Genomic DNA, 57,671 nt, shown 5'->3' on the forward strand with positions numbered 1-57,671 from the left:
CCTGGGGCAGCATGATCGGCCAGGGGCGGGATGTCCTGCGAAGCGCCTGGTATATGAGCGCCATCCCCGGCGTGGCGATTTTCTTTACCGTGGCATCGCTGAGCCTGCTGGGCGGCGCCATTAATGACTGGATTAATCCGCAGCGCGGGAGATTGCCATAATGACGTTAACCACACCCCTGCTGCAGGTGGAAGGCCTGCGGGTGACTTATCGCGCCCCTGGCAGCGAACCCGCCGCCCCCGCGGTCAAGGATCTGAGCTTTGAACTGGCCGCGGGCGAAACGCTGGCGCTGGTCGGCGAATCCGGCAGCGGCAAAACCACCACCGGCTATGCCCTGCTTGGCCTGTTGCCCGCGGCGGCGGCCGTCGAAGCCCGGCGCCTGGGTTTTGAAGGCACCGATTTGCTGCGGGCGGACGAACGCCGGTTGCAGCAGATCCGCGGCGGACGGATCGGCATGATTTTTCAGGATGCGCTTTCCGCCCTTAACCCGCTGATGAGCGTGGGCGATCAAATTTCCGAAGCGGTGCGGATACACCAGCGCGTCAACCGGCGCGCCGCCCGCCAGCAGGCGCTGGCACTGCTGCAAAAAGTGCGTATTCCCCAGGCAGAAAGCCGGCTGGACGATTATCCGCACCGCCTTTCCGGCGGCATGCGCCAGCGCGTGGTGATCGCCATGGCGCTGGCCGGCAATCCCTCGTTGCTTATCGCCGACGAACCCACCACGGCGCTGGACGTCACCATCCAGGCGCAAATCGTCAGTTTGCTGCTGACGCTGCAACGGGAACTGGGGATGGCTATTTTGCTCATTACCCATGACCTGGGGGTGGTGGCGGAAATGGCCGACCGGGTGGCGGTGCTGCGCTACGGCGAATGCCTGGAGCTCCAGAGCGCGTCCGCGCTGTACCGCGCGCCACGTCACCCCTATACCCGGCAATTGCTGGCGGCCCGGCCGCCGGTGGGAGGCCGGCCATGAATCCTGTTTTGCTCGATGTCCGGGATCTCAATGTGCGCCATCATACCGCCAGCGGCACCCTGATCGCCGTCGATGCCGCCAGTTTTCATATCGGCTACGGCGAAACGCTGGCGCTGATCGGCGAATCCGGCTGCGGTAAAACGTCGCTGGGCAAAACCCTGGTGGGCCTGCAGAAGGCCGACAGCGGGAAAATCCTGTTCCACGAGGTTAATCTGGCCCCGCTGTCGCGGCGCAAATTACGTCCCTGGCGCCAGGCGATCCAGATGGTGTTCCAAGATCCGCTGTCGGCGCTCGATCCGCGCCAGCGCGCGTATAAAGCCGTCGATTTGCCCCTGCGGCTGCACACCAGGCTCGACCGCGCCGGCCGGCAGGCCCGCATTCGCGAATTATTCGATCAAGTGGGGCTGGAGACCGCATTATTACAGCGATTTCCCCATCAGTTATCCGGGGGCCAGCGCCAGCGGTTAAATATCGCCCGCGCGCTGGCCCCCGCGCCGGAGCTGATTGTCTGCGATGAGCCGGTTTCGGCACTGGATGTCAGCCTGCAGGCGCAAATCGTCGCGCTGCTCGGTTCTCTGCAACAGCGCACCGGCGTGTCGTTTTTATTTATCAGCCATGACCTGTCGGTGGTGGCGCATATCGCCGGGCGGATCGCGGTGATGTATCTTGGCCAAATCGTCGAGATCCTGCCCAAAGATCGTCTGTGGACCCGGGCGGCGCATCCGTACACCCGCCTGCTGCTCAATTCCATCCCCGGCGCCAGCCCGGATACGCGACGGCTGCAGGCCATCCCGCCGGAAGATCGGGAGCCGCCCAGCCCGTACGCCCTGCCGCCGGGCTGCCGTTTCCAGCAACGTTGCCCGCTGGTGCAGCCGGTTTGCCGTGCGCTCGCCCCGCAACTGCTTCCCCTTGATAAGACGCAGTCGGTGGCCTGCCATTTGCACAATCCGGCGATTATCCCTCCGGAGCCCGCCCATATCATTATCAGGAGTAGCCTATCGTGAACCCCCTTCATCATGCCCCGGACAGCGTGCCGGGATCGCCTGCGACCCCCGCCGGCCAGGATGGTCCGCCCACCGTCGACGCCCTGCTGGCCGCAGCGGATCGCCTGGCCGCGCAACTGGCCGAAACATCAGCCGGACGCGACGCCAACCGCGAACTGCCGGTGGCGGTTTTCGCGCAAATCCGCCGGCTGCGCCTGGGGGCATTGCGCGTCCCCGTCGCCTACGGCGGCGCCGGCGGCACCTGGCATGACGTGGCGCGCCTGTTTCTCCGTCTGGCCGCCGGCGACGCCAATATCGCCCAGGCCTTTCTTTCCCATTTCGTGGCGGTGGAACGCATACGACTGATGGGCAGCGAAGCGCAGCGGCAGGCATATCTGCCGCGGGCCGCGGCGGGCTTACTGTTCGGCGCGGCGACAGCGGAACGCGGCGGGCAGTACCGCGGCGAATTGGCCACGCGCCTGACCCGGGACGGCGAGCAGTACCGGCTCAACGGCACCAAGCAGTATTGTACCGGCGCATGGTATGCCGACCTGCTGAAAATCCGCTGTATTGACGGGGACGGCGCCATGATCTCGGCGCTGGTGCCGGCGGATCGCCCGGGCATCGTGCGTTTGGACGACTGGGACGGCATGGGGCAGCGCTGCACCGCCAGCGGCACGACCGAGCTGCGGGATGTGGCGGTCTTCGCCGGGGAAATCCTACCGATGGAGGCCTGGAAAACCCAGCGCCATCACGGCGGGGCCAGCGCCCAGATCATTCATTGCGCCATCGACGCCGGCATCGCGCTGGCGGCGCTGGACGATGCGGTTGCCTGGGCGCGCCGGGGGGTCAGGCCGGTGAAAGAGAGCGGCGTGCAGCAGGCCGCCGACGACCCGTATATCCTGCATGCGCTGGGACGCATGTCGGCCCGCGCCCGCGCCGCCGAAGCGATAGTGCTCAGCGCCGCCGATCTGCTGGAAACCGCCGCCGCGCTCCGCTTCGGCGCCGCGGGCGAATCCTCTTTGGCCGCCTGCGAAGCGGCCGCCGGCCAAGCCTCGCTGGCGGTGGCCGAGGCCAAGATATGGTCGACCACCGTGTCGCTGGAAGTGGCGCAAATGCTGTTTGACATCGGTGGCGCCTCCACGACCTTGCGCACGCACAATTTCGATCGCCATTGGCGTAACGCCCGCACCCATACCACGCACGATCCCATTGCCTACAAATACCGCGCGCTGGGAGATTTCTACGTTAACGGCACCTTGCCGCCGCTGACTTTTTCTTATTAATCATCCGGGATGAAAACCTATGACAACCGATCCACGCAAGTTTAGCCGCCGTCAGGTTTTGGAGCTGATGGCGATTGGCGCAGGCACCATGGCGGCCTCGGGATTCCTGCCGTCGGCGCTGGCGGCCCAGGTGTCCGCCGCCGCCTCCGGGGAGGGCATCATCAAAGGGGGAACGCTGTTTGCCAACGTAAACCCCGAGCCCGCCGGCCTGGTGGCGGGCATTAATATTTCCAGCCCGGCGGTCGTGGTCTCGTCCAGCATTTTCGACGGGCTGGTAAGCTATGACAATAACTACCGGCCCCAGCCGCAGTTGGCCGAATCCTGGGAACAATCGGCCGATGGCAAAACCATCACCTTCAAGCTGCGCCAGGGCGTCAAATGGCACGACGGCCATCCCTTTACGTCCGCCGATGTGCACTATTCCATTCTGAACGTGGTGAAGAAAACCCATCCCCGCGGCGCCTCCAACTTCGCCAAAGTCACCGCCGTGGAAACGCCCGACGATTATACGGTAATTTTCCGGCTCAGCGGCCCCGCGCCGGTGCTCTGGTCGGTGCTGTTCGGCACAGAAACCCAGATTGTGCCCAAACATTTATATGAAGGCACCAATCCGCTGACCAACCCCTGGAACGCCAAGCCCATCGGTACCGGCGCCTTCAAATTCAAGGAATGGGTGCGCGGCAGTCATATCGTTTTGGAGCGCAACCCGGATTACTGGGATACCGGCAAACCCTATCTGGATCGCATTATCTTTAAAATGTTGCCGGACGCCGGCGCCAGGGGCGTAGCCTTGGAGAGCAATGAGATCCAATACGCGCCCAATAATCCAGTGGCCGAAAGCGACGTGGCGCGCCTGAGCCAAAACCCGGCGCTGCAATTGGATACCCGCGGCTGGGAAGTCCCCGCGCCGATTTTCTTTTTCGATTTTAATTTCAGGCGCAAAACCTTCCAGGATATCCGCGTCCGGCAGGCCTTCGCCCACGCCATCAACAGGCAGGGGCTGGCGGAGATTGTCTGGTATGGCCTGGCCAACGTCGCGGAAAGTTGCGTGCCGAGCTTCCAGAAACAATTCTTCAAGCCCGGCTTGCCGCAGTATGAATTCGATCCGAAAAAAGCCGAGCAATTGCTGGATGCGGCCGGGCTGAAACGCGGCGCCGACGGGGTGCGGCTGCGGATTAACCATATTACCGAAGTCTCTTACGGGCAGGTCTACCTGCGCGCCGCGGAATATATGCAGCAGCAGCTCAAACATATCGGCGTCGAAATGGAGTTGGTCAATCTGGAGCTGGCGGCCATGATCCGCCGGGTCTTCGGGGAATATGATTTCGATACGTTTTCCCAATGGTATTCCGCCTATCCAGACCCGCAAATCGGGGTCACCCGCCGTTTCTGGACCAAGAATATCAAACCCGGCACCCCGTCGAGCAACAGCTCCGGTTACTCCAATCCGGAAATGGATCGCATCATTGAAGGCATCCAGGAGGAAGGGGATGTGGCCAAACGCAAACAGTATATCGATCAGATGCAGGAATTGGTGCAAACCGATGCCGCGTCGATCAATTTGCTGGAGCTGAAATTCTTCGGGTTTTATTCCAAAAAACTCCAGGGCCTGCGCAAAGGGCCCATGCTGTTCTATTCAAGCCTGGCCGACGCCTGGCTGGAGAAATAACATGCCGACGACGTCCCTGACACCCCCATTATTAATGGCCCGGGCCCGCGAACTGGGCCAGGAGCTGGCCTGCCAGGCGGCGGAGCATGACCGCCTGGCCAAGGCCAATATGCCCGCGTTCGAGCATATCCGCCGGCTGCGCCTTGGCGCGATGCGCGTTCCCCGCCGCTATGGCGGGGCCAACGGCGAGATCGGCGATGTGGTGGCGCTGATGATTGCGCTGGCCAAAGGCGACCCGTCGGTGGCGCAATCCCTGCTGCCGCATTTTGTGTTTGTCGAGCGCACGCTGTTGATGGGTACGCCGGCGCAAATCACTGCTTATCTTGACCAGGTAGCGCAGGGGAAACTGGTGGGCGGCGCATCGGCGGAATTGGGCGGCGCGTTCCGCGGCGAGGTGCGCACGCTGCTAAGCCGGCACGGTGATGCGTATCGCCTCAATGGCCTGAAACATTACAGCACCGGCGCGCTGATGGGCGACCTGCTGAAAGTGCTGGCGGTGGATGAACAGGGCGAGACGGTGCTGGCAGTGGTGCCGGCGGATCGCCCCGGCATTATCCGCCACGATGACTGGCAGGGCATGGGCCAGCGCGGCACCCTGAGCGGCCGCACCGAACTAAATGACGTGCTGGTGGATGAAGCGGAAGTCATGCGGGCGCAGCGTTGGCAAACCGAACGGCATCACACCGGCGCCGCTTCGCAAATCCTCCATTGCGCCATCGAAGTGGGCATCGCCATGGCGGCGCTGGATGATGCGGCCGCCTGGGCGCGCGGCGGCGTGCGGCCGGTGAAGGAAAGCGGCGTCAGCCGCGGCCGGGACGATCCTTATCTGCTGCATTATGTCGGGCAAATCGCCGCTCAAACCCACGGAGCGCATGCATTGGTGCTGGCGGCGGCGGCGCAAATCGAGCTGGCCGCCCGGGCGCGTTTCGCCGGCGCCGGCGCGCAAGAGATAGAGCGGCTGGCCGTGGAAGCCTCCATCGCCACCGCCGAGGCGAAAGTTATCGCCACTGAGGCCGCCCTGTTCGCCGGCCAGACCTTATTCGACGTGGGCGGCGCGTCCACCACGCTGCGTAAGCATGATTTCGACCGGCACTGGCGCAATGCCCGCACCCATACCACCCACGATCCCGTGGCCTATAAATACCGGGCGATCGGCGATTATCGGCTGAACCACCGGGCGCCCCCCATCGGTTATGGCTATTGATGCCGTTATGGTGGGATAACCCGTTTCCAGACAATTCAGAGACCCTATGATTAACACTATAACTGCCAGCACCCTTGAACAATGGCTGGACGACAGCGGCGAACTGGCGCTGTTTGATGTGCGCGAACATGGACAATTCGGCGAAGGGCATCTGTTTTTCGCCGCATCATTGCCTTACAGCCGGCTGGAACCCGAGGCGGCGAAGCTGGCGCCCAACCCGTCGGTAAGAGTGGTGGTGTACGATGCGGGCGAAGGCGTGGCGCAGCGGGCCGCCCGCCGTTTGCGGCAACTGGGCTACAGCGCGGTGCATGTGCTGGCCGGCGGCGCCCAGGCCTGGGCCGCGGCGGGCTACACATTGTTCCAGGGGGTTAACCTGCCGTCCAAAACCTTTGGCGAATGGGTGGAAACACGGCGCGCCACCCCCCACCTGAGCGCCGACGAATTGGCGCGCCGGCAGGCCGCCGGCGACCCGTTGATCGTGCTCGACGGCCGCCCGTTTGAAGAATACCGGCAAATGAGCATTCCGGGCAGCATTTGCTGTCCGAACGGCGAACTGGGCGTCAGGGTCGACGCCCTGGTGGCGGATCGGGCCACCACCATTGTGATTAATTGCGCCGGGCGCACCCGCAGCATCATTGGAGCACAGACCCTGATCGATCTGGGGATCGCCAATCCGGTGTTGGCGCTGGAAAACGGCACCCAAGGCTGGATGCTGGCGGACCGGCCGCTGGAACATGGGCAGCAGCGGCGTTATCCCGACGCGCTACACGCGGATAACGCCCGGGTCCGGGCCGCGGAACGCCTGGCGGCCCGGGCCGGCGCGGCGTGGATCGGCGCGCGCGATATCCGGCAATGGCGGCAAAAAAACCATACCGTCTTTTTGCTGGATGTGCGCACCGCCGAGGAATTTGCCAGCGGAAGTTTGCCCGGCGCCCGCCATGCGCCGGGCGGACAGTTGCAACAGGCCACCGATCAATACCTGGGGGTCCGAAACGCCAAAGTGGTGTTATTCGATAATGACGGCGTCCGGGCGCCGGTCACCGCGAGCTGGCTGCGCCAATTGGGGCATCAGGCCTTTGTGCTGAAAGGCGGACTGGCGCAAGGGCTGGCCGACGGGGTGTCCCTGCCCCGGCCGCAACCCGTCGGGGTCCCCGCCTGGCCAACGGTGAGCGCGCGCGAACTCGCCGGCGAGCTGGACCGGGGGCAGCCGGTGGAAATACTGGATCTGCGCGCCAGCCAGCACTACCGCAATGGCCATATCCCCGGCAGCCGCTGGTCGATCCGCCCGCTGCTGGATCGCTTGCCCGCCGCCGGGCCGGCAAAAATCGTCCTGCTGGCGGAGGATGCGGCCCTGGCCGCCTGGGCCGCCGCCGATATCCCCGCGCCATTGCAGGCCCGGGTGTATTTGCTGGCCGGGGGATTTGCGGCCTGGCGGGACGGCGGCCTGCCGGTGGCCGTCACCCCCGACGCGCCCGCTGACGCCGAACGCATTGATTATCTGTTTTTCACCCATGACCGCCACGCGGGCAATAAAGACGCCGCCAGGCAATACCTGGCCTGGGAACAGGGCTTATGGGATAGATTACACGCCCGGGAACGGGCGGTATTTAAACCCCTGCCCGGGGAATAATGCCCGGCCGGGTTAGATTTATTCACCGCGCCACTGTAGGGATCGAGGCGCAACCCCAAGGAGGCCCTCAGGCCTCCTCTGGCGGATTTAATTCAGCGCAATACGGGCGACACTATCCGGCCCTTGGGTAGAATTATCTTTGTTAAACGCCTGTTTTAAAGAAACATACAGCGTTTCACCGTCTGCTGATACCAACAGGCTGTTCGGATGGGTGTCGAACGACCAGCTCTTTTTCAGCGCATAACTGGTGGCATCCAGTTGCAACACTTTCTTCGACCCACGCTGACTGATGTAGATCTCATTGCGTTTAGCGTTGAATTTAATCCCCAACGCATCACCTTCAATACGTTTGATCACTTTGCCTGTGCGCTCATCAAGCACCAGCGTGGTTTTGGCTTTCGAGTCATCGGTGACGAACAGGCGGCCGGTGGCCGGGTCTTCCGCCATATTGAGAAACAGATACTCTTGGCCATTATCCGGCCTCCAGCGTTGCTCAATTTTGTGGCTGCGCGGATTGATAACCACAATCTCACCCGCGCCATTGGCGGCATAAATGCGATCGGTCAGCGGCGAATAGATAATGCCGGTCACCCATTTCCCTGCGTTTTTGATGGTGGTTTTTACTTTGAAAGCGTGGGTGTCGATCACGGTAATGAAGCCCGGATCAGCCACACGACCGACATACAACTCGTTGCCGTGCAGGAATATCTCACGTGCGCCGACCGCATCGCCGTCTTTATCTTTACCGCCACCCAACATCAGGCGTTGCAGCACTTTGCCGCTCTGCGCATCCACTTTGGACAGGCTACCATCCAGTGAATTGGTGGTATAGAACAGGCTACCCTCGCCATCGATGGCCATGCCGAAGTTTTTCAGATCGGTATGGGTCTCGCCTTTGGTCGCCAGGGTAGCCGGGTCGAGGCGATACAGTATGCCGCCGTTCACGTCCTTAAAACTCTGCGCACTGGCAACATACAATGCGTTGGCGGCCGCGGAATACGCCAGTTCATACAACCCATCACCTAATACACGCTGCTTAACTGTCTGATCAACCGGTGTTGCCGCAGCAGCAGCTACCGGACTTTCCGCTTTTTTGGCCGGCATCTGACAAGCAGTCAGACTTAAAGAGGCAACGACCGCAGCAGCAACCGCGGCTTTGCCCGGACTGAAAAACGATTTCATTCTGTACTCCATCAATGGATGAACGGTTTCCGGCGGGCTATCGCCGCACGGACAGGTCAAAGAATGAATGAGAATAATACACATTCGCGAAAACTAAGCAAATCCAATCGATCGCTAACCCGCAACGCCGCGTCCATTTACATTTAGAAATGAAACTTATTAATAATTATTAAAGCAAATGATTATCATTGGTATTCTCAACTGGTGCGTGTTTTTACTTTCCGGGCTTCGCAATGGCAATCCTCTCCCGCTATTTCGGGGTCACCACCTAAAACAACAAAAGCATTATGACAGCGGGTCACGCTTATTTCTGACGGGTAAGGTTATGTCTTTGAATCGCAAGGAAACTCGCGCTGAATCACGCGCGTCCGACATCCGTAAAACATTCACGATGTCGTTGCTGGCAATGGTGGTACATGCCCTGCTCAACCCAATGCCGGCGCAGGCAACCGAAACAGACAACACGACAACCACCGGCGATGACCAGCAAAAGCTGGTGGTGTACGCAAGCCCCGACAACAAGGTTGCAGAAGAAAAACAGGACTACCAGGTACCCACCACGCGCGCTGGGACCAAACTGCTGCTGACGCCACGCGATGTGCCGCAGTCCGTCAGCGTGATAACTCAGCAGCGTATGCAGGATCAGCAGTTGCAAACCGTTACTGATGTGCTGAATAACACTACAGGTATCACCAGCAACCTGGTTGACAGCGAACGTTCCGAGTATTTTTCCCGCGGCTTCAAAATCACCAACTTCACCTTTGACGGCATTCCCACTTCGGTTGGCGATGCGTGGAACTACGGCGACGCCGCTTCAGATACGGCGATTTATGACCGTATTGAAGTGGTACGCGGCGCCACCGGCCTGATAACCGGCGCAGGCAGCCCATCGGCGTCCGTTAACATGGTACGTAAGCATGCGGACAGTAAAGAGCCCACCGGCACGGTAAGCGCCAGCTATGGCAGTTGGAACAAACAACGCTATGTTGCCGATGTTGCCGGCCCGCTGAATGATGATGGATCGGTGCGAGGTCGTGTGGTGACAGGCTACCAGGATCAGGACAGCTGGCTGGACCGATATCAGAAAAACAAAAAATTTCTCTATGGCGTGGTGGATGCGGATATCACTGATCACACCACCCTATCGCTTGGCTACGACTATGAGGACGCCGACACCGCAAACCCCACCTGGGGCGGCCTGCCGATGTTTTACAGCAATGGTTCACTGACGCACTACAACCGCAGCCTGAACTCCTCCGCCGACTGGACGTCTTATCACACCAACGCGCGCAAAGCGTATGCCGACCTGGTACATAGCTTTGATAACGGCTGGAACGTCCACGTTAATGGCACCCACGCGCAGAACACCTTTAGCGATAATCTGCTCTATGTCATGGATTATCCGGACCAGAGCACCGGCGAAGGTGTGACCGGTTACGGCAGCATGGACCGAGGCAAGCGTGAACTGACCTCCGTGGATGGCTACGCCAGCGGTCCGTTCAAGGCGTTTGGTCGCCGGCATCAGTTGATGGCCGGAATCAGCTACAGCCGCCAGCATAACGCCACCTACAGCCAGGACGGCATTACCGATCCCGACAATTACAACATCGCCGCCAGCGATATGGGCGCGTTTAACAATGGCTGGAATGGCAATATCGCCGAGCCGGAATGGCAGGGCTGGTATCTGAACGCGGATGATGTGATCCGCCAGAAATCAGCGTATACCGCCGCGCGCTTCTCTCTGGCGGACCCGCTGGCGCTGATTGTGGGTGCGCGTTATACCCAATGGAGCACCAATGGCAGCAGCGGCGATATGGAAAAAAACAACATCACGCCGTACGCGGGCCTGGTGTATGACATTAACGATACCTGGTCGGCCTACGCCAGCTATACCTCGATCTTCCAGCCGCAGACCTATCGCGACAGCGCCGGCCGCTATCTGTCGCCGGTTACCGGTAAAAGCTATGAAACCGGCCTGAAATCCGCCTGGTTGGATGGGCGCCTGACCGCCTCGGTCGCGGTGTTCCGTATCGAGCAGAACAGCGTCGGTACTGAACAGAATGGTGTTTATGTCAATAACAGCAGTGAGCAGGCCTACAAGGCAACCAAGGGAGCACGGAGCAAAGGGGCGGAATTTGAGCTGAACGGCGCGCTCACCGATAATCTGCAGTTGACGTTTGGCGCGACGCGTTATGTCGCGCGCGATAAAGAGGGCCGTTATAATCCGGACCAGCCGCAAACCGATTTCAAATTGTTTACGCGTTATCAAATGCCCATGTTGCCGGACCTGGCCATTGGCGGCGGCATCAACTGGCAGAACCGCGTGTTTGAAGATGTGACCGGGCCGGATGGCAGCACCCGGCGCGTTTATCAGAGCAGCTACCCGTTGGCGAACCTGTTTGCACGCTACCAGGTCACCAAACAGGTAGCTATACAGGCAAACGTTAATAATCTGTTTGACCGTACCTACTACACCTATATGAACAACTACGTTTACGGCGAGCCGCGTAATTTCTCGGTCAGCGCGTCTTATCAATTCTGATGCAGAACCACCGGGCCCTGGCTTAACAGGGCCCGGTAGCTTTATTTATAGTCGGTCTAACCTTTAGAAAGCTCCGTCGTTCTTCTGACTGCGGTCATCACGCTGCGCTGCAACCCCGCGGCAAAATCGCTGTTGTTGAGTTCGTACAATCCGTTGATTCCCACACCGGCAGGCGAATTGTTGATGTCCATCAGTTGACGCGGATGCCTCCCGCTGGCTTTCAGCATTTCCACGCCGCCGATCAGATTCTCCCAAACCACTTTACTGGCCTGCGGCCGCGACAATCCGCTCAACACGCCGGCATCCGTCAGCGATTCAATAAAGTAATACACATAATTCACCCCGGCGACGGCAAAACCGGTAAAGGCGTCAATGAGCCGTTCCTCAAGCAGCATCACTTTGCCGAAACTTTCCAGAAACGGCATCAGCGGCTCGGGTTGCACGTGCGGATTGAACACCACGCCACTGTAGCCAAAACCCGTGTCAGTCAGGGTGTTGGGAATGGTGCGCACAATCGGGCGGGTAGCCCCAAACAGTGTGCCCAGCCGTTCAAGGGTAACGCCCGCAATGATCGAAATGATGGTCGCCTGAGGCGAGGCGAGCTGGCAGATATGCTTCGCCACGCCGGCAATATCGTCCTGCGGACGGACGCCAAGCACGATGTATTCCGCCGCCGCCAGCGCTTCGCCGTCATTCAGCGGCGAAGCAAGCTGATAACGCTCGCGCAGCGCGGCAATGCGCCCGGCATCAATATCCATAAGTGTAATCTGGCTGGCCGAAACGGCCTGGCGGCTCAGGGCTGCGCGAATAATCGCTTCCGCCATCTGACCGGCGCCGACAAAATGAATCTGACTCATAATTGACTCCGTAAAAATGAAAACAGTGTGAGAATTAGTCTTTCAGCAATCTGTTCACCAGCGTTGCCCATATACCGATGCCCAGCGGGATAAGATCGTCGTTAAAGTCATAACGCGCGTTATGCAGGGAAGCAGAAGGGGTTGCGCCATCGGCGCCCAGCCAGAAATACGCGCCGGGACATCGCTCAAGCAGATAGCCGAAATCCTCTGCCGCCATCGACGGCGCATTATTGAAATGCACCCGCGTCACGCCGGGGGAATGCAGCGCCGCCGCGCGCACCGCTTCCGCCTGCTCCGGATGATTTTTTGTCACCGGATAACCCCATTCCCAGCGGACCTCGCCTCGCACGCCATAGGGCAACGGCACGGCGTTGACGTACTCTTCAATCAGCCGCCAGCAGGTGACGCGCGTTTCGTTGCTCAGGCAGCGCAATGTACCGGACATATGCAGCGTTTCGGGAATCACGTTGATAGCCTCCCCCGCCTGAAGCTGCGTCAGGCTGATCACCGTTTGTTCCAGCGGCGATAAGCGGCGTGAAATCAGGCTTTGCAGCGACAAAATAAGTTGCGCGCCGGCAACCACCGGATCGGCGCCGAGCTCCGGCATGGCGGCATGGCAGCCTTTTCCGGTCAGCGTGATATAGAAATTATCCTGGGAGGCCATCATCGGCCCCTGGCTAACGGCGACGTCGCCGACCGGCAAACCCGGCCAGTTGTGCAGCGCGTAAACACTGCTCATCGGAAAGCGTTCAAACAGCCCTTCATCCACCATCATCTTCCCGCCGCCGGCATTTTCTTCAGCAGGCTGGAAAATGAAATGCACCGTGCCGCGGAAATGACGGTTTTCACTCAGATGACGCGCCGCGCCAAGCAAAATGGCGGTATGTCCGTCGTGACCGCAGGCGTGCATCAGGGCAGGGTTTTGCGAGATATGAGCAAAATCATTCAGTTCCTGAATCGGCAGCGCATCGATATCCGCGCGTAAGCCAATCGATGGCCCTGCGCCGTTGCGCAGCGTCGCCACAATACCGGTTTCGGCAATGCCGCTGTGTACTTCCAGGCCGAAGGACAACAGACGCTCGCTGATTTTCCTGGCGGTACCGTGTTCTTTCAGACCCAGCTCAGGCCGGGCGTGGAATTCACGGCGCAACTGTTTTGCCTGGTCGATAATGTGTTGGGAAATGACGACCATAGATCCTCTGTGGTGATCTGCATTGATATATCGGTTTTTTCACAAATCCGGCGACAACGTCACAGCGTCTGTTTTTTACCGAAGTAAATACGTGCCAGCCCTTCTTTCGTCACTTCAACCGCATGTTCCGCGCTGAGCGAGACGTGCCGTTCAATTAACTGCGCGCCTTTGACAGCATCGCGGTGACGCAGCGCGGAGATAATGTCGACATGTTCATCGTAGGCGTTAATCCGGCGGCTTGGCGTTTCCAGATCGATACGGCGGAAGAAACGGATGAGTGAGTTGAGGCTGTCGAGCATCTCGTACAGACGCGAGTTATGCGAGATGCGGGCAATTTCCATATGGAACTTCTCATCGGCTTTGGCTATTTCCGTCCAGTCAGTGATCTCACCGGCGTCCGGCTGTTTGTCGCTGATCGCTTCCCAGATAGCGGCGGTCACGGCGATTTCTTCATCCGTCGCGCGCTGGCAGGCAAAGCGGAATGTCGCCTGCTCAATCACCATGCGTACTTCATATAATTCGCGCACGCCTTCCGGCGTAATGTCACGGGCATAAAATCCGCGATTGGGGACAAAACGCATAAAACCCTCTTTCGACAGGCGGTTCAGCGCTTCCCGTACGGGTGTTCTTGACACACCGAGCTGGCCGGACAGCTCGACCTCATTAACACGTTCGCCCGGTCGGAAGTGGTAGTCGATAGCCAGTAGTTTGACCTTCTCGTAAACCTTCTCAACGCTGTCGGCACTGCGGGGCTTTTTCTTTGGAACAATCACTGAGTCTCCTGTTGCGCTTAATTTTTTTGCTGACACCGTGCTAATACTCAATATTTAACATTGCAGCAGATATTCAATAATAGGTAATGTTTAAAGTGATATCACAGGAATAAATTCCACTCAACACATGTTTGCATACACTTTTGCGTTCACTTTAATTAATACTTATATATCAGGTAATTAATAATAATATGTTATTTAAGCCTATTATTTATCCATTAATTATCAAGTTGCACTATTGCAGTGCGACTGTTGCTCTAAAAAAGTGAAAAAATAGTCCTGTCGCGGAAAGAGATATTTTAAATCTGGATAAATGAATCATAGCGCCCTGCCCGGTTTAACCTTTTTCATTACACCTTTTTCCGTTGTTTTCCTTCATTATTTGATCTTTTTGCCCCACCCTTCACGCGTTGTTTTTTTCAATAAGTGTACACATGGCATAAAACTTGCCTTTGAACATAAGTGTATTCACTTGTTTATTCACTTTATCGTAGTACTAAAAGCTCCGGAGAACACTAATGAAAACCCGCTTTCGCCGTATCGTTATTCTGTCTGCGTTGACCAGCCTGCCGTTGCTGAGCGCCGTTCCTCCCGCTTTAGCCGATATCAAACTGGGCGCCATCCTGCCCTTAACCGGTACCAGCGCCAGCATTGGTGAAGATCAGCGTCGTGGTATTGAACTGGCCGTTGAGAAGCTCAATGCCAAAGGCGGCGTCGCGGGACAAAAGCTGGATGTGGTGGTGGAAGACTCGGCGGGAAGCCCGGTAACAGGGCTGAATGCGGTCAGGAAACTCACCCAGGTGGATAAAGTGCCCTTGGTCGTGGGCGATTTTTCCTCAAGCGTCACCATTCCCATCGGCCAGTATCTGGTGAAGAACAATCTGGTCCACATCAACATTTCCGGCACCAGCGCGGATGTACGAAAAATTGGCCAATCCTCTTACAGCGTGATCGGCCTGGATGATCTTTCCGCCCGTTTTTCCGCCGATGACGTGTGGAAACAGGGTTATCACAATGTCGCTTTTATCGCGCCGGATGGCGCTTACGGCCAGGGCATGGCGCAGCAGTTCAGGCAGGCGTTTGAAAAGCTGGGCGGTAAAGTGACGGCGAAAGTGCTGTACGCCAGCGGCCAGCCTTCCTACCGCCGCGAACTGGAGCAACTATCCCGCGCCAAACCTGACGCCTATGTCTACACCAGCTACGGCCAGGACGCCATCGTCCTGAACCGTGAAGCCTGGGAACTGGGCATGGGCAAAACGCCGTGGTATGGCATGTATCTGACCATGGCGATTGCCGATTCACCGGCGCAATACACCAACGGGCAGATCGGCATGGAAGTGTCCGGCATGGCGCAAAAAACCGACGGCCAGAGTTACGGCGACAACTATCAGCAGCGTTTCCACGAAAAACCCCGTTCCGTCTACGGCAGCTACGCCTATGACAGCATCATGCTGGCTGCGGCGGCCATCGATAAAGCCCACGACGCCAGCCCGGCGGCGCTGATCGCCGCCATGAAAACGGTCGCGCCGACATTTACCGGCATAACCGGCACGCTGAATCTGGACGCTGATAATCAGCGCCAGACCCAACCTTACCTGAAGGTGAAAGCCTTTAACGGCGAACCCGTAGCGCGCTAAGGTCACCGGCCGCGATCGTTTCCTTGTGTCATTTTGTTCAGGAAAGCATCATGTTGCAGTTTATTGTTGATACGCTAATCCGCACCGCCGATTTGTCCCTGGTCGCGCTCGGGCTGAGCCTGGTCTACGGTTTGGTACGGTTTGCCAATATCGCCCATGTACAGTACGCCATGGTCGGGGCCTTCCTGACCGCCGGCGGCATGAAAATGGGCATGCCTTTTTCGCTGGCAGTGTTGTTTTCAGCGCTGTCGTGCGGCATTTTAGCCGTGCTGCTGCATCACTGGGTGTTTCAGCGCCTGCTTAACGCCGGGGCGGCGAATGCCATGATAGGCTCCCTCGCCGTCTCGATGGTCATGATTGCACTGATATTAGGCGTCGAGGGATCGGCGCCCGTCAGCTATCACCTGCCGATCGGCAATACCTGGCAGTGGGGCGAAATCCGCATTTCCGCTGACGAATGCTGGAGCCTCGTCGCCACGGTCGCCATCATTCTTATCTTCAACTTTTTACTGTTTTTCACCCCGCAGGGGCGTTCCATTCGCGCGCTGGCCAGTAACCGCGAGCTGGCGGCGGCATCCGGTCTGAATGCCAAAGCCATCATCCACACCGTCAATATGATCGCCGGCATGATCGCCGCCGTCGGCGGCGCGTTGATCGCCATGAACGGCAGTGCCTATATCAACCAGGGAAATGACCTGATGCTACCGGTACTGGCCGCCGCCATTCTCGGAGGGCTGGGCAACCCGATGGGCGCCATTTTCGGCGCGCTGCTGATTGCCGTGACGGAAACACTGGTCACCAACATTAACTGGGGATGGCTGTATGGCGAGGAAATGGTGTTTATGCCCACCACCTGGATTAACGCGGCGTCGTTTGTGATGCTGCTGCTGGCCCTGCTGCTACGCCCTTATGGCTTATTCAACCGGGAGGTGCGCCGTGTCTGAATTTCTGTTGCATATTTTCTGCATCGCCGGCATTTACGCGATGATCGCGCTGGCGCTTAACCTGCAGGCCGGTTATGCCGGTTTGCTCAACTTCGGTCATATCGCGTTTGTCGGTATCGGGGCTTACGCCATCGGGATCGGCAGCCAGTTTTCCTTGCCTTTATGGCTGGTGATCCCGGCCGGGATCGTGCTGGCCATGATGGTCTGCGCCGTCATGGCGCTGCTCGGGCGTCAGCTTTCCGCCGATTACTGGGGGATCGCCACGCTGGCGCTGGCGGAGATCATCCGTATTGCGGTGATCAACGAAGAAGGACTGACCGGCGGCGGCCAGGGGATCGGCAACATTTCCGCGCCGTGGCCTACGGGTCTGCAACAACCGGATGTGCTGATCTTCACCGTGCTGGTCCTGCTGTGTATCGCTCTTTGCACTGTTATCTCTGTACGCGTGGGCAACAGCCGGTTCGGGCGTGCTTTACGGCTGATGCGCGAACAGCCGCAACTGGCGATGTGCCTGGGATATTCACTGCTGTGGCTCAAATGCCGGGCACTGATGTGCAGCGCGGTGATGTGCGCTATCGCGGGGATGTTGCTTGCCTGGTACACCAACTACGTCAGCCCGGATTACCTGCTTTCTTCCGAAACCTTCCTTATCTGGAGCATGGTGATGATCGGCGGCATCGGCAATGTGCGCGGGGTGCTGGCTGGGGTGGTGGTGGTCGAAGGGTTATACAACTTTATTCCCTTCGCCAAAGACTGGCTGCAGATGAGTTCTGATCTGACCGGCGCGCTGCGCCTCGGGCTGGTGGGGCTGGTGATGCTGATCGGATTGTTACTGCGTCCGGGCGGTATTCTGCCTGAAAAGCTGAGGATCATACCATGACGATATCTCTGTTCGTGGACAACATCAGCAAAGCCTTCGGGGGCAATCAGGTGCTGAAATCGGTCACGTTTAGCCTGCAAAAAGGCGAGATCCTGGGGCTGCTGGGGCCGAACGGTTCCGGAAAAAGCACCCTGCTCAACGCGATCTCCGGGTTTACCGCCATCGACAGCGGCACGATTACCGCCGGCGCAGAGCGCATCGACAAAATGCCCCCACACCGCATCATCAGGGCAGGCATTGCGCGCACCTTCCAGCTCCCGGCCATGCCGGCGAAAATGACGGTCATGGAGGTGGTGATGGCCGCCGGCACCCGTCATCACGGTATCTGGAACGGGCTGTTTTCACTGCCTTCCGGGCGGCGGGCTGAGAGGAAAGATCATATGAAAGCCACCGGATTGCTCGACACACTGCTATTGACCAAAGTACGGGATCTGCCCGCTGCGGCGCTTTCCGGCGGCCAGAAAAAACTGCTGGGCATTGCCTGTGCGCTGATGGGCGATCCGGACATCCTGATGCTTGACGAACCGATGGCCGGCGTACACCCGACACTGCGTCAGGAGTTGGTGGCGACGCTGCAAACCCTTAGCGGCAACGGTATTTCACTGGTTATCATCGAGCATGATATGCACTTTATAACATCGCTTTGCGAGCGTTGCATTGTGCTGGATCGCGGGCATATCGTCGCCAGTTGCCATCCCGATGATTTATCTAAAAACCAGGAAGTGCTGGATGCCTATCTCGGCGGCGCAAGCCGAGCCCTGAAGGAGGCCGTATGATCAGAATTCATGATGTCGTCGCCGGTTACACCCCGGGCGTGGATATTCTGCAGGGCATTTCGCTGGACGTTTCCCAGGCGGAAATCGTCACCCTGCTCGGGCCGAACGGCTGTGGGAAATCCACCCTGCTCAAATGCATCGCCGGGTTTCTGACGCCGCGCCATGGCGAGGTTCGTCTTAACGGCGAGGAAACCGGCAGCATCCCGATCCACCGCAAAGTCCGCGAATGCTCGCTGGGTTTTGTTCCGCAGCTCGATAATGTGTTCAACAGCCTGAGCGTGGCGGAAAATCTGCAAACCGGCGGCCAGTTTTTGCCGCCGGCCAAACGTAAACGGCGCATGGAACAACTCTGCGAAATGTATCCTTTGTTGCGGAAAAAATGGCAGGCGCCGGCCTCGGCGCTGTCCGGCGGCGAACGGCAGATTCTGGCCCTCACCCGCGCGCTGATGCCCGAACCGGCCATTTTGCTGCTGGATGAGCCTTCAGCCGGGCTGTCACCGAAAATGCTCGACGAAGTATTCAGCGCGATTCAGGCCATCCGCCAGCTGGAAAAAGTCACTATTCTGATGGTCGAGCAAAATGCGATGGAAGCCCTGCATATCTCCGACCGCGCCTATATTCTTGCGCTCGGCAACGTCGCGCTGACCGGCAATGCCCGTGATTTACTTAGCGATGCGCGCATGAGCGAACTCTACTTTGGAGGGCGCACCGCGTAAACCATGCTTTTATCCTCCACCCCATGTTCAACGACGCCAATACAAACAGATTGGGAGAATAGGCTATGTCTCAGTTAACCCCGGTGATCGATCACGCGGTGATCAATGTTGACGATCATCTTGACGACGCGCGGGCGTTATTTCTCCGCCTGGGATTTCAGTTGACCGCACGCGGGCATCACTCGATGGGTTCGAGTAATCATCTGGCGATTTTTGGCGAAAACTACCTGGAACTGCTGGGCTATGAACAAGATAACACCGGCGCCGCTAAAGGTTTGTGGCAACCGCCGTTGGGCTTAGCCGGTCTGGTCTGGAAAACGGGCGATGCCGGTGCGGCCTTTCGGCAGTTACAAGCCTGCCGGTTGGCAGCCGAGCCGCCGACCGCTTTTTCCCGCCGGGTTACCCTGCCCGATAGCCGCATTGTTGAAGCCCGGTTTTGCATCACCCGTATCGATGCCCGCCGGATCCCCAACGGTTTCAGTTTTTTCTGCCAGCATCTGACGCCCGATGCGGTATGGCAGCCAGCGTGGCAGCAACATCCGAATGGCGTGCAGGATCTCTGCGGGTTTGTGATGGTGGCGGACGATACGGAAAACGCCATGCAGATCTATGCGCAGCTGTTCGGGCCGGAACATGCGTTCAGCAAAATGGGCGGGGAATATTTCCTGCAGGCGGGGAAAACCCGGCTGCGGTTTATCACTCCCGAGCAAGCCAGACAGGCGTTTATTGCCCTGCCGGAGGATTACGCCGGGGAAACGAGAATGAGCGCACTGGAGTTTCGGGTATCGTCCCTGGCACAGGTAAGAGCCGTCCTGGAGAAAGGAGATATCCGGTTCAGCGCAACCCATAACAGGGTTGTTGTTTCCCCGGCCGCGGCATTTAAGGTCACGCTGAGTTTTCGCGAGTAAGTTGTAAGGCGCAGGCATTCAACACAAGGCCGCCCAGGGTGATTACTGGTCACGACAAATCTCAATATATTGATATATATGAATTTTAATTCTTGGCGTAAAAATTGCTTCTCATCCTGTCAGGTTCTACACAACAGCGAACAGGCCAATGTCTTTATTTTATAAAAATCCCATTATCCACGCCGACTATGCCGACCCGGATATCATCAGGACCGGCGGCGATTTTTGGCTGGTGTCGTCCAGTTTTAATCACGTTCCCGGCCTGCCCCTGCTGCACTCGCGCGACTTGATCCACTGGACGCTGGTCAACCATGTGGTGCCGCGGCTGCCGTTTGCCAGCTATAACGCAGTGCAACCCGGCAAGGGCATCTGGGCCCCCAGTATTCGTTATCATGCCGGGCGCTATTGGGTTTTTTTCAGTACCCCGGACGAGGGTATTTTTGTCTGTCACAGCACCGATCCGCTGGGGGAATGGAGCGCGCCGCATTGCCTGCAAAAAGTGTCCGGTTGGATCGATCCCTGCCCGTTCTGGGATGACGACGGCCGCGCTTGGCTGGTCCATGCCTTCGCCTATAGCCGCAGCGGCATCAAAAATAAGCTTCAGTTAATCGAGATGGCGCCGGATGCCTCGCGTTTGCTGGATGACGGGCAGATTATTTTTGACGGCACGCCCTCCCATCCGACGCTTGAGGGGCCAAAGCTGTACAAACGCGCAGGCGAATACTGGATATTCGCTCCGGCCGGCGGAGTAAAACGCGGCTGGCAAACCGTGCTGCGCGCCGCCCGCCTTCAGGGGCCGTGGGAAAGTCGCGATGTACTGCACCAGGGCGACACCTCTGTTAACGGTCCACATCAGGGGGGCTGGGTGGCGCTGGAGAATGGCGAGGATTGGTTTCTCCATTTTCAGGATAAAGGCCTGTATGGCCGGATAGTTCATTTGCAGCCGCTGCGTTGGCTCGACGACGGCTGGCCGCTGATCGGCGAGACCAGCGACGAACCCGGCAAAGGGCAACCGGTGCTCATACATCCGATACCCGATTTGCCTTACTGCCCCGGCGAAATCCAGTCCAGCGATGATTTTGCCGACGGCCGCCCCGGTAAGCAGTGGCAATGGCAGGCCAATCCCGCTGACGACTGGATAAGCCCCGGCCGGCCGGGGCTACGGCTGCGCTGCGCGCCCTTAGCTGCCTGGAATGGCGTACCGGCGTTATATACGACGCCACAGCTCCTGCTGCAGAAATTTCCAGCCGTCCGTTTTTCCGTGTGCTGCGGCGTTACCCCGCACTTTCTGCAACCCGGGGATGAAGGCGGGCTGATGGTTTATGGAGAACGCTACGCCGCGCTGACGCTGTATCTAGAACAAAAGCGCCTATGGCTTGGCTTGCGCCATGGCTGGATAAGCGAGCGCGGTATCTTGACGGAGCACAGGGTGCCGGTCGCTGATGTCACCGATTATCGGGTTTTGGCGCTGGCCTGCGATGTCGGCGATGACGGGATTTGCCATTTCCGCTATCACGCCGCAGGGCAGGCCTGGGCAACGGTATCGCCACGGTTTTCCGCCGGCGCGGGAAAATGGGTCGGCGCTAAAATGGGTATCTATGCGGCTTCAACGAATCACCATTCCAACGGAAATATCCACTTTGACTATTTTACAGTTAAGAAAAAATAACGCCGGGGGCGGTAAATCCGCCCCACAGACGCTACAGCCCAAGGGATAAGCGATGGTAAATATGTTCGGCCTGCCGGCGTATCCGCGCCTCATCGCCGGTTAAACGCATTGCAATGGAAAAGGCAAAATCGAACGCCGTCCCCAGCCCCCGTCCACTTAATAAATTACCGTCTTCCACTACCGGGGCGTCGACATACACGCCGTCAGTAACGGTAGCCGACAAAGTGCCGGAACAGACATAACGGCGTCCTTTTAACAGCTTATGCGGGGCAAGGACGCGTGCGGCCGCTGAGCATAGCGGGCAAAGCCATTTTCCCGCATTATCATGGCGACGAATAAAATCGATCGCGGCCTGGTTCTCAGCGAGGTTTTGCGCCCCGAGGGGGCCGCCCGGGATCACGACCGCGTCGTACAGCGCCGTTGGACTTTCGCTGATTAACGCATCAGCCGTTACATGCAGGCCGTGGTAGCTGACCAGCGTGCGAGTGGCGCAGCAGGCCAGCATGGTTACCGCTATATCAAGCCGCTTTAGCACATCAAGGATAATAATCGCCTCGGCCTCTTCAAATCCCGGCGCCAATAATAGCGCCACCTGTTTTACTCTCATAGCGTTTGGGTGGGCCGCTCACCCACCCCCTTTATCAGAATAAATAATAGCGAATTCCTAAACGGAACCGCACCTGATTATCATTATTTTGATCCTGGTCCAGCCATGCCACTTCCGCATAGGGCATCCAATGCTGATTAACACGGTAACGGGCGACAATGCTCGGTTCCCAATGGGTTTTTTTACCATTGGAAGCATAATAATCGCCTGTATTAATGAAAAACTCAGGATTAAGCTGTAGCCATAATTTATCCGTGGCCTGATAGTTCAGGAACAGATCAATTTGATGACTATCATTATAATCCATTTCATTATTATAGTCCCTTTCCTGGTGGGTCATGTGATTATAACGATAACGCGTTGATACATTAAAAACTTTACTGAATTTATAATCCAGGCTGACATAGGGCGCCAGTTTGGTGCCGCCACTATCAATATCCGTTAAGCCGCCTGGGGTAATACTCCATTTATCGGCTAAAGGTACCGGATACCATCCCTCATATTCCTGAAAAGAACTTCTCAACTGACCGAAATCCTGGCCCAAATCATACATTGACGAGACCAGCACACCAGCCCCATTATCAAAAATATGACCGGCGCCAATTTTATACTGGTTTTTCTCTGATGCGGTGGTATGTGCATAACGGTTGTCGATCCAGGTAGCGGATGCCATGGCGTTCAGGGTACAGCAGGCCACAGGCAGACCTATGGCCAGAAAAGTTATTTTTTTCATATTCTATCCTGCTCTTATTTTTGTTTGATCATTTGTGATAAACAGGGACCCACGGAAACAGCCATTCCGTGTATCAGCTTATTAAATGACAACGATATTATTTATCTCATCAAAAAATTCATTACCTTATCCTTATCGGCTAAAAGAAATAAAGTTAAAACTTTTCGCCGACATGACAATAAAGCAATTGTTATGCCAGATTATTAATTGCTTTATTTACAATGGGTTATTTGTATATATCGTTATTTTTTCTACACTCCAAAAATAATACGCCCGCTATAACATTGTGTTTAAAAAACTCAGGGCAATCATCAACACTAAATTTGAACCTAATCACACTCAAATAATTTACTGTTAATAACAAAATGCTCAAGAACCTTTGCCGCCCCATCATGTTCGTTATTATCCGTCACCCAATCGGCCAGTGATTTTATTTCTGGCGCAGCATTGCCCATTGCCACCCCTACGCCGGCAAAGAAAAGCATTTCTTTATCATTTTGTTCATCGCCCACGGCGATAATATGCCTCGCTGGAATATCCAGACGTGCGGCCAAAGTTCGGCAGGCGGAACCTTTATGTACGCCCTTTTTCATCACTTCATAATAGTTAGGCTCACTGCGAACAAAATGATAGCATCCGGCGATATCCGCAGGGATCAATATCGGTAACGCGTCGATTTTTTCCTTTTGCTCGATAAACATCATTTTTGGCGGGCGGCGCGGCGTATTCTGCCAACCGTCTGGCAATGTCATCACCGGCAGTTGACTAAACAGATGCCCGCCCGCGTCTGAGGTGAGCGGAAAATCAGTCAGTAGCTGATTATTTTCGAGCATATAGCAGGCATACCCCAACCGCCGGCCGAGCTGACTCAATATCAGGACATCGCGGTGGTCGAGACATTCCTCGGCAATACACTGTCTTTGTTGCTGGCTCCAGATAATAGCGCCGTTACAGGCGATGACGTAACCAGGCATATCGCCCAACGGTAATTGCCGCAGCACATTGCGCACGCTGTCCAATGAACGTCCCGAGGCCAGGGCGATCGTGACGCCAAGCTTGGCTGCGCGCTGTACCGCGTCTTTGAACCGCGGGGTGAGTTTTTTTTGCGGGGTCAACGCCGTACCATCCAGATCAAAAACGACCAGGCGATAGCAGCTACCTCTCGCAGCAGCGGTTATGTCATTATCTGATGGCAAAGGGCTTCTCCTTGTAGCCAACGACTGAATTCCGCCAGTACACAGTCAGCCAGGCGCTGGGTTTCATGATTCAACGCGCCGGCGATGTGGCTGCTTAATTGGATATTCGGCAGTTGGTAGAGTGGCGAATCGGCCACGGGTGGTTCCGGTTTGGTGACATCCAGCAACGCGGTAAGGTCCGGGCGCCGGCTGAATACCTCAATCAGCTCCGGCTCATTCACCTGTAAGCCGCGCCCGGTATTGATAAACACCGCCCCAGGGCGCATGCGGCGAAACAAACTCCCATTCAGCACGCCGACATTATCGGGACGATTCGGCAGATGGTTGCTGATAACGAACGCCGTTTCAAACACCTGCTCCAGCGATACCGTCCGGCGCGCAGCGCGCGACGGCACGCTGACGACGTCAAGCTCGAATGGCGCCAGCAAGCCGGTTAACGTTTGTGCTATCGCTCCGGCGCCGAGCAATGCCACCTGTTCCCCATAAGCGCCGGGCGCAGGATGCCGGTTACTCAGGTCATCAAATACCGCGGGAGCGCCATAGTCGCGATGATTACGGAAATAGCCTTTGCAAGCCAGCAGGATCTGCGCCAGACAAAATTCCGCCACCGACACGGCGTTGGCCCGCCAGGCGCTGACCACGGTTATCCCCCGCGACAGCAATGGCGCTGAGAACGTTTGCGTCGTCCCGGCGGCGTAAAACACCGCTTTCAGTTTTGGTAATTGATCGAGCTGCCGTTCGCTCAGTGGAAACATTCCCCAACTTGAGAAGATCACCTCAACCTGCGCCAGCTTTGGTAATTCCTGCGCCAGCATATCCTGCGTCACGATACGCGGGTAAAGCCGGCATAGCGCGGAAAGCCGTTGCCAACGGCCACGGGAGAAAACGTGCAAAAATTTTTCAGGCTGGTTGGAAAAGCAGGCGGCGTGACAAAGCATATCCTGAGTCCATAAGTCATCCCCTCTTCGCATGAAAAGGGGATGGGGGTTAGACAATGCCGATGCCGGCGGCGGCGAAGCCAAGCACAATCAGGACAATAAGCACTTTGTTCGGGCTGACCTTTTTATTCAGCAGACGCAGGCAAACCAGCACCAGCAGGAGCGGAATCAACCCAACGCAAATTTTATCGAGGATCTCCTGCAACACGAATGGCTGCCCGGCAATGGTGGTTTTATACGTGGTGGTGAACTTTACCATCGAGGCGCTCATCGCCCCTACCATCATCAACCCCATGATGGAGGACGCCTTAGTGATACACCCCAGCAGCCCAGATTGGGTGGCCTCGGCGATATATTTCGACCCGAGCCGGTAGCCCATGACCCCGCCGTAATATCGAATCAAATAGCTGGGAATGTTGTATATCAGCAGGAACAACAGCGGCCCGAGAGGGTTACCCTGCGAAGACAAGCCAATGGCTATGCCGGTGGCGATAATACGCAGCACGCCGTAAAAAAATGAGTCGCCTACACCGGCAAATGGACCCATCAGCGCCACTTTAATGCCGTTAATACTCGAGGTATCAAATGCCGGATTACCGGCATTCTCCTTTTCCATCGATAACGTCAAACCCATAATAAACGGCGCCAGATGCTGGTTAGTATTGAAAAATTGGCTATTGCGCTTAAGCGCATCCAGATAGCGATGAGGCTCTGGATAGATTTTGCGCAGCATCGGCGCCAGCGCCCAGCCATAGTTCAAGCCCTCCATGCGGGTAAAATTCATCGCCCCCAGCAATTGGAATTGGCGGATAAATAACTGGCGGAACATTTTCTTTTCGTCTTTATCGCTGCTATAGGCGACAGTGTCTCTTATCTGGATATCAGTCATTAAAGAACCCATCCTTATCGTCGACGGAAACCGCATGCGCATTGCCGGCGTTTTGTTTGTTTAATTTGAGTTGATTGAATTCGTTAAAGCACAGGTAAACCGCTATGGAGGCGGCGATAATGGCGATACCCATGATCGGCAGTTTCAAATACGCCGCCAGCGCAAAACCAATAAAAAAGAAGGCGGCGATATTGCGATGCCAAAGCGCTCTAAGCAGGATGGCGAACCCCAGCGCCGGCAGGATGCCGCCCACCGCGGTCATGCCGCGCATCACGGTACCGGGGATGTTCTCCACCAGGCTGCGGATAACGTCGGTGCCGAACAGCACGCCGAAAAAGGCGATGATCGCAAACGGCACGCCATAAAACATCGTCATGCCGAAGGTCAGGCCAAGCGCCGCGCGATCATGGCCCTGTTCAAGCAGGGCGTCATATTTTTCCACCAGCGCGGTGTACACCAGCTTCAGCACCTGGTAGACAAACACCGCCAGCAGGCTTATCGGCAATGCCAGCGCCACGGCCACCGCCGGTTCGGCATGGGTCAGGATGGTAAAGGCGGTGGCCAGCACCGAACCCACCGCCAGATCGGCGGGCACCGAGCCGCCGATAGTGATGGTGCCGAGGAAAATCAGTTCCAGGCTGGCGCCGATAATGATGCCCTGCTGAAAATCGCCCAACACCAATCCCACCATGGCGCCGCAGACCAGCGGACGTTCAATTAACGGCTGGCCGAGGGTGTGGTCGAAGAATTTGGCGATATACATCACCAGAGCAACAAGTAATGCCGGAGTTAACATACTGTCCTCGCTTTTCAGGCGTTATTAAGCATCTCAATGAGATTTTTCACCGGGTGGGAAGGCAACACCTGGTAGTCCACTTTTACGCCGCACCCGGCAATGGCGAGGAAATCCGCCACGTCTTGCGGCGTCACATAAACGGTGTCGCTGATTTTGGTTTTAGCCGCCAGGTTATCGGTGATACGTCCGTAATTGGCGACGTTCAGGTGCTTGATGGCGGGTACTTGCTCAATCAGGCGGCGGGCATCGGCCACATTGTTGACGATCACCAGGATTTTCATGTCCGCGGAGCGCGGATCGTTAAGGGTATCCCCGGCGTCCTTAACCGCCATGATGGCGCATTTCGCCGTATCCGGCGCCGCCATGCGCAGCGACATTTTCTGCACGTCGTTGGCCACGATCTGGTCGTTCGCCACGAGAATGCGGTTCACGCCCAGGTGCTTAGTCCATACCACCGCCACCTGGCCGTGGATTAATCGATCGTCAATACGAACCAATGAAATCATGTTTTTTTCTCCTGTTATTCGTCTTTACCAGTAGGGTGTCCAGATACGGGATAGGCGCACCAGCGCTTCGAAATAGAAATAATCGCCCCAGAGATTAGGCACATTAATGCCCATATTGCGGCCATGGTTGTATACCCCCTCGCGCAGCAGGCCATCTTCATGATGCGCGAAATAATGCTGGTGCAGATTGCGCATCATCAGGCCGATAGCGTTGATATAAGCGGGGCGCAGCGGATCGCTGAGCGGCAGTTGTTTCAGTAATTCGGCCAGCCCGCACACCGCGATCGCGGCGGCGGAGGTATCACGGAATGCGTGGTCCTGCGGCTTGAATATCAAATCCCAATAACAGACATAGTCATCAGGCAAGCGGTTAAGAAAGTAGTGGCTCAGCTTGCGCGACAGCTCGGTATAGGCGGCATCGCCGGTGTGATTAAAGCCGAGCGCAAAGCCGTACATCCCCCAAGCCTGCCCGCGCGACCAGCAGGAATCATTGCTGACCCCCTGATGGGTATCGCCGCGCAACGGTTGCCCGTTGTGGATATCCAGGTAGAAGGTATGAAAGGTGGAGGCGTCGTCGCGCACCAGATAACGTGAAGCCTGCGCCAAATGGCATCGGGCCGCCTCCCGCCACTGCCGGTTGCCGGTTTCGTTCGCCGCCCAGAACAGCAACGGCACATTCAGATTACAGTCGATAATCATGCGCCCCTGGCGCGCCGGATCGCTTAAATCCCCCCACGCCTGGATAACGCCTGCGGTGGGGTTAAAGCGGCGGTACAGAAATTCCGCGGCGCGTAACGCCAGGTCGCGCGCACGTTCATTGCCGGTCAGCGTCCAGGCATTGACGCAGGAAAGCAGATACAGAAAACCCAGGTCGTGAGTATCCACTTTGATCAGCCGGTCGAGACGCTCCTCGAAGCTTACCAGCAGCCCTTGCGCGCAGCGGCGGTATTTGTCGTCACCGGTGACCTCCCACGCCAGCCATAGAAGGCCGGTCCAAAAGCCCTCGGTCCAGTCCACTTTCTCTACCGCCGGGTAACGCCCGTCCCGCGCGCTGGCCGCTGGGAACGTGGCGGTAAAACGCGGCAACATGGCATCGATGCTTTTCAGCACGTCGCCAATCGCGGCCTGCAGCCATGCCGGCGTCAAATAGGATTGCCCCGCAGCGTAACGCGGGTCCAGGGATTCAAGCACGACGCTCATTGCTTTTCCTCCGCGGCGAAGAAATCATCATCATCGCGGTTAGCGCCGCCCAGATTCTGGCGCGCGCTGACAATTTCCGGCAGCGTATTCATATACTGCATGGCCTGGGTGGCCATATGGATAGCTTCCGCGATGCGCGCCGCCGTTTCCGCGAGTTCCGACATGCAGAACTCCATCAGCATGATCAGGTTAGCGCCGCTAATCACATGCATATGGGGAAAATTCATCATCACTTGAATCGCCGTATTATTAACGCTACCGCCTTTCATATCGGTAAACAGCACCAGCTCATTGCCGCGCCGCGCCGCTTCCAACGCGATAGCGTTGAAGCGCCGTGTCAAATCAGCCGTGGAGCCAATGTCGCCACAGTAAGCGCATATGGGAGTGACGCCATGATCGTTGCCGATAAGTAAATCAAGCCCGGAAATAATGCCTTTAGCATACTGGCCATGACTGGCGATAAAGACCTCTCGCATTCCGCTTTCCTTAAATGATTACTGATAACCCGCCCTGGCAATGCAAGAGCTATGCCATTAAATAAATTTTGTTTAAAAACAAAGGATTAATTATTGTTTTCCACACTAATATTTCTGTTTAAAGCACTGGAAAACCGAGTGTGGAAACATGTGCCCGACGGTAAAGTATGCCGCAAGGCCAAAGGACAGGGTCACGCCGGCTGTGGGGCGATCCAGGGCTCCATGATTTCATAAATCATCAGAACCTCGGTGACGGGCAGCGCGATGTGATATTTGCGGTTCAGCGCCAGGAAAAAGGTGTCATGCCCTGCGACAAAGGCGTGTTGGTCAGCGGTTAGCTGCGCGTCATCACGGTTACGCATCCCGGCATTGACCATGACGCGTTCAATCATTAGGGCAAGGTGCATAAATAAATTAATGCGCAGATAACTTTCGAAATGTATTTTATAAAAGGATTCGTACTGCTTAATGACCGCGTCCACCTCATCAATGATCACCACCGGATTGAGAAAGTTAAGCCTGCCGGCAACGCCTTCCACAGTAAATAATTTAACCACCTCGTCAATCATTGTTTCCAGTCCGTCCGAGGTCAGCAGATCGGTAAAATAGTCGCGGCGCAATACGGCGGTTTTCTCTTTAATCAGTTGTTCCACGCTTAACAGCGGAATATAGCCCGCATCCAGATCGGTGGTAGTGATAATAAGCCGCGTGCCGTTCAGCGCCGGGTCAGAGCGGGCGATTTTCCATTTCACATCGTCATATTCCATAGTGACGATATCAATCTGATCGCAGGCCAGATAACGCTGCACGATATCTTTGAGTTTGTGCGAGATGCCTTCGCCGGAAATACAGGTAATGATAATTTTATTTCCCGGCAGCACGCCGGCGTAGTAGCGGGTTTCCACTTCATAGGCGCCTTTGACGCTGTCGATAATGTCCTTCATCGCCAGGCGTGACTGGATCTTTGAGGCAATATCCAGCGCCATGGCGGTGCTGACGTTATTGATCACCAGCAGTTCGCCATGCAGATGGAGTTTTATTTCCTCATAAATCGCCTTCAGCGACCCCATATCCACCAGGATTATCAATCCGGCGCTCTGCTTGATGGCGTCCAGGTGCTTGATCAGCATATCAATGATCTCGCGTGTCGAGGTCGCGTTGGGCATATCGAAAGCTTTAAATATATAACCGCCGGTCAGCTGATTGGCGATACCCGCCAGACTGGACGCCGTGGAGCGTCCGTGGGAAACAATCACCCCCTGGATGAGGTCATCGTCACCGGCCAGGGTGTTAAATGCGCTGCCGAGCAGCGGCGGCAACAGTAAAAAAGCCTCATTAACGACGTGCTGTCGCAACAGGTCTACGCACTCACCGGCCAGCAACCGCGCCTTGCTGGAAACATAATCGGTTATCGCCCGCAGCTCATCGGCCTGTGCTGCGCCGCCGGCATGATGTAACGCGTAATTCAGGCACAGCCAGACAGCTTTGCGGTGATCCTGACTGAACGTCAGGCCGGTTAAGTTCTCCAGCTCATTGATGGCATGCATGGTGTTTTGCCAGACATAACCGCTGTAAGGCGAGGCCGGATTCAGAACGCCGCCGATCGTCGTCAGCAATTGTTCCAGCTTGCGATTGAGCAACAGCGTATTGCCGCTGTGGCAGAACTCTTTAAAAATGACGTCATCGCGCATCGCTTTAGGCAGCAACATCGACACATCAACGTCACCGGCCCGGTCACGGTGGGAAATCAGCAGCATTTCACCGCCGCCGGAATGGAGGTGCGGCGAATTCAGGGTGATAAATTTCGCGTTATCCCCGTCGCTCCATGCGCTGGCGCACATCACCTTAATTTGGTTTTTCAATTCGCCGATATTGCCCCTGATCGGCGACATGACCAGTTGATGCATAAGGGCGGCATCCAGATGAATATCCCTTGCCAGGCTGCGTGCCTCGCAATGCAGAAAATACTCGACCTGCGCCACCCGTTCAGTGAGCGGACGTGAGATGAAATTCGGCAGCGTGACGCGCACCGGGATGCGGCGGCGGAAAGTATTGAGCAACACGGTATCAATATTTTCTGTGGTGGCGAAAATAAACCGAATGCTGGCCGGACGACGGGTACGATTATCACCGAGGCGGTAGAAATAGCCTTTATCCATAAACAGGAACAGCTTTTCCTGGTTTTCGGCGGAGAGCCGGTGGACTTCATCAAGAAATAAAAAACCGCCGTCCGCCTCATCGAAGGCGCCGCGCTTCTCCCGGTCGGCGCCGGTGAACGCCCCCTTGATATAACCAAATAATGTGCCGGACAATAGCTCAGGATTATTGGCATAATCGGCGCAATTCAGCTCGATAAGCGGTTTATCAGCCGCGATAACGCCCCGTTCCAGCGCGTAGTCATATATCACGCTGGCGAGATGGCTTTTACCCACCCCGCTTTCACCGGCCAGCAGCACCGGCAGACCGCCGGTGGGATAATCTACCGCCGAGCGGCACATTAATACCGCTTGCGCCAGACTTCCCTCAACGCCAATCAGACGGCTGAAGGCATCCAGTGCTTTTTTTTCCACCCGCGCCAGCACGGATCGTGTTTGTGCCGTATTGACAAAAAAACGTACGGGCCGGGTGTTTTCTTTGATTAATTTCCCATCATCGCATAACCGATTGAGATAATGACTGATTACACTGCGGCCGATCGGCACTAAATTCGCGCAATCCAGCGCGGTAAAACCGCTGTGATTGCCCGAATAATGGGTCAATATGGACTGGTACAGTTTATCTTTTGCTGACATGGTCATGGTGACAATCCGTAAGAGAAACGATGCCCGGAAGGAATAGTTAGACACTAGACACTACTTTTCCCGTTAAACACTGAGCACTCTCCACCGAACTATAAAAAAATGAAACCGTGTTTTAACTATTATTTGATCTCCTTCACAATACCATTGCCCTCCTGTGCCGGCCCGGCCTATGCCCGCCGGCCGTCTCTGTGCCGTCATAACCGGCTATACCGTCAGGCATCTGCACGTCCTTAAACGGCGTCAGCAGTGCCCCGCCGCCCGCTGGGGGATAACGTCAGACGCTGACGCGGGAGAGTGAATTCGGCTATCCTGAGAGAGGTGATATCATGTAACAAGGAAAGATTATCTATGCTCCGTTCCGCATTTTTCATTCGCCTCATCAGCATAGTCACGCTGTTGCATGTGTATATCGGCGTGCGGCTCATTGCCGCCTTGCCTGTCGGCACGCCATTCAAATGGCTCGCGGCGCTGCTGCTGGCGATGTCTGCTGTGCTGATCCCGGTCGGCATGGCCGCGCGCAATATAAAAAAACAGCCGCTGTCGGACCGGCTGGCGTGGGCGGGATTACTCACGATGGGTTTCTTCTCGTCGCTGCTGGTGCTGACAGCGCTGCGCGATATAGTGTTGCTTTTGCTGCATGCCGTGGACAGTTTGCCGGGCGTCACTGCGGCGACGGCGGAGTTCACCGCCGTCAGCGCGCTGTGCGTACCGCTCGTTGCCATACTCCTCACGCTGTTGGGCGTTTACAACGCGCGCAGGAATGCGCCGGTGAAAAATATCGACATCCCTATCGCGGGACTGGCGGCGGGGCTGGACGGCTTTCGCATCGTGCAGATCAGCGACATCCACATCGGCCCGACCATTAAACGCGGCTATGTCGAGAAAATCGTCGCAACCGTGAATGCGCTTGAAGCGGACCTGATTGCGGTGACGGGCGATGTCGTCGATGGATCCGTGCCGCAGCTCGAGGCGGATACCCGCCCCCTTGGCGCGTTATCGGCGCGGCACGGGATCTTCTTCGTCACCGGCAATCATGAATATTATGCCGGCGCGGATACCTGGATCGCTGAGTTTCGCCGGCTTGGCTTCCAGGTGTTGATGAACGAACATGTGGTGGTTAACCACGGCGGCGCGCGCGCCATCGTGGCGGGCGTGACGGATTACAGCGGCGGCAACTTCGACCCGGCGCACGCAAGCGATCCGCAGAAAGCCATGCGCGGCGCCCCTGGCGATATTCTGTTCCGGCTTTTGCTTGCCCACCAGCCACGCTCTGCGACGGCCGCCTCGGAAGCGGGCTTCACGCTGCAATTGTCCGGCCACACGCACGGAGGCCAGTTCCTGCCGTGGCAGTTCTTTGTCCGTTTGCAGCAGCCGTTCGTACACGGGCTGGACAAGCTCAACGATCTTTGGGTATACACCAGCCGCGGCACGGGCTATTGGGGACCGCCGATACGACTGGCCGCACCGTCTGAAGTCACGCTCCTGCGTCTGGTGGCGCATCCGCCTGCCGGTTGATGGCGGGCGCCCTGATGGGGCGCGGCGATGTGCGCACCTATCGCCCATGGAGGCGATGGGAAGCCCGATCGATCGCCAATATAAAAGACAAAGAGATGCTTTTGCCTAATATGCTGGATCTTATTTCAATATCTTTACCTCTGATTTATGACTTCTTAACATAAATAAAAATGCTGTTTAATACCGGAACGATATGTGATTTCTTTCACATATCCAGCCATCAAATTTATTTATAACTTGATCTAACATTCGCTGGTTCCTTGAGCCGGTATAGTCTGTTTTACCATCACCGGTTTTCAAGAGGCCCATCATGTCCAGCGCAAATTTTCTCCAAACGGCTAACGAGGCTGGGATAGATTTCAAGAAAATCGTCGATACCCTGGAATGCCCTATCTACATAACCAACTCCAGCGGCGTAACGGAATATATCAACCTGGCTTACCTGCGTGAAAACCCCATCATAGAGGCTGATGCCATCCTTGGCCGGAGCATTGACGATATTATTAAAGAAGGAAAATATTTCAAAAGCGCGATTACCACCGAAGTCCTCAAACAAAAGAAAGAGGCCATGGCGTTTTTTGTTCATCATCTGTTACCGGAAAAAATGGCTTTTGTGTCAGGTATGCCGGTGCTTGATGAGGAAAACGAGATTGAACATGTGGTGTCTATCTTGTATGCGCAATCTTTTTTCCAGAAACTGCATGCCAAATTCAACTATCCGATTTATTCATTCGAATCCTATCATGAACCATTGGAAAAAATAACAGGGCCGGCTTCCCCACCTTTCGCTAATTTTATCGGTGTCAGCAGACCGATGGAAGAACTGAAGCGGATTATGCTGCGGGTCGCAAAAACAGATGCATCCGTTTTAATACGCGGAGAATCCGGCACAGGTAAAGAAGTGGTGGCTGAGAATATCCAAAAACTAAGCGCGCGGGCAGACCGGCCTTTTATCAAGCTTAATTGTGCGGCAATACCGGTCAGCCTTATAGAAAGTGAGCTTTTCGGTTATGAAAAAGGCGCATTCACCGGCGCCGGTTCAGGACGAGCCGGTTTTTTTGAGCAGGCCAACGGCGGAACAATATTCCTGGATGAAATCGGCGATTTACCCTTCGAGGCCCAGGCGAAATTGTTACGCGTCTTGCAGCAAAAAGAAATCGTCCGCTTAGGCGGAACTAAACCTGTCAAACTTAATGTCCGCGTCATTGCCGCCACCAATGCCGATCTGGATAAAAAAGTCGCCGAGAGAAAATTCCGTGAAGATCTTTTTTACCGCATTAACCTTATTCCGATTCATCTCGTCCCTTTACGGGAAAGAAAAAGCGACATTCCGTTACTGACTGAATATTTCCTGCATAAATTTGATGCTCTTTATAACAGAATAATCAGATTCCCCGCCCCGACGTTGACACTGTTAGTCAATTACGCCTGGCCGGGCAATATCCGCGAACTGGAAAACATCATTGAATATTTGTATATTTGTTCCGAGGAAAATTTCATTACCGAAGAAATCATCTCTCCGCTGCTATGCAAGAATGAACAGCATCCGCAACCTGACCATCTGGATGACGAAGCATTGAATTTTTGCGCCAGGCAACTGCGCCTTAACCATACCCTGCCGGATATTCTGTCGCAAATTGAAAGGACTGTATTAGCGCTGGCCCAGGATAAATATAAAACCACCTATCATATTGCCGCCGCCCTGGGCGTATCCCAGCCCACCATCGTCAGGAAAATGCAATCCCTGGGGCTGGGACGCAGAAGGTTCGGTACGGATACGAATATGATTTGCCATCAGCAATGATAACCGTAAACACATTTTGCCGGCGCCAGGACGGGCCGGCAGTTTTCCCTGTTCGCAGCCCTCACAGACCAAGCAGTTTTTCCAGCATGACGTTGACCTGGATCCAGAATGTGTAGCCATCCTCTGGTTTGACGTTGGTATAGGCATACTGGTAATTGGTGTTGTTCCAGACCCGAGACCCGGTCATCGTTAAATTGACCTCCGGCGTGAGCATAAAGGAAGCGTCGATACTTAACTGCTGTTCGTTACGCGGCACCTGCCACCCCGTTCCGCCCAGGGAATCGTACATATCCTGCAAATAACGGTGTTCGCCATCCGTCAGCCTGCCCCAGCGGAAAGTCAGGCCGTAGCTGTCATCGGGACGGCTCTGCCAGGGGCCCGACCAGATAAGCCCGACATCAGCCAACGTGGCTATTCCCGTGTAGGCATCCGATTGCAGGGTTTGCGACCAGCTGCCGTGCAGACTTACGGCGCTGGGCGCGGGATTGTGGGGATCGGCCCCGCCATCACGCCGCCATAAGGCTTTTTTTGCCGTAAGATAAAAGCCGGAAACCCCTTTATGGGTAATCACCGCCGAGCTGCCGTCGTATACCTTCGAGGTGCCGTTCACCGTGGCGTAGGCATCGTTGTATTGCAAATTATTGTGGAACGCCAGGACCTCCCAGTTGAAGGGATAGGGCTCCTGCCGCCAGCTGGCGCGCCGCGCTAAATTAGCGACCAGCAGGGTACTGCCGGTATCTAAGTCGTCGTCCCACCGTTCCCAGCCGTTGGTGAACGGAAACGCCTGGTAGGTACGCCAGACACCGATATTGGACTCCAGCGCCGGCGTAAAGTGATAGCTGGCGCGTGCGCCCCAGCCGGCGTAAGGCGCGGGGGCGAACCCCGCGGTTTTATTCAGTACGGTATTTATACAGGACGACGGCACGTTACAGTTGCTGAAACCGACAAACTGGCCGGGATTGCTCTTGCCCAGTTCAATGGAGAGCCGATCGTTAAACAGTAGCTGTTCATAACCGAAACGCAGCAAATGCGAGACCTTGGGGATATAGGGCGGCGGATCGCCGGCCAACATGCCGCCGGCGTTATTGCCATAGAGAGTATTATGGGCGAAGGGCACCCATAGTTGCATAAAGTGGACCGTGCCGCCGGGTATGAATCCCATACGATCGAGATCGAAATCCGCGCCGGCAAAAAACATCGTGTAGGCCTGCTGCTCGTCGGTGGAAGTCCCCGCGCTGGGGTTGCCCAGCCAAAGCTGAGAGGCCATGATATGTGGGGTAACGCCGTGCTCCGACAGCCATCCCCCGGCATCGGACAGCGGCCGTCCTGAAGATTCCGCGTCGCTGGCGGCAAACGCCGCGCTGCTCGTCAGCGCTATGCCGCAGGCGATCGCGCCGGAACATAGCATTCTATTCCATATATTATGAGGCGTTATTTTCATTGTTCTATCCCATTGAGGTAATAGGACGGAAACGGCCGGCCACGAATATATTCAATGACGGCCCAACCGCGATAGCATGCCCTATTCCGGGCGCGCTAGCAGCGCGTTGTTTTTCCGGCTCTGGTTATCATCGATAATTACATTTTGTTAAAACATCAGATGTCATAACTACCTAATATTACTGGCAGTCAGGATTATTCTTTAAATAACCGCGTTATTACTTCTGCGTTTCCTGCACAAAAACATCGCCATCGTTTTTATCCAGGCGTAAAAAAATAAAGCAACATAAAAACAAACCAAAACTCATCAATAAAAATGACACATGGTAATTTTCCAGCCCCCTGGCGTTAGCGGCGTAGTTAACATAATGAAGCACCGTAAATGTTAACGTAACGCTTATTATGATTGAAAGCAGCTGGCTCAGTATCAGCAAGCTGTTGCCGGCGTGATAGGTCTCATCAGTTAACTCGCTGAACGTCAGAGTATTCATGGTGGCATACAGGACAGAAGTAAACACCCCCAGAATAAATATCAATATAACGACGCTATCCAGCGAACCGTTCAGCCCAGGAAGAGTCAAAGAATAGATTAACGCAGCACTTACCGTCGTCGCGATAAGCAACAAACACCGGTAGCCGCACCATATCAATGCCGGGCGCAGCAGGAACCGGGCGCTTATCGAACCCGACGCCAGCGACAGCATAATGATACTGACACCCCTCGGTGAATAGTTAAATTCCCGTTGCAGCATCAGCGACAGGACTAAAGGTACCGACGCTATAAAAATCCGCACGCAAATATTACTGGCTATGCCTACGGCAAAGGTTCTGTGACGAAACAGCGAAAGAGTGAATAGCGGATCATTGGTATTATCTTGGTGGTTTTTATAGCGATATAACAACAGCATTGCTATTAGGAAGAATATAATTACCCACATTCCGGTAAAATAGTGTTTACCGATGCCCAACAAGCCAAGCAAGATTAATAACAATGCCGGTACCACCAGCATAAATCCTATGGTATCGAATTTTCCCCGCATACTTGATGTTAGCTGTTCGGGCATATATTTTTTTGCCAAGACGACACAGATCAGGCATAGAGGAATATTTACCAGAAAAATCATGCGCCAGGAGCATGTGGTTATCAGCAGTCCGCTTAGCGGCGGTCCCAGCAGCGTTCCGCCCAACCCCAATAACGTGATCTTATTTAAGGCGGATAATTTTTCCGCCGGGAGGGTCGTTTTTAAAATGACCACGCGCGTCACCGGCAGCATTAGCGCTCCCCCAATGCCCTGTAAAAAACGCGCCAGGATAATGGCGGTTAACGTATCCGCCGCGGCGCACAAAAACGAGCCAAGGCTAAATAAGCCCAACGCTAAGAGATAGATTCGCCGATAGCCGTATGTATCCGCCAGCCAGCCGCATACCGGCGTAAAAACCATCACTGTCAGCATATAAGACACCACCACCATCCCCATGCTAAGGGAGGACTGATGTAATGCCTGCGCCATGGAGGGGATAGCCAGATATAACATGGTGGTATCCAAAGATTGCATAAAAAAAGTTAATGATGCAACGCTCACAAGCCAGGTTAAGTTGTTCATTTATGCCATTACCATCTGTCCCGCATACAATATAAACATGCGCAGCATAAACACGCTGCACAATGCGACGCCCGACATCGATAGCCAATAAACTTTATGGGAGGTGATACGGCCTGCGCACAGCAACCTTAAAGCCATAGGCAATACCATACCCAGTCCCACCACGCCAAGCCAAAACACGGCCCCCCAAAAACCGCTCAGGGCATTTAATGCCGCGGCCTCCTTTTGTCCGCCGCCAAAAATCAGGCCGATAAAGAAAACCGCCAGCAGGCCAAGCTCGGTCAAGATAAGCGGCGGTTCCAGTCGATGAATAAAAGCCAGGGACGGCGAATAAACCGATTGTTTACAGAACGCCAGTCCGCAAAATATCGCCATGGCCACCCCGGATGTCAGGCCGGAGACCAGGAAAAGCAGAGGCAATACCGGGTTATTCAATAACGGATAGGATTTCAGGGCCAGCAAGAGGAAGCCGGTATAGACCCCGAGCAGAATGGCCAACAAAAATACCGCCATATCAAGCCGGCGTTCCCATCCCGCGATGAAAAAAATAATCCGTTTCAGCCATCTTGATTTAATCATATCAAGGAGGTATTGCTGATAGATGGCGATAATCCAGAGTATGAGCACCGCCATATAAACCTGGAATAACATTACCCCCAGCGACATAACCGAATGGGGATTATAAAACACCATCAAATACCAAAAAGTCCACGAACGCGCCAAATGGAAAATAAGGATCACCAGCCCAAGAACAACCGTTAAAGGCGCAATAACTACCGTCGCCTTGATAATGCCGTCGCTGCCGGCATTTGCCACGAGGAGTTGCCTTTTAAGCAAAACGGCTATGATGACCATGCCTGATGAAATACCTATTAATAATAAGTAAATGGCAATGGGCCAATCCCAGACCAGGGTAGCGAAATGAAACGCAGTGTTCATCCTCGTATCTCTCCAAATTTGCCGGCGATATGATAGAGCTTGGGGTGAGTGCCTAAATATACTTTTTCACGGTATACCGTTTTGCTGGCGATAAGTTTGGCGATATCGCTGTCGGGATCGTCCAGATTACCGAAGGTCAGCGCCTTCACCGGGCAGATCGCCACGCAGGCGGGGGGCTTGCCGGCGGCCAGATTGGTATCCCGGCAAAAATTGCACTTATCCGCCGTTTTCGTCAGCGGATGGATGAAGCGGACATGATAGGGACAGGCGGCGATACAGTACCGGCAGCCAACGCACCGATCGTGGTGGACATCAACTATGCCCGTTGTAGCGTCTTTATAAGAAGCGCCGGTAGGGCAAACCGCAACGCACGGCGGGTTATCGCAATGCTGGCAGGATTTACGCTTGAACTGTCGCGAGGTTTTATCCATCTCCCGGTACGTGCCGTTATCCAGAATATCCAGCCGTGTGACTTCCTCCGGAACATTATTGACTTTGTGACAGGCCCGGACACAGGCACGACAGCCAATGCAGCGGGTTTCGTCATGGATCATGCCGTAGCGGATATTACCCACAATGAGAGTTTGCGGATTAATGACCTCCGCCAGAATACGGTTAATTGAATTGGCCGCCAGCACGGCTCCGCCTATTCCCATAATAAACCCGCGACGCGACACGCCCATAACGACCCCTTATTTAAATATAATGCGCGAGCAATGCTTCATCCCTTGCCGGTATCCTGAAGCAAGGTATTATGCTCCTGTATTTCACCAGCCCATTTGACTGTATAGGGTACAGTTTGAAGACACTGTTTAGCCCTCTCGCCCTGCTGATATTAATGAGCGGCCGCGATGGTTTCCGCCGCGTTTTCCCCGGCAATGCGGCCTGAATTCAGCGCAAAGCCATTAGCTAAGCCTTCATAAGGCGGATAAGAGGGTCCGCTGTAAAAACCTCCGGCGACATTGCCCACCGCATATAATCCCGGGACAGGTTTGGCGTTAATATCGGTGACCTGTAATTTGGCGTTAACCCTTACCCCACCGATGCTGCTTAAACTCACCACCTGGGTTTCAAATGCATAGAAGGGTCCGGTTTTCACCGGATAAATCAGATAATCCGGTTTTTTGCCAAAGTCCGCGTCAACTTTGGCTTTGATCAGATCGTTATAACGGGAAACGGTTTTCTCCAATTGGCCGGCTTCCACACCCATATTTTTTGCCAGTTCCTCCAGGGTCTGTCCTTTGAAAATATTTTTACTTTTACCCCCATCGACGGCGGCATCCGCCAGCGCCGTGAAATCGCCGCCCTTAGGAGGATTGGCCGGGCCGGCGCCGGATAAAGGAAAGGGGAATGTTTTTTTGGTATAGGCATTCAAAGTCTGATTATCGAGAATTATGTAATATTTACCGCCCACCGAATAAGACACATTGGCCCAGTAAGCCGAATCATACACCAGGCCTTCATCGCCGAATCGCTCACCATTGGCGTCCACCCATAATAATGGTGATTTTAGTAACCAAATAAGAGGGCTGTCATTTTCGGCATTGCCTTTATCGGCCGAGGCCGACGATGTAATTCCCACCAGTTTACAGGCGTGAATCAATGCGGAATGAAAGTTCCATTCCGCCCCGCCGGCGGTCCAGGCCATTTTGATACCTTCGCCCTGATTCGGCCAAGCCAGGATATGAATATTCGGTGTATCCATCACGTCCCGTATTAATTTTTCATTACCGCCGAACCCGCCGCTGGCAATGATAACCGCCTTGGCGTGGACGATTAATTTGCCACCGTCCGCCTTTTGCGCAGTCACGCCGGTGACTTTGCCGCCTTGTTCCTGAATCAATGCTGTCACAGCGGTACTTTTGAGCACTTCTCCACCGTATTGCTGGAAGGCGGCATAAAGGCTTTTATAGGCGGCATTGGTATTGAGATAATGGTGGTAAATATCGGACTTGATCGGATCATCCATGTGCGCCTGCTGCAATTGGTTGGTGTCTTTAACGGCAGTCTTGATTTCCAGCTTCACGCCGTGCCGTTCCATCCAGTCGGCCGTTGAACCGGATTTATACACAATGGCTTTAGTCAGCGGGCCATTGGATAAAAAGTGGTTATAATCCAGCAGCCGGTGCGTCAGATCCTGCGGGGTATATTTCATCCCTAAGGATTTTTGCAGCGCCGATCCCACGGCAAAAAAGCCGCTGGCCATATTACCGCTGCCGCCCACCACCGCGGATTTCTCAATCACCAGCACCTTAGCGCCTTTTTCCGCCGCGGCCAGCGCGGCGGCGGTGCCGGAAGTGCCGCCCCCCATGACCACCACATCCACCGTTTTCTCCTCATCGGCGACAGGGTCTGCGGTTTTAGCCGATACGCTGGTGTATTTGCCGATATCCGCGCCGGCCTTCAGCAAGGCCGCCTTGGCGGCTTGCTTAACGGCATCGCTGGTTTCGGTGGCGCCGGTCATGCCGTCCACGTCCAGGCTTTGCCTATCAAGGATGGACTTGGCGACCAGAGGTCCCGCCACGCCGCCCAGTTCAGGGGTTTCTCCGGATGCGTCGGCGACGATATTTTTAATCGTTCCCGCTTGATCAATGGAAACCGTGACCCTGACATCACTCTCCTTGCCTTTGGCCGCAGCCGTATAATCGCCGGCGGTAACAGCCGCGTTGGCCGACAGACCCGCAGAGCAGCCCAGAATGAGCGCAACCAGTGCTGATAAGCTTTTTTTCACGTAATCGTTTTTCATAGAATATCGTTCCGCTTATATAAGTTTTATCTACCCGCGATATTGAGCAAAGTTAGTGCCAATATTAATCCACGTCCGAATTTATCGGGCACATGACCTAAAATGATTGCAATTGGCTTTATTACGCGTCATTTCCAACTTCGCCGCACTTATTATGTCGGTTTTCAATCCTGGCTATAAAAAATATCGTCAAAGCCGGGATATAAAACCAGCCCGTAAAAACAGTAATCATCCATTTTTGTATTTTTAATGCATTTATGAATTAAGACCTGTACTCGGCCTTAAATTATTCCCGTTTTTATTTTTTAAGCCCCTATTTTCCCCCTGACGGTAAGACATATGTCACAAGCGTTCCACCACGATCGCCACCCCTAATCCCCCGCCGACACACAGGGTTGCCACGCCGAAGGTTTTGTCCCGGGCCGCCAGGGCATAGAGCAGCGTTACCAATATCCTGGCGCCGGAGGCGCCGATGGGATGGCCCAGGGCGATGGCGCCGCCATTGACGTTGGTTTTGTCTTCATCCAGCCCCAGCTCATGGCCCACCGCGGCGAACTGCGCGGCAAAGGCTTCATTGGCCTCGAACAGGTCAATATCACCGATACCCAGACCGGCCCTCTTCAGTGCCGCGCGCACCGCCGGCACCGGCCCGATACCCATAAACGCCGGGTCGACGCCGCAGGTGGCATAACCGCGGATCCGCGCCAACGGCCTGATATCGAGTGCGCGGGCCCGGGCTTCGTTCATTACCACCAGCGCGGCCGCGCCGTCATTGATGCCGGAGGCATTCCCCGCCGTGACGCTGCCCTCAGGCGCAAAGGCCGGACGCAGCCTGGCCAGGCCCTCGGCGCTGACATCCCCGCGCGGATGTTCATCCGTATCGAAAATAATGTCGCCTTTTTTTCCGGGCAAGATCACGGGCAGAATCTCATTACGGAACGCGCCGTTGCCAATGGCCGCCACCGCCCGCTGCTGCGATCGCAGGGCGATCTGATCCTGCTCCAGCCGGCTGATGTTATAACGGACGGCGACATTTTCCGCGGTGATGCCCATATGGTATTGATTAACACTGCAAAACAGTCCGTCATGCACCATGCTGTCGATAATGGCGCCTTCCCCCATCCGGTAGCCCCAGCGGGCTTTATCCAACAGATAAGGCGCCGCCGACATATTTTCCATCCCGCCGGCCAGGACAATCTGCGCATCGCCCGCGGCGATAGCCTGGGACGCCAGGATGACGCTTTTCAAGCCGGACCCGCAGACGACATTGACGGTGGTCGCCGGGGTCTTTTCATTAATGCCGGCATGCAGCATCGCCTGACGGGCCGGGTTTTGGCCCAATCCCGCCTGCAGGACATTACCCAGGAAAACCTCGTCGATAATATCGGGCGGGATACCGGCGCGCCTGAGGCTTTCCAGCGCCACCAGCGCGCCCAACCGGGGGGCGGCCAGCGACGCCAGACTGCCGCCAAAGCTACCGATTGCGGTACGCACGGCACTGGCAATAACACTTCCCGTCATATTGACCTCCTGCTGAATCTCATTATATTTCTCCAGGAAACCCTGTCTTATTAGAATGCCTGTTACGATTTAATCAGCGTCCGCTTTATCCCGATGAATAATCGCGGCAATTATTATTTCCGGCACATTGCCGGCGGTTGTTTTTGATAAAATTCATCCTATTCAGGTTCGGGTAAAAACCTATTTGATTCTCTTTTCGCCATTAACGAAGGCCGGGGTGTTCGCCGGATGTTGGCGTCAATGTTCCTATCGGCGTCACATCGGTTTGCCAAATCAAAATCAATGTCACGGCGCCGACCCCTACCAAGAGGAGATAAGCGCCGGTATATCCGCCCAGATAGGTCAATCCCAGCGCCAGAATGGAAAATGCGAAGCAGCGTACAATGGACTGGATGGGCGCGATAATGCCGATGGCCCGGATATAGGCTCTGCGCGGAAATTTAGTGGCAATCAGCGCGGTACTTAAATTGGTGGCGCCCGCCAGGCTAAAACCTATCATCAACAGAGAAATCCACAGGGTCAGCGTATTAAATTGGACGATGTTGATAACCACCGATACCATCCACCACAAGGTGTAAATGGAGATGGCCGCTTTAATGCCCACCTTTTGGTTTAGCCAGCCCCAGCCATAGGCGCCGAAGGTGCCGAACAGCGCAGCCAGGGTCATATAGAAGATGGCGGTGCCCAGTTCAAATCCCATGCCCATCAGGCGGGGCACAATCTGGCTCACCACCCCCACCAGCATGATATAGATACCGCCGGTGGCGATGCCCATGAACCAGACGTCCTTCATGCGAAGCAATTGACCGGTGGTGACCGGGCAAATGTAGTCTGAATGCGCGCGAATCCGTTCGGCCAGTTCCTCGGCGGTAATGGGCGCATTGTCCGGCGCGCAGCCGATGTCTTCCGGTTTGTTGGCGGCAAATAGCGCCACCAGCAGCGCGGTGGCGAACATCAGCAGCGAGACGCCCCAAAAGCCGTTATGCACGCCAAACCATGAGAAACACCCGGCCAGCACCGGCACGAAAAAGGCGCTGGAAAAGGTTTGCCCCATGGTGCACCAGCCCAGCGCCAGGCCCTGTTTACGGATAAACCAGTTGGCGATAAGAGCGGTTCCGCCCAGATAGGCGAAACCGGTGCCGAAAAAACAGACCCCGGCAAACAGTACGGTAAAACCGGTTAGCGTCCCCCAGTAGCCCAGCAGGCCGAAACACAAGCCGCAGGCGATAAGGCAGAAAACGATATTAAATTTCGGTCCCTTCTTTTCACACAGCTTGGCGCACAGGGGCCCCGCCAGGATTGAAGCCCAGGAGGCCGGGGTCGCCAGCGCCAGCAGCGCGTTGTACTCCAGGTTAAAGGTGTTGGATAAGGCGGGCAGGATCACATTCAAGCCATGCGTTACGGCGCCCGCGGCCAGCCAGAACATCAGGGCCTGGAAACAGATAATGGTCCATCCATGGAAGCCGAAACTGCTTTTGGTGGCGGAAAGATGATCGTCCCCCCGGGTAGTAAGATCGACAGTCTTCTGTGGCAGCGCCAGGTGTTTTTCTTGCCCAGTCATAATGGTCAGCTCGTTGTACGCAGTCGGGCCGCGCCCGGGGATGCGTAGTGGGTTTATCGGGATGTTGCGCACGGTTGCCGGTTTTCCGCCCCGGTTTCGACGTCATCGCCCGTGTCGTGATCTGGCGCAAATCTACCTGGAGCGCTTTTTATCACGGTGTCCTCCGGACGCTATATTTCCATGGTTTTCAAGACATCGGCCACAATCAGCCGCGGCTCGACCTGACGCTGGATGTCCTGTGGGGTCAATCCCGCCAGGAGTTCCACCAGCACCAGCCCGTCCGGGGTAACGTCAATCACGCACTGTTCGGTAACGATATGATTGACACAGCGTTTGCCCGTCAGGGGATAACTGCAGGCGTTGACGATTTTGCGTGCGCCATCTTTAGCGCAAAGCTCCATGGTGATAATGACCTTGCGGGCGCCGTTCACCAGGTCCATCGCCCCGCCCATGCCGAACACCCGGCCGGGCTGGGCCCAATTGGCCAGATCGCCGTTTTGCGCCACTTGCAGGGCGCCCAGCACCGACGCCGCCAGTTTGCCGGAACGGACCAGGCCGAAGGACTCCGCGCTGTCGAATGAACTGGCGCCGGGCACCGGCGCAAAACGCATGCCGGTGGCATTGCAGAATCCTTCCGTCGCCAGCATGCCCGAAGTGAGCGGACCCATGCCCACCAGGCCGTTTTCGGTATGGAACATTACGCCGGGCTGCGCGTAGTCGCCGCACAGGCTGGGAATGCCGATGCCCAGGTTGACCACATCGCCGGCGGAAAAATACCCTGCGGCACGCTTTGCTATCCTTTCACGGGCATTCATTGTCTTTCTCCTCGCGTTGTCAGGATCTTGTCCACATAGACGCCCGGGGTCACGATGCGATCCATGCCGTATTCCTCCAGGTCCACCAGCATGTCCGCATCCACCAGGGTTACCCTCGCCGCCTTGGCCACCAGTGGATTGAAGTTGCGCATGGTGCCGCGATAGGTCAGGTTGCCCAGCGGGTCGGCGGTACGGGCGCGCACCAGGGCGATATCCGCCCGCAACGCGGTTTCCAGCAAATACAGTTCTCCGTTTACCACCACCCGGTGTTTCCCTTCCTCTACTACGGTACCCAGGCCGGTTTTGGTCAGAACGCCCCCCAATCCCGAACCGCCGCAGCGGATCCGCTCCGCCAGGCTGCCCTGGGGCACCAGTTCCAGTTGGAGTTTTCCCGCCGCCACCAGCGCCACGGTTTCGGTATTGCGGCCGATATGGGAGGCGATAAGCTTATCCACCAGACCGTGATGAATCAGGCGGCCGATGGTGAGGTCGGCGTCGCCCGAATCGTTGGCAATCAGCGTGAAGTGCCTGGCGCCGCTGTCTATCACGCATTGGATCAGGTGATTGGGTACGCCGCAATTGGCGAACCCGCCGCAAATCAGCGTCTGGCCGTCTTGAAAAAGACGGGTGATGTCATCGGCTAAGGCATATTTTCCCGGCATGATTAATTCCTCGTCAGCAAAACCGCCACGCCCTGGCCGCCACCGACACAGAAGGCGATAACGGCCTTGTCCAGGTTGCGGCGCTTCATTTCATACAGGGTTTTCGCGGTGAGGATTGCCCCGGTGCCCGCCAGGGGATGTCCCAGGGCGATGGCGCCGCCATTGGGATTGACCCGTGCGGGGTCCATACCGATTTCCCGGATGCAGGCCAGCGATTGAGCGGCGAACGCCTCGTTCAGCTCCCATAAATCGATATCGCCTACCGCCAGTCCCGCCTGCTTTAGCAGTTTGGCGGTGGCGGGAACCGGTCCCAGTCCCATCAGGTTGGGATCCACTCCCGCCGCCGCGTAGCCGCGAAAGACGCCCAGGATCGCGTGGCCGTTTTTTTCCGCCAGCGAACGTTCCATCAGCACCATGGCACCGGCGCCGTCGCTCATGGGCGAGCTGTTGCCGGCGGTCACCACGCCGTCTTGTTTGAAACTGGGCCGCAGGGAAGCCAGGGCGTCCAGGGAACAATCGGTGCGCAGCGGCTCATCGCGCGACACCTGGGTTTGCCGGCCTTTTTTGTCGGTTACGGGCACCGGCACAATCTGCTCCTCAAACCGGCCCGCCTGCCAGGCGGCGCCGGCCAGCCGGTGGCTGCGCAACGCGAACTCGTCAAGCTGGCGGCGGGACAAACCGTACCTGGCGGCCACATTTTCGGCGGTGATGCCCATGGGCGGGTTGCCCAGACTATCCGGCGACGTATGGATATCGACAAAGCGCGGCGGCTGTACCGCATAGGCGCTGTCGTTTTTTTCCAGCTGCCAGGTGCGGCGGGAATCGCTTTCCACCCCGCCGGCGACAATAACGTCGGCGAAACCGGCCGCGATCTGGATAGCGCCGTAGGCCAGCGCGTTCAGCGACGCGGCGCACTGACGGTCCAGAGTTATCCCCGGTACGGAAACCGGCAGCCCGGCCTCCAACGCCACCATGCGGCCCATATTATTGATTTCGTTATTCATCAGGTTGGCGAATATCACATCATCAATGCTTTCCGGCTCGATGTTCGCGCGGGCCACCGCTTCCCTGACGGTAAGTGCGCCCAGGATATGCGCCGGTACCGCCGCCAACACGCCGCGGCATTTACCCACCGGGGTACGAACCGCCGATACTATGACTGCGTCTCTCATAACAACCTTCTTTTGCATGCCTGCAGGACCCGCTGGGCGGGCCCGGGTAAGGCCTGGTTTATAACGGCCGCAGCCCCAGCAGTTTTCTTGCCTGTTCGGGTGTGGCCACCTCTTTGCCGAACAAGCGGATTGCCTGTGCGGCGCGCTCCACCAACTGCGCATTGGACGCTTTTACGCCCTTGCGGAAATAGACGTTGTCTTCCAGCCCCACGCGGACATGCCCGCCCAACGCTATGGCGGCGTACAGCATGGACATATGCGCCTTGCCGACGCCAAATGCCGACCAGGTGGCCTCGGGAGGGATGTGCTCACGGAGATAAAGCAGGTTCTCTACCGTGGCGGGCATTCCCCCCGGCACGCCGAGGCAGAATTGATAATGCAGCGGCCCGGCCAGCTTGCCCTGTTCGAGAAAATACCCGGCGATGCCCAGCATGCCGGCATCGAAAATCTCCACTTCGGGTTTGATGCCCCGGGCGGTCAGCACCTCGCCGAGAGCGCCTAAAAACTGCGGGGAATTGATAAACACGCCGCCGGGCATCCAGTTAAAGGAACCCGCGTCCCAGGACGCCATTTCTATCCCGTTCAGGTTGGCCACATGCTCCTGCCGCTGCTTATCGCTGGCCCGATGGTCGCCGGAGGTGGTGCAGTTGATAATCACATCGCAGTCATGGCGGGCGCGCAGCAGACGGATGGTTTCGGCAAATTTTCCGCTGTCCATCGTACCCAGCCCCCGATCGTCGCGCATATGGAGATGAACGATGGCGGCGCCCCGCTGCCAGCAGCGGTACGCGTCCGCGGCAATTTCTTCGGGCGTCAGCGGAATATTTTCATTGATGTCTTTTGGTGTCACCGCGCCGGTCAATGCGGCGGATATGATGACGTCGTTCCCTGTATTCATGGACCTGCCCCGCTTGCGATTGGTAGGAATTTTTGCCGGCAAAAGGATGCCCGGACGCACCGGCAGGCAACGTGACGTGCCGGTACGCGCGCCGCCGGCAACGGTGCCGCGGCGACAATAATCAAATGCGCCGTGTCGTTTTCCGGTACGGCGACCCGGCGACTGGCCGCCGCCGGCGATAGGCAATGGCGGTTCATCCATTGCCGGATCGGCCCTGTTACCTGATTTCGTCTTCTTCCTGGCCGCCGTTGACGCGCGGACGTATGACCTTGCCTTTCTTCTCGGCCGCCTTGACCAGCTCAGCCTCTTCGTGCGCCCAGTGCCAGTAATTGACTTCGTGGGGGCTGTGTTCGGTGGCGGTGACGAACATTTCGGTGGAGAAGGCGTTGCGCAGCTCATTGGCGATATCTTCTTTCCATGCTTTTCTGAGCTGCTGAGTGGTAATGCGGCGGGTGACGCGGCTGCCGGTACGCATAATAAGTTCGGCGATTTCCTGCGCCCGCGCGTAGCAGGATTCCGTATCCGGACAGATCTCGTTAACCATCCCCAGGGCCAGGGCCTTGCGGGCCGTGATGATCTCGCCGGTCAGTTCCGCATAGGCATATCTCTTGCGGCCCATCAGTTCCCGCCAGGCGATGCCGATGCCGTCACCGGGCACCATGTTGACGCGAAAGTGCATATCCGTGGTCCACGCATCTTCGGTGCAAAGGGTAAGATCGCTGAAAAGCACCAGATCGGTATGGAAAGCGGCGCCGTTCCATACGCCGATGGTGGGCACTTCCACATCGAATACTTGACCTTCGATATCGTTGGTACCGTCATAGTATTGATACTCGTACATCTTCCAGGCTTCTTCCGGCGCGGAGTTGAACTCGGTTGCCGGGCCCCAGTTGCCCTTATCGTCAAGCCGGCCGATGCCCTTCATAAAGTCCTTTCCCGTCCCGCCCAGGATGATGACCTCGTTATCGGGATCCCTGCCGGCCCAGTCGAAAAAGTAGTGAAGAGCCTGGTGCGCGGGCGCCCCCCATTGCAGGCTGTCGCCGTTGGTATGCAGCCGGGCTTCGAGAATGCCGTTTTCCCGTTTCATGGTGAAGCAGTGTTTCAGTTTCTCCGCATACTCTTCGAAACGCATATGGGGAATTGTTCCCAATTCCTTATGGGACATTTCTTTTCGTTTTCCGTGATCAGACTCGTAATTGGCTTTAATCGCCATGGTTTACTCCTTTATAGCTTTATTAGAATCTCTTGGAAGCAACACAAGTTAAATGATGTGATATACATTTTCGGTCCGGTGCTTTCGGGCAATAAAAACGTACCATCGCTGTACAAATGGTGGAAATTCTTTTTATTTTTCCGGCTATGCATTTTCGACATAACCATTGTGGCGATGTTACCGCAGGCGCAGATTTTGCCTGAAGAACATAGGTGACCCGCATCATAAAAAACAAGAAAATAGCGTATTGCGCATGCCGATTGCCGTTAAGGGAACTGGACTATATTCAGCATATTTATCAATAGGAAATTAAATTCTTTCACAGGCGGAAAGAGGAGGCTAAATATTACGCGCAAGAGGACCATAAAGAGATATATAGCTATATGATAAAATGCAATGAAGGTTTGATATAGCGCATTGGGGAGGGTAAGCGGGATGGCATCTTAATTTACTGTTTTAAGAAAGATTTAAACTCTTTCAAAAATATGGCCACCGAGGGATTGGTATTTTTGCTGTCCCACACCAGTTCCAGGTTAAACCAGCAGTCCTGTTCGGCAATGTCCAGCATAACGCAGTTCTGGCCGGTCAGGTATCCGCGGTGCCTGGGCATCAGGAGCACCGCGCGGTCGCTAAATTCCAGGTTAAAGCAGCAGGTCTTAAGATTGGGGTATTCTTTATCCAGGGTGAAATCAATGTTACGAATGGTCAAGAAACGGGTGCTGTATTCATCGGACAAGGAAAATTCCCGTGGATCAATGCGCATTATCGGCCATTCGCTGACCTCGCGCAAAGAAACGCTGCCGCGTCCGGCCAGGGGATGGCATTTATTGACCACCGCGCACAGCGGATCGGTTTGAAAAGGCAGCGTGCAAAATCTCGATTCATTGGCCATAAAATTAGGCCTGATAAGAAATCCCATGTCGCTGGCGTGATTATCCAGTAACGCGAGGGCCTCATCCAGCTCGCTGTCACGGCATTCTATAAGGATATCGCTATGGGTGGCGCGGAACTGCGTCAGGAAAGTAATCAAGAATTTCTGGATGGCTTCCCCCAGAAACGTCACGGCAAGCCGACGGCGGCTTTTGCCGGTAAAAGAATGGATCGCCGATATGGACGTCTCATACTGTAATAATATTTTCCCTGCTTCTTCGGTAAATAATTTCCCCGCGGTGGTCAGTTCGACTTTATGTGTATCGCGTTTAAAAAAACTAGCGCCAAAATATTCTTCCAAGTATTTCATATGCCGGCTTAATACCGGCTGGGTGATATTCATTTTCTGCGCGGCTTTACTAAAATTCAGTGTTTTTGATAATAAAACGAATTCATGTAAAAGTTGTGTTTCCATGATAGTTCTCTAGCCACTGAATAATACATATCCTTATCCTACTGGAGAGCCACCGGCTAAACCGTGAGACTCATCAAAGGCTTTACTCCGCCAGGGCTTTCGTTATGAAGTTTTCGCATAATCGCCATTAAACGACGGCATAAGTCAGACAGATGTAATTAAAATGTGAGTTAAATGTGTACTGCCGGGCGCAGGTTGCGTGATAGGGCCAGGGTAGGATGCGCGGCCAAATATTCGCCCTGTTACCGGGTGACGCCCGTCCTTGCTTTTCCATTTCATGCCTAAGCTCAGCCATATTTAATCTTTGACCCGCGCTGGCGGGGTTGTTAGCTTTTTTGTCTGACAAAAGAAATAGCCTTTGCGGGATGACAGACCATGACATCTGAGGTTTTAACGGATATTTTCGGGGAGAAGCTGGTGGGTTGGCGCAGGGAGCTGCATCAATATCCGGAATTATCCAATCACGAATTCCAGACGACGCAAAAAATCAGGCAATGGTTAAGCGAAGCGGACATCCCTCTCCTGCCGCTCGCGCTGAACACCGGCGTGGTCGCGGAAATCGGCCGTGGCGACGGGCCGATCGTCGCCTTGCGCGCCGATATCGACGCCCTGCCCATTGATGAGCAATCGGACCGGCCGTTCAGTTCACGTAACCCCGGCGTCATGCATGCCTGCGGTCATGATATCCACACCTCGATTATGCTGGGCGCCGCGCTGCTGCTGAAAGAGCGGGAGGCCGATCTGGCCGGTAAAGTCCGGATCCTGTTCCAGCCGGCCGAGGAAACCTTCGACGGCGCCCGGCAACTTATCGACGCCGGCGCGCTGGAGGGCGTGAGCGTGATCTTCGGCGGCCATAACGCCCCCGATTTACCGGTGGGCGAATTCGGCACCCGTTCCGGACCGCTGCATGCCAACGTCGACCGCTTTGAAATCCTGGTTAACGGTAAAGGCGCCCATGCCGCCCGTCCCGAGGAAGGCGTCGACAGCATCGTGCTGGCGGCGCATATCATCACCGCGTTGCAAACCTTGCCCAGCCGCGCCTTTAGCGCCCTGGAATCGGTGGTGTTAAGCGTCACGCGCATCAACGGCGGCAATACCTGGAATGTGCTGCCGCAGCAGGTGGAACTTGAGGGCACAGTGCGCACCCATAATACGGCGGTCCGGGCCAGGATGCCGGAAAAAATCACCCGCCTGATTGAACATATCGCCGCCGGCTTCGGCGCCCATGCCGAACTGCGCTGGCACGCCGGGCCGCCGGTACTGGTAAACAGCGCTGAATGGGCGGATTTCACCAAGGACGTGGCGGCCCGGGAGGGTTATCGGGTCCACGATCTGCCGCCGCTGATGGGCGGCGAAGACTTTGCCTTTTATCTGCACCGCTTGCCCGGCGCGTTCGTCAATATCGGTTCGGCCAGCGCCTTCGGCCTGCATCATCCGCGTTTCGATCCCGCGGAAGCGCTCATCGCCCCGGCGGCGCGCTATTTCACGCGCCTGGCGCATGAGACGCTGCATAAGCTGCGGCGCTGAGCGTCGGGAGCCGATAGCGCGCGGCCGGCGCTCAGGCGCGGCGCCGGGGGCCGGCTACAATCGCTGGCCTCCGCTGGCGTCGATGCGCTGCCCGGTTATCCAGCGGCCGCCCTCGCCGGCCAGAAACGCCACCACCTCCGCGATATCTTCCGGCTGGCCCACCCGGCCCAGCGCCACGCTTTGGCTGATCACCGCCGCGGACCGCGGATCGGCGGCGCGCGGGTTCATCGCCGTGGCGGTCGCGCCCGGCAATACGGCATTCACCGTGATGGCCCGGCTTCCCAGCTCAGCCGCCAGCAACACGCCGAGGCTTTCCAGCGCCGCCTTTGCGGGCGCATAGGCCGCCATTTCCGGGAAAGCGGCCCGGGTACTCATGGAGGAAATATTGATTATCCGCCCGCCGTCCCGCAGCAGCGGGATGGCGCGCTGGATAATGAAAAACGGCGAAATAAAATTGACCTGCAGCGTATCGGCCAGCCGCTGCGGCGTGACTTCCGCGATAGCCGCCCGTCCGCCCTGCCCGGCGTTATTGACCAGGATATCAAACCGCGGCGCGCCGAAAAGCCGGGTCAACTCAGCCTGCAGGCGGTCCATCAGCAGCTGCGCGCCCGTGCTCTCTTCCAGCGACGCCTGCAGGATAAAGGCGCGGCCGCCCGCCCGTTCAATGTCATCGGCCACGCGCGCCGCGTCCTCCCGCGCACGGCGATAATGCACGGCCACCGCCACGCCCTGTCGGGCCAGCGCCAGCGCAATGGACCGGCCGATACCGCGGCTGGCGCCGGTGACCAGGGCTATTTTAGGCATGGTCCGGCTCCGTCGCTGCCAGGGGGTTATCCCACCCCTGACGCGCCTCCAGCAGGCGCGCCAGTTGCGTCAGCGCATGGCGGTCCACTTTATTGGTGCCCGCCCAGGGCAATTCGGCCAGGAAGGCGATACGCCGCGGATGCTGGTAGGCCGGGCCGTGCGCGAGGGCATACTGCTTTAAGGCATCCGGGCTCAGGGCGCTGTCGGGCTGTAGCACCACAAACGCCACCGGCACCTGACTGCGCTCCTCATCGGGCAGCGGTACCACGCAGACCTGACGCACATGGGGATGGGACTCAAGCGTTTTCTCCACCTCCACCGGAAAAATATTCTCGCCGGAGCAGACAAACATATCATCCGCGCGGCCGGTAAAATAATAAAATCCCTGTTCATCGCGTCGCATGACATCACCGCTGTAATACCAGCCCCCGCGAAACACCTGGCTGCTTTTTTCCGGCAGGCCGAGATAACCCGGGGTCACCGCCGGGTTGCGCATGCAGAGCACGCCGTCGTTTTCCGTTTCCCCGTCCACCAGCTTCACTTCTCCCGCCGCAAGCGGGTATCCCAGCGCCAGCGGCGGAGTGGGCAACCCGTCGGGATGAGGACCGAACACCGCCGGCCCCGCCTCGGTGGTGCCATAACCGTGGGTGATGGTCGCCGTGGGAAACGCCTGCTGGATACGGTTGAGCAACGAGAGCGACATGGGGGCGGACCCGAGCATCAGGCGGTTGAGGGCGGAGTAATCCCGCCCGGCCAGCAGGCGCGGATCGCGCAACAGCCGGGCGAACATGGTCGGCACGGCGGTGACGATATTGATACGGTAATCGGCAAGGGCGGCGGCATAGCGCTGGGCGTCGAATGCCGGCAGCACCACCAGCAAGCCGTTAACCGCAAAGACCCGTTTGGTGAGAAATAAGCCGTTCATATGAAACAAGGGCTGCGCCAACAGGTAACGCGCCTGCGGCGCGTCCGGCTCCACGCCGCCGCTGCGGGTGGCCTCCAGCGCCCACAGCTGCCCCTGGTGGGTCAGCGGCACGCCTTTCGGCCGCCCGGTGGAGCCGGAGGTGTAAAGAATCATCGCCACCTCCCCCGGCAGGGGTTGCACGGTGTCGAAAGCCTGCGGCTTGATACGCCGCCGGAAAGCGTCCTCGCCGTCGCCGTCAAAGTTCACCAGCGGCAGTTTGCCTTTTAAAAGCGCGTAACGCGCCTCGTCCACAAACGCCAGGCGAATTTGCGCGTCGGCCACCAGGTATTCCAGCGTCTCGATCGGTACTTTGATATTGAGCGGCACCGCGACCAGCCCCGCCCGCATAATGCCGAAATACGCGGCAATGTATTGCGCGCTGTTAAGCGAGGCGATGGCGACGGTACTGCCCCGGGGCAGGCCAAGATCGCTCAGGTAGCGGGCGACGCCGCCGGCCAGCTCATCAATCTGCCGATGGCTCCAATGGCGCGGGCGGGCGGGATCGCCCAGGTCAATCAGCGCATCACGCTGTAAATCCCCGCGGCGGACGATCAGATCGCCCAGGTTGTGGTGATGAAACGGCATAGCGACTCCTTTATAACGCCGGTGGCGGTAATTGCGCGGCGTCAACGTCAAATAAGGGAAAATGGCAGGCGACCTGTCGTTGGTCGCCGCCGGCGCGCAGCGACGGACGCTCCACCCGGCAACGTTCTTTGGCGCGCGGGCAGCGGGTGTGAAACGGGCAGCCGGGCGGCGGGGAAATTGGGCTGGGCAATTCGCCCGTCAGCAGGTTGCGGCTGCGCGCTGCGCGGGGATCCGCCACCGGCGCCGCCGCCAGCAGCGCGGAAGTATAAGGATGGGCGGGTTTGGCCCACACCTGGCGCGTGGGACCGCTCTCAACGATGCGTCCCAGGTACATGACCAGCAGCCGGTCGGCGATATATTCCACTACGGAAAGATCGTGGGAAATGAACAGGTAGGCCACGCCGGTGCGCTGCTGGATATCGCGCATCAGGTTAATCACCTGCGCCCGCACCGATACGTCCAGGGCGGAGACCGGCTCATCGCAGATGATAACCTTAGGCTCCAGGATTAACGCCCGGGCAATGCCGATGCGCTGACGCTGGCCGCCGGAAAACTCATGGGGAAACCGTGAGGACGCCGCCGCGGGCAATCCCACCAGTTCCAGCAGCTCGCCGACCCGCCGCCGGATTGCCGCCCCCTGCCAGCCCGCCGCCTCAAGCGGCCGGCCGATGCTTTTTCCCACGCTTTGGCGCGGATTAAGCGACCCCTGCGGGTCCTGGAACATCATCTGCATATCCGCCCGATAGGGTAGCAAGGCTTTGCGGCCTAAATGGGTAATGTCGGCATCGCCGATATGTATGCTGCCGCCGGTACTGGGAATTAACCGCATCACCGCCTTGCCCAGGGTGGATTTGCCGCAGCCCGACTCCCCCACCAGCCCGACGGTTTCACCGCGGCTGAGGGTCAGATCCACCCCAGACAGGGCGAATACCCGCCCGTCGCGGGTGGGATAACCAACCTGCAGATTGTTTACGCTAAGCAATGGTTTCATCAGTGCCGGCCTCCGTTGACCCAGCGTAGCGGCGCGGGCTGCGCCTGCGCTTGCGCCACCAGGCAGGCGGCCCGGTGCGCCGGACGCAGAGGCGTCAGCTCCGGCCGCTGCAGGGCGCACGCGGGCGTTGCCTGCCGGCAGCGCGCCGCAAAAGCGCAGCCCGCGGGTAATTCCGCCAGGGCCGGCACCCGTCCCGGGATATCCACCAGCCGCTCATCCGGCCGTCCCGGGGTCGGCGTGGCGCGCAAGAGTCCCTGCGTATAGGGATGCAGCGGATAGTCGAACAGTTCCAGCACCGGCGCTTCCTCGACGATTTTGCCGGCATACATCACCGCCACACGCTGGGCCATGGCCGCGACCACGCCCAAATCGTGGGTGATAAGCATCAGCGCCATGCCGGTATCCGCCTGCAGCTCCCGCAGCAGCGCCAGTATTTGCGCCTGTATGGTCACATCCAGGGCGGTTGTGGGTTCGTCGGCGATCAATACCGCCGGCTTGCAGGCGATGGCCATGGCGATCATGACCCGCTGCGCCATGCCGCCCGATAATCGATGCGGATATTCATCCATGCGCCTGGCCGGGTCGGGAATATGTACCTGCTCCAACAGGGCGACGCCGCGGCGCCAGGCTTCGCGCCGCGACAGGCCTAAATGCACCCGCAAGACCTCGCCCAGCTGATCGCCGACGGTTTTCACCGGATTAAGCGAGCTCATCGGGTCCTGAAAAATCATCGCCAGCCGATTTCCGCGCAGTTGCCGCATCCGCCTTTCGCCCAGCGCCACCAGATTTTGTCCTTCAAACCGTATTTCTCCGCCGCTCAAATGCGCCGGGGGGGTGGGCAGCAGCCCCATCAGCGCCAGCGCGGTAAGGGATTTTCCGCAGCCCGACTCGCCCACCACCGCCAGGGTTTCGCCAGCCGCGAGGGTCAGGGAGATACCGTCCAGCGCGGTCACGCTGCCCTGGCGCCCGCGCAGTTCGACGCGCAGGTCGCTGACCTCCAGCACGCTGCTCATAGGCGATCCCTGAGCTTCGGGTTCAGGGCATCGTTCAGCCCGTCGCCAATCAGGTTCAGCGCCAGCACCGCCAGCATAATCGCCACGCCCGGCACCGCGCAGATATACCAAGAGGAGCGGATAAGCGTGCGCCCTTCCCCCACCAGCCGGCCCCAACTGGCCAGATTGGGATCGCCAAGGCCGAGGAAGGAGATAACGGATTCGTACAGGATCGCCCCGGCAACCACCAGCGACGACAGCACGATCACCGGCGGCATGACATTGGGCAGGATTTCGCCCAGGGCGATGCGCAGATTGCCCATGCCGCAGGCCCGGCACGCGAGCACGAACTCGCGATCCTTGAAGGACAGGAATTCGGCCCGGGTCAGCCGGGCGATGGGCTGCCAGGAAACCAGGCCGACGGCGATAATAATGTTTTCTATCCGCGGGCCCAGCACCGCCACCACGGTCAGCACAAACACCACGTTGGGAATGATCTGGAACAGCTCGGCGATGCGCATCAGCACTTCGTCGATCCAGCCGCCAAACCAGGCGGCGGCGGCTCCCACGGCCACGCCGAGCGTGGTGGCCACCAGGCTGGCCACCAACC

The 57,671-nt window shown here is 56.8% G+C and carries 50 protein-coding genes (2 of these 50 running past the window's edge); 18 read left to right on the plus strand and 32 right to left on the minus strand.

From position 1 onward, the window contains the following. The 7 genes in view from ACL2XM_RS12020 to ACL2XM_RS12050 are tightly spaced (at most 46 nt apart) and all read left to right on the plus strand, a layout consistent with a single transcriptional unit that may run on beyond the window. On the plus strand, nt 1–161 hold the 3' end of the coding sequence (locus tag ACL2XM_RS12020) for an ABC transporter permease (protein WP_410015509.1). It extends 688 nt beyond the left edge of the window; only the last 161 of its 849 coding nucleotides appear in the window; its start codon lies beyond the left edge, outside the window; the stop codon is at nt 159–161. Further along, the gene (locus ACL2XM_RS12025) at nt 161–973 is read left to right on the plus strand and encodes an ATP-binding cassette domain-containing protein (protein ID WP_410015510.1); all 813 of its coding nucleotides are present in this window, start codon (nt 161–163) and stop codon (nt 971–973) included. Before ACL2XM_RS12020 ends, ACL2XM_RS12025 begins: the two co-directional genes overlap by 1 nt. After that, nucleotides 970–1,977, plus strand: coding sequence for an oligopeptide/dipeptide ABC transporter ATP-binding protein (locus tag ACL2XM_RS12030; RefSeq protein WP_410015511.1), 1,008 nt, complete (start codon nt 970–972; stop codon nt 1,975–1,977). The genes ACL2XM_RS12025 and ACL2XM_RS12030 overlap by 4 nt, the downstream gene beginning before the upstream one ends. After that, on the plus strand, nt 1,974–3,242 hold the full coding sequence (locus ACL2XM_RS12035; RefSeq protein WP_410015512.1) for an acyl-CoA dehydrogenase family protein: 1,269 nt from the start codon (nt 1,974–1,976) through the stop codon (nt 3,240–3,242). Before ACL2XM_RS12030 ends, ACL2XM_RS12035 begins: the two co-directional genes overlap by 4 nt. A gap of 19 nt (nt 3,243–3,261) precedes the next feature. Then, nucleotides 3,262–4,911, plus strand: a complete 1,650-nt coding sequence (locus ACL2XM_RS12040; RefSeq protein ID WP_413733021.1) for an ABC transporter substrate-binding protein — start codon at nt 3,262–3,264, stop codon at nt 4,909–4,911. Between the two features lies 1 nt (nt 4,912). Then, on the plus strand, nt 4,913–6,115 hold the full coding sequence (locus tag ACL2XM_RS12045) for an acyl-CoA dehydrogenase family protein (protein ID WP_413722566.1): 1,203 nt from the start codon (nt 4,913–4,915) through the stop codon (nt 6,113–6,115). A 46-nt stretch (nt 6,116–6,161) separates the two neighbouring features. After that, complete coding sequence (locus ACL2XM_RS12050; protein ID WP_413730590.1) at nt 6,162–7,745, plus strand: rhodanese-like domain-containing protein; 1,584 nt, start codon at nt 6,162–6,164, stop codon at nt 7,743–7,745. Between the two features lie 87 nt (nt 7,746–7,832). Here ACL2XM_RS12050 and ACL2XM_RS12055 read toward each other — a convergent pair whose 3' ends face one another. Then, nucleotides 7,833–8,927: a hypothetical protein gene (locus tag ACL2XM_RS12055; protein ID WP_413730591.1), complete on the minus strand. Its 1,095-nt coding sequence runs from the start codon at nt 8,925–8,927 to the stop codon at nt 7,833–7,835. A gap of 325 nt (nt 8,928–9,252) precedes the next feature. Here ACL2XM_RS12055 and fhuE point away from each other — a divergent pair, with 325 nt between their 5' ends. Then, the gene (fhuE, locus tag ACL2XM_RS12060) at nt 9,253–11,469 is read left to right on the plus strand and encodes a ferric-rhodotorulic acid/ferric-coprogen receptor FhuE (RefSeq protein WP_413722563.1); all 2,217 of its coding nucleotides are present in this window, start codon (nt 9,253–9,255) and stop codon (nt 11,467–11,469) included. A gap of 56 nt (nt 11,470–11,525) precedes the next feature. Here the strand turns inward: fhuE and ACL2XM_RS12065 are convergent, their stop codons facing one another. From ACL2XM_RS12065 to ACL2XM_RS12075, 3 genes are read right to left on the minus strand one after another with little or no spacing between them, the layout of a single operon-like run. Next, nucleotides 11,526–12,326: a pyrroline-5-carboxylate reductase family protein gene (locus ACL2XM_RS12065; RefSeq protein ID WP_410015518.1), complete on the minus strand. Its 801-nt coding sequence runs from the start codon at nt 12,324–12,326 to the stop codon at nt 11,526–11,528. 34 nt (nt 12,327–12,360) lie between these two features. Next, the gene (locus tag ACL2XM_RS12070) at nt 12,361–13,518 is read right to left on the minus strand and encodes a M20 aminoacylase family protein (protein WP_410015519.1); all 1,158 of its coding nucleotides are present in this window, start codon (nt 13,516–13,518) and stop codon (nt 12,361–12,363) included. Nucleotides 13,519–13,577: 59 nt separating this feature from the next. Next, the gene (locus ACL2XM_RS12075) at nt 13,578–14,291 is read right to left on the minus strand and encodes a GntR family transcriptional regulator (protein ID WP_410015520.1); all 714 of its coding nucleotides are present in this window, start codon (nt 14,289–14,291) and stop codon (nt 13,578–13,580) included. A 518-nt stretch (nt 14,292–14,809) separates the two neighbouring features. Between ACL2XM_RS12075 and ACL2XM_RS12080 the strand changes: the two genes are divergently transcribed. From ACL2XM_RS12080 to ACL2XM_RS12110, 7 genes are all read left to right on the plus strand, one after another. After that, nucleotides 14,810–15,928 (plus strand): ABC transporter substrate-binding protein, encoded by a 1,119-nt coding sequence (locus ACL2XM_RS12080; protein WP_410015521.1) that lies wholly within the window; start codon nt 14,810–14,812, stop codon nt 15,926–15,928. 50 nt (nt 15,929–15,978) lie between these two features. Next, nucleotides 15,979–16,872, plus strand: coding sequence for a branched-chain amino acid ABC transporter permease (locus tag ACL2XM_RS12085; protein ID WP_410015522.1), 894 nt, complete (start codon nt 15,979–15,981; stop codon nt 16,870–16,872). Continuing rightward, the gene (locus ACL2XM_RS12090; RefSeq protein ID WP_413733022.1) at nt 16,865–17,752 is read left to right on the plus strand and encodes a branched-chain amino acid ABC transporter permease; all 888 of its coding nucleotides are present in this window, start codon (nt 16,865–16,867) and stop codon (nt 17,750–17,752) included. Before ACL2XM_RS12085 ends, ACL2XM_RS12090 begins: the two co-directional genes overlap by 8 nt. Further along, entirely contained in the window at nt 17,749–18,528 is a 780-nt protein-coding gene (locus ACL2XM_RS12095) for an ABC transporter ATP-binding protein (RefSeq protein ID WP_413728571.1), read from the plus strand. Before ACL2XM_RS12090 ends, ACL2XM_RS12095 begins: the two co-directional genes overlap by 4 nt. Then, complete coding sequence (locus ACL2XM_RS12100; RefSeq protein ID WP_410015525.1) at nt 18,525–19,244, plus strand: ABC transporter ATP-binding protein; 720 nt, start codon at nt 18,525–18,527, stop codon at nt 19,242–19,244. The genes ACL2XM_RS12095 and ACL2XM_RS12100 overlap by 4 nt, the downstream gene beginning before the upstream one ends. Nucleotides 19,245–19,309: 65 nt before the next feature. Next, nucleotides 19,310–20,152 carry a VOC family protein gene (locus ACL2XM_RS12105; RefSeq protein WP_413728572.1) on the plus strand — a complete coding sequence of 281 codons (843 nt, stop codon included), beginning with the start codon at nt 19,310–19,312 and terminating at the stop codon, nt 20,150–20,152. A gap of 148 nt (nt 20,153–20,300) precedes the next feature. Further along, nucleotides 20,301–21,821, plus strand: coding sequence for a glycoside hydrolase 43 family protein (locus ACL2XM_RS12110; RefSeq protein WP_413730595.1), 1,521 nt, complete (start codon nt 20,301–20,303; stop codon nt 21,819–21,821). 31 nt (nt 21,822–21,852) lie between these two features. Here ACL2XM_RS12110 and ACL2XM_RS12115 read toward each other — a convergent pair whose 3' ends face one another. From ACL2XM_RS12115 to ACL2XM_RS12160, 10 genes are all read right to left on the minus strand, one after another. Further along, the gene (locus tag ACL2XM_RS12115) at nt 21,853–22,428 is read right to left on the minus strand and encodes a DJ-1/PfpI family protein (RefSeq protein ID WP_410015528.1); all 576 of its coding nucleotides are present in this window, start codon (nt 22,426–22,428) and stop codon (nt 21,853–21,855) included. A 34-nt stretch (nt 22,429–22,462) separates the two neighbouring features. After that, entirely contained in the window at nt 22,463–23,161 is a 699-nt protein-coding gene (locus ACL2XM_RS12120; RefSeq protein WP_413722557.1) for an oligogalacturonate-specific porin KdgM family protein, read from the minus strand. A gap of 329 nt (nt 23,162–23,490) precedes the next feature. Continuing rightward, nucleotides 23,491–24,357 (minus strand): Cof-type HAD-IIB family hydrolase, encoded by an 867-nt coding sequence (locus ACL2XM_RS12125; protein ID WP_413722556.1) that lies wholly within the window; start codon nt 24,355–24,357, stop codon nt 23,491–23,493. Further along, nucleotides 24,336–25,295: a hydroxyacid dehydrogenase gene (locus ACL2XM_RS12130; protein WP_413722555.1), complete on the minus strand. Its 960-nt coding sequence runs from the start codon at nt 25,293–25,295 to the stop codon at nt 24,336–24,338. The genes ACL2XM_RS12125 and ACL2XM_RS12130 overlap by 22 nt, the downstream gene beginning before the upstream one ends. 49 nt (nt 25,296–25,344) lie before the next feature. Further along, entirely contained in the window at nt 25,345–26,184 is an 840-nt protein-coding gene (locus tag ACL2XM_RS12135; RefSeq protein ID WP_413728573.1) for a PTS system mannose/fructose/sorbose family transporter subunit IID, read from the minus strand. Then, nucleotides 26,177–26,980 carry a PTS mannose/fructose/sorbose/N-acetylgalactosamine transporter subunit IIC gene (locus tag ACL2XM_RS12140; protein WP_413728574.1) on the minus strand — a complete coding sequence of 268 codons (804 nt, stop codon included), beginning with the start codon at nt 26,978–26,980 and terminating at the stop codon, nt 26,177–26,179. The genes ACL2XM_RS12135 and ACL2XM_RS12140 overlap by 8 nt, the downstream gene beginning before the upstream one ends. 14 nt (nt 26,981–26,994) lie before the next feature. Continuing rightward, nucleotides 26,995–27,486: a PTS system mannose/fructose/N-acetylgalactosamine-transporter subunit IIB gene (locus ACL2XM_RS12145; RefSeq protein WP_413728575.1), complete on the minus strand. Its 492-nt coding sequence runs from the start codon at nt 27,484–27,486 to the stop codon at nt 26,995–26,997. 24 nt (nt 27,487–27,510) lie between these two features. Then, on the minus strand, nt 27,511–28,686 hold the full coding sequence (locus tag ACL2XM_RS12150; RefSeq protein ID WP_413733024.1) for a glycoside hydrolase family 88 protein: 1,176 nt from the start codon (nt 28,684–28,686) through the stop codon (nt 27,511–27,513). After that, the gene (locus ACL2XM_RS12155; RefSeq protein WP_410015536.1) at nt 28,683–29,162 is read right to left on the minus strand and encodes a PTS sugar transporter subunit IIA; all 480 of its coding nucleotides are present in this window, start codon (nt 29,160–29,162) and stop codon (nt 28,683–28,685) included. The genes ACL2XM_RS12150 and ACL2XM_RS12155 overlap by 4 nt, the downstream gene beginning before the upstream one ends. A gap of 191 nt (nt 29,163–29,353) precedes the next feature. After that, complete coding sequence (locus ACL2XM_RS12160; protein WP_413722554.1) at nt 29,354–31,960, minus strand: sigma 54-interacting transcriptional regulator; 2,607 nt, start codon at nt 31,958–31,960, stop codon at nt 29,354–29,356. A 351-nt stretch (nt 31,961–32,311) separates the two neighbouring features. Here ACL2XM_RS12160 and ACL2XM_RS12165 point away from each other — a divergent pair, with 351 nt between their 5' ends. Both ACL2XM_RS12165 and ACL2XM_RS12170 read left to right on the plus strand, forming a co-directional pair. Then, on the plus strand, nt 32,312–33,478 hold the full coding sequence (locus tag ACL2XM_RS12165) for a metallophosphoesterase (RefSeq protein WP_413730598.1): 1,167 nt from the start codon (nt 32,312–32,314) through the stop codon (nt 33,476–33,478). A 310-nt stretch (nt 33,479–33,788) separates the two neighbouring features. Then, a complete protein-coding gene (locus ACL2XM_RS12170; RefSeq protein WP_413730599.1) occupies nt 33,789–35,282 on the plus strand; it encodes a sigma-54 interaction domain-containing protein in 1,494 nt (497 codons plus the stop codon). A gap of 61 nt (nt 35,283–35,343) precedes the next feature. On the opposite strand, the gene ACL2XM_RS12175 is transcribed toward ACL2XM_RS12170, so the two are convergent. The 13 genes from ACL2XM_RS12175 to ACL2XM_RS12235 all read right to left on the minus strand — a co-directional run bounded on the left by ACL2XM_RS12175 (nt 35,344) and on the right by ACL2XM_RS12235 (nt 51,198). Next, entirely contained in the window at nt 35,344–36,690 is a 1,347-nt protein-coding gene (locus ACL2XM_RS12175) for a carbohydrate porin (RefSeq protein ID WP_413733027.1), read from the minus strand. Between the two features lie 250 nt (nt 36,691–36,940). Beyond that, nucleotides 36,941–38,326: an MFS transporter gene (locus ACL2XM_RS12180; RefSeq protein WP_413730600.1), complete on the minus strand. Its 1,386-nt coding sequence runs from the start codon at nt 38,324–38,326 to the stop codon at nt 36,941–36,943. Beyond that, nucleotides 38,327–39,265: a cytochrome c nitrite reductase subunit NrfD gene (gene nrfD / locus ACL2XM_RS12185; RefSeq protein ID WP_413728581.1), complete on the minus strand. Its 939-nt coding sequence runs from the start codon at nt 39,263–39,265 to the stop codon at nt 38,327–38,329. It lies immediately after the preceding gene. Next, nucleotides 39,262–39,948, minus strand: a complete 687-nt coding sequence (locus ACL2XM_RS12190) for a 4Fe-4S dicluster domain-containing protein (protein WP_410015543.1) — start codon at nt 39,946–39,948, stop codon at nt 39,262–39,264. The genes nrfD and ACL2XM_RS12190 overlap by 4 nt, the downstream gene beginning before the upstream one ends. 152 nt (nt 39,949–40,100) lie before the next feature. Beyond that, on the minus strand, nt 40,101–42,011 hold the full coding sequence (locus ACL2XM_RS12195; protein ID WP_413733028.1) for an FAD-dependent oxidoreductase: 1,911 nt from the start codon (nt 42,009–42,011) through the stop codon (nt 40,101–40,103). A gap of 342 nt (nt 42,012–42,353) precedes the next feature. Continuing rightward, nucleotides 42,354–43,532: an acetyl-CoA C-acetyltransferase gene (locus ACL2XM_RS12200; protein WP_413733030.1), complete on the minus strand. Its 1,179-nt coding sequence runs from the start codon at nt 43,530–43,532 to the stop codon at nt 42,354–42,356. A 202-nt stretch (nt 43,533–43,734) separates the two neighbouring features. Further along, on the minus strand, nt 43,735–45,093 hold the full coding sequence (locus ACL2XM_RS12205) for an MFS transporter (RefSeq protein WP_413722548.1): 1,359 nt from the start codon (nt 45,091–45,093) through the stop codon (nt 43,735–43,737). Nucleotides 45,094–45,263: 170 nt separating this feature from the next. Then, entirely contained in the window at nt 45,264–45,908 is a 645-nt protein-coding gene (locus ACL2XM_RS12210) for a 3-oxoacid CoA-transferase subunit B (RefSeq protein ID WP_413728585.1), read from the minus strand. Continuing rightward, nucleotides 45,905–46,570, minus strand: coding sequence for a 3-oxoacid CoA-transferase subunit A (locus ACL2XM_RS12215; RefSeq protein WP_410015548.1), 666 nt, complete (start codon nt 46,568–46,570; stop codon nt 45,905–45,907). Before ACL2XM_RS12215 ends, ACL2XM_RS12210 begins: the two co-directional genes overlap by 4 nt. Nucleotides 46,571–46,572: 2 nt before the next feature. Continuing rightward, the gene (locus ACL2XM_RS12220; RefSeq protein WP_413733031.1) at nt 46,573–47,742 is read right to left on the minus strand and encodes a thiolase family protein; all 1,170 of its coding nucleotides are present in this window, start codon (nt 47,740–47,742) and stop codon (nt 46,573–46,575) included. A 58-nt stretch (nt 47,743–47,800) separates the two neighbouring features. Further along, nucleotides 47,801–48,841, minus strand: coding sequence for a 3-keto-5-aminohexanoate cleavage protein (locus tag ACL2XM_RS12225; protein ID WP_413730604.1), 1,041 nt, complete (start codon nt 48,839–48,841; stop codon nt 47,801–47,803). Nucleotides 48,842–48,857: 16 nt separating this feature from the next. Then, nucleotides 48,858–49,853, minus strand: a complete 996-nt coding sequence (locus ACL2XM_RS12230; protein ID WP_413730605.1) for an enoyl-CoA hydratase/isomerase family protein — start codon at nt 49,851–49,853, stop codon at nt 48,858–48,860. A 448-nt stretch (nt 49,854–50,301) separates the two neighbouring features. Then, the gene (locus ACL2XM_RS12235) at nt 50,302–51,198 is read right to left on the minus strand and encodes a LysR family transcriptional regulator (RefSeq protein WP_413733034.1); all 897 of its coding nucleotides are present in this window, start codon (nt 51,196–51,198) and stop codon (nt 50,302–50,304) included. A gap of 375 nt (nt 51,199–51,573) precedes the next feature. On the opposite strand from ACL2XM_RS12235, the gene ACL2XM_RS12240 reads away from it, so the two are divergent. Further along, entirely contained in the window at nt 51,574–52,725 is a 1,152-nt protein-coding gene (locus tag ACL2XM_RS12240; RefSeq protein WP_413733036.1) for an amidohydrolase, read from the plus strand. A 54-nt stretch (nt 52,726–52,779) separates the two neighbouring features. On the opposite strand, the gene ACL2XM_RS12245 is transcribed toward ACL2XM_RS12240, so the two are convergent. The 5 genes in view from ACL2XM_RS12245 to ACL2XM_RS12265 are tightly spaced (at most 10 nt apart) and all read right to left on the minus strand, a layout consistent with a single transcriptional unit that may run on beyond the window. Then, nucleotides 52,780–53,529, minus strand: coding sequence for an SDR family oxidoreductase (locus ACL2XM_RS12245; RefSeq protein WP_413733037.1), 750 nt, complete (start codon nt 53,527–53,529; stop codon nt 52,780–52,782). Continuing rightward, nucleotides 53,522–55,078 carry a class I adenylate-forming enzyme family protein gene (locus ACL2XM_RS12250; RefSeq protein ID WP_410015555.1) on the minus strand — a complete coding sequence of 519 codons (1,557 nt, stop codon included), beginning with the start codon at nt 55,076–55,078 and terminating at the stop codon, nt 53,522–53,524. Before ACL2XM_RS12250 ends, ACL2XM_RS12245 begins: the two co-directional genes overlap by 8 nt. A gap of 10 nt (nt 55,079–55,088) precedes the next feature. Continuing rightward, a complete protein-coding gene (locus ACL2XM_RS12255) occupies nt 55,089–56,069 on the minus strand; it encodes an ABC transporter ATP-binding protein (protein ID WP_413733038.1) in 981 nt (326 codons plus the stop codon). Further along, complete coding sequence (locus ACL2XM_RS12260; protein ID WP_413730609.1) at nt 56,069–57,082, minus strand: ABC transporter ATP-binding protein; 1,014 nt, start codon at nt 57,080–57,082, stop codon at nt 56,069–56,071. The genes ACL2XM_RS12255 and ACL2XM_RS12260 overlap by 1 nt, the downstream gene beginning before the upstream one ends. Further along, nucleotides 57,079–57,671 carry the 3' portion of an ABC transporter permease gene (locus ACL2XM_RS12265; RefSeq protein WP_410015558.1) on the minus strand. It continues 283 nt past the right edge of the window, so only the last 593 of its 876 coding nucleotides appear in the window; the start codon falls outside the window, past its right edge — the gene reads right to left on this strand; the stop codon is at nt 57,079–57,081. The genes ACL2XM_RS12260 and ACL2XM_RS12265 overlap by 4 nt, the downstream gene beginning before the upstream one ends.

It is taken from the genome of Sodalis sp. RH20 (assembly GCF_047324205.1).
Taxonomy (GTDB): Bacteria; Pseudomonadota; Gammaproteobacteria; order Enterobacterales; family Enterobacteriaceae; genus Acerihabitans.

Bases quoted from the DNA above. Each gene is read 5' to 3' on its own strand.
- ACL2XM_RS12255 (WP_413733038.1), bottom strand. From the start codon at position 56,069: ATGAAACCATTGCTTAGCGTAAACAATCTGCAGGTTGGTTATCCCACC.
- ACL2XM_RS12180 (WP_413730600.1), bottom strand. From the start codon at position 38,326: ATGAACAACTTAACCTGGCTTGTGAGCGTTGCATCATTAACTTTTTTT.
- ACL2XM_RS12095 (WP_413728571.1), top strand. From the start codon at position 17,749: ATGACGATATCTCTGTTCGTGGACAACATCAGCAAAGCCTTCGGGGGC.
- ACL2XM_RS12050 (WP_413730590.1), top strand. From the start codon at position 6,162: ATGATTAACACTATAACTGCCAGCACCCTTGAACAATGGCTGGACGAC.
- ACL2XM_RS12150 (WP_413733024.1), bottom strand. From the start codon at position 28,686: ATGAGCGTCGTGCTTGAATCCCTGGACCCGCGTTACGCTGCGGGGCAA.
- ACL2XM_RS12225 (WP_413730604.1), bottom strand. From the start codon at position 48,841: ATGGATGAACCGCCATTGCCTATCGCCGGCGGCGGCCAGTCGCCGGGT.
- ACL2XM_RS12145 (WP_413728575.1), bottom strand. From the start codon at position 27,486: ATGATTTCATTGGTTCGTATTGACGATCGATTAATCCACGGCCAGGTG.
- ACL2XM_RS12260 (WP_413730609.1), bottom strand. From the start codon at position 57,082: ATGAGCAGCGTGCTGGAGGTCAGCGACCTGCGCGTCGAACTGCGCGGG.
- ACL2XM_RS12170 (WP_413730599.1), top strand. From the start codon at position 33,789: ATGTCCAGCGCAAATTTTCTCCAAACGGCTAACGAGGCTGGGATAGAT.
- ACL2XM_RS12100 (WP_410015525.1), top strand. From the start codon at position 18,525: ATGATCAGAATTCATGATGTCGTCGCCGGTTACACCCCGGGCGTGGAT.
- ACL2XM_RS12215 (WP_410015548.1), bottom strand. From the start codon at position 46,570: ATGCCGGGAAAATATGCCTTAGCCGATGACATCACCCGTCTTTTTCAA.
- ACL2XM_RS12210 (WP_413728585.1), bottom strand. From the start codon at position 45,908: ATGAATGCCCGTGAAAGGATAGCAAAGCGTGCCGCAGGGTATTTTTCC.
- ACL2XM_RS12155 (WP_410015536.1), bottom strand. From the start codon at position 29,162: ATGCGAGAGGTCTTTATCGCCAGTCATGGCCAGTATGCTAAAGGCATT.
- ACL2XM_RS12135 (WP_413728573.1), bottom strand. From the start codon at position 26,184: ATGACTGATATCCAGATAAGAGACACTGTCGCCTATAGCAGCGATAAA.
- ACL2XM_RS12110 (WP_413730595.1), top strand. From the start codon at position 20,301: ATGTCTTTATTTTATAAAAATCCCATTATCCACGCCGACTATGCCGAC.
- ACL2XM_RS12230 (WP_413730605.1), bottom strand. From the start codon at position 49,853: ATGGCGATTAAAGCCAATTACGAGTCTGATCACGGAAAACGAAAAGAA.
- ACL2XM_RS12220 (WP_413733031.1), bottom strand. From the start codon at position 47,742: ATGAGAGACGCAGTCATAGTATCGGCGGTTCGTACCCCGGTGGGTAAA.
- ACL2XM_RS12045 (WP_413722566.1), top strand. From the start codon at position 4,913: ATGCCGACGACGTCCCTGACACCCCCATTATTAATGGCCCGGGCCCGC.
- fhuE (WP_413722563.1), top strand. From the start codon at position 9,253: ATGTCTTTGAATCGCAAGGAAACTCGCGCTGAATCACGCGCGTCCGAC.
- ACL2XM_RS12195 (WP_413733028.1), bottom strand. From the start codon at position 42,011: ATGAAAAACGATTACGTGAAAAAAAGCTTATCAGCACTGGTTGCGCTC.
- ACL2XM_RS12065 (WP_410015518.1), bottom strand. From the start codon at position 12,326: ATGAGTCAGATTCATTTTGTCGGCGCCGGTCAGATGGCGGAAGCGATT.
- ACL2XM_RS12085 (WP_410015522.1), top strand. From the start codon at position 15,979: ATGTTGCAGTTTATTGTTGATACGCTAATCCGCACCGCCGATTTGTCC.
- ACL2XM_RS12140 (WP_413728574.1), bottom strand. From the start codon at position 26,980: ATGTTAACTCCGGCATTACTTGTTGCTCTGGTGATGTATATCGCCAAA.
- ACL2XM_RS12205 (WP_413722548.1), bottom strand. From the start codon at position 45,093: ATGACTGGGCAAGAAAAACACCTGGCGCTGCCACAGAAGACTGTCGAT.
- ACL2XM_RS12250 (WP_410015555.1), bottom strand. From the start codon at position 55,078: ATGCCGTTTCATCACCACAACCTGGGCGATCTGATCGTCCGCCGCGGG.
- ACL2XM_RS12120 (WP_413722557.1), bottom strand. From the start codon at position 23,161: ATGAAAAAAATAACTTTTCTGGCCATAGGTCTGCCTGTGGCCTGCTGT.
- ACL2XM_RS12190 (WP_410015543.1), bottom strand. From the start codon at position 39,948: ATGGGCGTGTCGCGTCGCGGGTTTATTATGGGAATAGGCGGAGCCGTG.
- ACL2XM_RS12165 (WP_413730598.1), top strand. From the start codon at position 32,312: ATGCTCCGTTCCGCATTTTTCATTCGCCTCATCAGCATAGTCACGCTG.
- ACL2XM_RS12200 (WP_413733030.1), bottom strand. From the start codon at position 43,532: ATGACGGGAAGTGTTATTGCCAGTGCCGTGCGTACCGCAATCGGTAGC.
- ACL2XM_RS12080 (WP_410015521.1), top strand. From the start codon at position 14,810: ATGAAAACCCGCTTTCGCCGTATCGTTATTCTGTCTGCGTTGACCAGC.
- ACL2XM_RS12160 (WP_413722554.1), bottom strand. From the start codon at position 31,960: ATGACCATGTCAGCAAAAGATAAACTGTACCAGTCCATATTGACCCAT.
- ACL2XM_RS12070 (WP_410015519.1), bottom strand. From the start codon at position 13,518: ATGGTCGTCATTTCCCAACACATTATCGACCAGGCAAAACAGTTGCGC.
- ACL2XM_RS12245 (WP_413733037.1), bottom strand. From the start codon at position 53,529: ATGCCTAAAATAGCCCTGGTCACCGGCGCCAGCCGCGGTATCGGCCGG.
- ACL2XM_RS12055 (WP_413730591.1), bottom strand. From the start codon at position 8,927: ATGAAATCGTTTTTCAGTCCGGGCAAAGCCGCGGTTGCTGCTGCGGTC.
- ACL2XM_RS12240 (WP_413733036.1), top strand. From the start codon at position 51,574: ATGACATCTGAGGTTTTAACGGATATTTTCGGGGAGAAGCTGGTGGGT.
- ACL2XM_RS12115 (WP_410015528.1), bottom strand. From the start codon at position 22,428: ATGAGAGTAAAACAGGTGGCGCTATTATTGGCGCCGGGATTTGAAGAG.
- ACL2XM_RS12040 (WP_413733021.1), top strand. From the start codon at position 3,262: ATGACAACCGATCCACGCAAGTTTAGCCGCCGTCAGGTTTTGGAGCTG.
- ACL2XM_RS12025 (WP_410015510.1), top strand. From the start codon at position 161: ATGACGTTAACCACACCCCTGCTGCAGGTGGAAGGCCTGCGGGTGACT.
- ACL2XM_RS12130 (WP_413722555.1), bottom strand. From the start codon at position 25,295: ATGCTTTGTCACGCCGCCTGCTTTTCCAACCAGCCTGAAAAATTTTTG.
- nrfD (WP_413728581.1), bottom strand. From the start codon at position 39,265: ATGAACACTGCGTTTCATTTCGCTACCCTGGTCTGGGATTGGCCCATT.
- ACL2XM_RS12175 (WP_413733027.1), bottom strand. From the start codon at position 36,690: ATGCTATGTTCCGGCGCGATCGCCTGCGGCATAGCGCTGACGAGCAGC.
- ACL2XM_RS12030 (WP_410015511.1), top strand. From the start codon at position 970: ATGAATCCTGTTTTGCTCGATGTCCGGGATCTCAATGTGCGCCATCAT.
- ACL2XM_RS12105 (WP_413728572.1), top strand. From the start codon at position 19,310: ATGTCTCAGTTAACCCCGGTGATCGATCACGCGGTGATCAATGTTGAC.
- ACL2XM_RS12235 (WP_413733034.1), bottom strand. From the start codon at position 51,198: ATGGAAACACAACTTTTACATGAATTCGTTTTATTATCAAAAACACTG.